57 protein-coding genes, 1 pseudogene and 1 riboswitch (1 of these 59 running past the window's edge) are annotated in these 57,671 nt (G+C 40.0%); of the genes and pseudogenes, 7 read left to right on the top strand and 51 right to left on the bottom strand.

The genetic code is table 11. The features are described from left to right. From EDD69_RS10700 to EDD69_RS10480, 44 genes and pseudogenes are all read right to left on the bottom strand, one after another. Positions 1 to 487 carry the 5' portion of a hypothetical protein gene (locus EDD69_RS10700; RefSeq protein ID WP_132948950.1) on the bottom strand. The gene continues 158 nt to the left of window position 1, outside the view, so only the first 487 of its 645 coding nucleotides appear in the window; the start codon lies at positions 485 to 487; its stop codon lies beyond the left edge, outside the window. An 88-nt stretch (positions 488 to 575) separates the two neighbouring features. Continuing rightward, a protein-coding gene (gene prfB / locus EDD69_RS10695; protein WP_132948990.1) for a peptide chain release factor 2 occupies positions 576 to 1,677 on the bottom strand; the annotation gives its coding sequence in 2 pieces (ribosomal slippage) (positions 576 to 1,604 and positions 1,606 to 1,677; 1,101 coding nt in all). Positions 1,678 to 1,758: 81 nt separating this feature from the next. Then, positions 1,759 to 4,266 (bottom strand): preprotein translocase subunit SecA, encoded by a 2,508-nt coding sequence (gene secA, locus EDD69_RS10690; RefSeq protein ID WP_132948949.1) that lies wholly within the window; start codon positions 4,264 to 4,266, stop codon positions 1,759 to 1,761. Positions 4,267 to 4,408: 142 nt separating this feature from the next. Next, positions 4,409 to 4,945 (bottom strand): hypothetical protein, encoded by a 537-nt coding sequence (locus EDD69_RS10685; RefSeq protein WP_132948948.1) that lies wholly within the window; start codon positions 4,943 to 4,945, stop codon positions 4,409 to 4,411. A 60-nt stretch (positions 4,946 to 5,005) separates the two neighbouring features. Then, a complete protein-coding gene (gene hpf / locus EDD69_RS10680) occupies positions 5,006 to 5,554 on the bottom strand; it encodes a ribosome hibernation-promoting factor, HPF/YfiA family (RefSeq protein ID WP_132948947.1) in 549 nt (182 codons plus the stop codon). Positions 5,555 to 5,798: 244 nt separating this feature from the next. Beyond that, entirely contained in the window at positions 5,799 to 6,188 is a 390-nt protein-coding gene (locus tag EDD69_RS10670; protein WP_132948946.1) for a DUF8042 domain-containing protein, read from the bottom strand. Positions 6,189 to 6,196: 8 nt separating this feature from the next. Next, a complete protein-coding gene (fliT, locus tag EDD69_RS10665; protein ID WP_132948945.1) occupies positions 6,197 to 6,547 on the bottom strand; it encodes a flagellar protein FliT in 351 nt (116 codons plus the stop codon). Further along, the gene (gene fliS / locus EDD69_RS10660) at positions 6,547 to 6,948 is read right to left on the bottom strand and encodes a flagellar export chaperone FliS (RefSeq protein WP_132948944.1); all 402 of its coding nucleotides are present in this window, start codon (positions 6,946 to 6,948) and stop codon (positions 6,547 to 6,549) included. Before fliS ends, fliT begins: the two co-directional genes overlap by 1 nt. A gap of 27 nt (positions 6,949 to 6,975) precedes the next feature. Next, entirely contained in the window at positions 6,976 to 8,526 is a 1,551-nt protein-coding gene (locus EDD69_RS10655; protein ID WP_132948943.1) for a flagellar hook-associated protein 2, read from the bottom strand. Between the two features lie 15 nt (positions 8,527 to 8,541). Continuing rightward, complete coding sequence (gene flaG / locus EDD69_RS10650) at positions 8,542 to 8,907, bottom strand: flagellar protein FlaG (RefSeq protein WP_132948942.1); 366 nt, start codon at positions 8,905 to 8,907, stop codon at positions 8,542 to 8,544. Between the two features lie 153 nt (positions 8,908 to 9,060). Further along, positions 9,061 to 10,668, bottom strand: a complete 1,608-nt coding sequence (locus EDD69_RS10645; RefSeq protein ID WP_132948941.1) for a DUF4046 domain-containing protein — start codon at positions 10,666 to 10,668, stop codon at positions 9,061 to 9,063. A 195-nt stretch (positions 10,669 to 10,863) separates the two neighbouring features. Next, entirely contained in the window at positions 10,864 to 11,931 is a 1,068-nt protein-coding gene (locus EDD69_RS10640) for a glycosyltransferase family 2 protein (RefSeq protein ID WP_243643100.1), read from the bottom strand. Further along, positions 11,928 to 12,788 carry a dTDP-4-dehydrorhamnose reductase gene (rfbD, locus tag EDD69_RS10635; protein WP_132948940.1) on the bottom strand — a complete coding sequence of 287 codons (861 nt, stop codon included), beginning with the start codon at positions 12,786 to 12,788 and terminating at the stop codon, positions 11,928 to 11,930. The genes EDD69_RS10640 and rfbD overlap by 4 nt, the downstream gene beginning before the upstream one ends. Next, a complete protein-coding gene (gene rfbB, locus EDD69_RS10630) occupies positions 12,785 to 13,798 on the bottom strand; it encodes a dTDP-glucose 4,6-dehydratase (protein WP_132948939.1) in 1,014 nt (337 codons plus the stop codon). The genes rfbD and rfbB overlap by 4 nt, the downstream gene beginning before the upstream one ends. After that, a complete protein-coding gene (gene rfbC / locus EDD69_RS10625) occupies positions 13,795 to 14,358 on the bottom strand; it encodes a dTDP-4-dehydrorhamnose 3,5-epimerase (RefSeq protein ID WP_132948938.1) in 564 nt (187 codons plus the stop codon). The genes rfbB and rfbC overlap by 4 nt, the downstream gene beginning before the upstream one ends. 6 nt (positions 14,359 to 14,364) lie before the next feature. Further along, positions 14,365 to 15,120, bottom strand: coding sequence for a sugar phosphate nucleotidyltransferase (locus tag EDD69_RS10620; RefSeq protein ID WP_132948937.1), 756 nt, complete (start codon positions 15,118 to 15,120; stop codon positions 14,365 to 14,367). Positions 15,121 to 15,139: 19 nt separating this feature from the next. Then, positions 15,140 to 16,069, bottom strand: coding sequence for a transketolase family protein (locus EDD69_RS10615; protein ID WP_132948936.1), 930 nt, complete (start codon positions 16,067 to 16,069; stop codon positions 15,140 to 15,142). After that, on the bottom strand, positions 16,066 to 16,860 hold the full coding sequence (locus EDD69_RS10610; RefSeq protein ID WP_132948935.1) for a transketolase: 795 nt from the start codon (positions 16,858 to 16,860) through the stop codon (positions 16,066 to 16,068). The genes EDD69_RS10615 and EDD69_RS10610 overlap by 4 nt, the downstream gene beginning before the upstream one ends. Next, positions 16,857 to 18,050: a class I SAM-dependent methyltransferase gene (locus tag EDD69_RS10605; protein ID WP_132948934.1), complete on the bottom strand. Its 1,194-nt coding sequence runs from the start codon at positions 18,048 to 18,050 to the stop codon at positions 16,857 to 16,859. Before EDD69_RS10605 ends, EDD69_RS10610 begins: the two co-directional genes overlap by 4 nt. Position 18,051: 1 nt before the next feature. Further along, positions 18,052 to 19,125 (bottom strand): NAD-dependent epimerase/dehydratase family protein, encoded by a 1,074-nt coding sequence (locus tag EDD69_RS10600; protein ID WP_132948933.1) that lies wholly within the window; start codon positions 19,123 to 19,125, stop codon positions 18,052 to 18,054. Further along, entirely contained in the window at positions 19,125 to 20,495 is a 1,371-nt protein-coding gene (gene rfbH, locus EDD69_RS10595) for a lipopolysaccharide biosynthesis protein RfbH (protein WP_132948932.1), read from the bottom strand. The genes EDD69_RS10600 and rfbH overlap by 1 nt, the downstream gene beginning before the upstream one ends. A 16-nt stretch (positions 20,496 to 20,511) precedes the next feature. Further along, entirely contained in the window at positions 20,512 to 21,579 is a 1,068-nt protein-coding gene (rfbG, locus tag EDD69_RS10590) for a CDP-glucose 4,6-dehydratase (protein ID WP_132948931.1), read from the bottom strand. Positions 21,580 to 21,584: 5 nt separating this feature from the next. Then, entirely contained in the window at positions 21,585 to 22,361 is a 777-nt protein-coding gene (rfbF, locus tag EDD69_RS10585; protein WP_132948930.1) for a glucose-1-phosphate cytidylyltransferase, read from the bottom strand. A gap of 29 nt (positions 22,362 to 22,390) precedes the next feature. After that, positions 22,391 to 23,977: a glycosyltransferase gene (locus EDD69_RS10580; protein WP_132948929.1), complete on the bottom strand. Its 1,587-nt coding sequence runs from the start codon at positions 23,975 to 23,977 to the stop codon at positions 22,391 to 22,393. After that, on the bottom strand, positions 23,977 to 26,067 hold the full coding sequence (locus tag EDD69_RS10575; RefSeq protein WP_132948928.1) for a glycosyltransferase: 2,091 nt from the start codon (positions 26,065 to 26,067) through the stop codon (positions 23,977 to 23,979). The genes EDD69_RS10580 and EDD69_RS10575 overlap by 1 nt, the downstream gene beginning before the upstream one ends. 13 nt (positions 26,068 to 26,080) lie before the next feature. Further along, a complete protein-coding gene (locus EDD69_RS10570; RefSeq protein WP_243643099.1) occupies positions 26,081 to 28,006 on the bottom strand; it encodes a glycosyltransferase in 1,926 nt (641 codons plus the stop codon). Between the two features lie 116 nt (positions 28,007 to 28,122). Beyond that, positions 28,123 to 28,239 (bottom strand): annotated as a pseudogene (locus EDD69_RS15575) (flagellin); the annotation flags it as partial. Between the two features lie 346 nt (positions 28,240 to 28,585). After that, complete coding sequence (locus tag EDD69_RS10560; protein ID WP_132948926.1) at positions 28,586 to 29,299, bottom strand: flagellin N-terminal helical domain-containing protein; 714 nt, start codon at positions 29,297 to 29,299, stop codon at positions 28,586 to 28,588. A 204-nt stretch (positions 29,300 to 29,503) separates the two neighbouring features. After that, on the bottom strand, positions 29,504 to 29,737 hold the full coding sequence (gene csrA / locus EDD69_RS10555) for a carbon storage regulator CsrA (RefSeq protein WP_132948925.1): 234 nt from the start codon (positions 29,735 to 29,737) through the stop codon (positions 29,504 to 29,506). Between the two features lie 15 nt (positions 29,738 to 29,752). Continuing rightward, entirely contained in the window at positions 29,753 to 30,187 is a 435-nt protein-coding gene (gene fliW / locus EDD69_RS10550; protein ID WP_132948924.1) for a flagellar assembly protein FliW, read from the bottom strand. A gap of 17 nt (positions 30,188 to 30,204) precedes the next feature. After that, the gene (locus EDD69_RS10545) at positions 30,205 to 30,795 is read right to left on the bottom strand and encodes a DUF6470 family protein (RefSeq protein ID WP_132948923.1); all 591 of its coding nucleotides are present in this window, start codon (positions 30,793 to 30,795) and stop codon (positions 30,205 to 30,207) included. Positions 30,796 to 30,843: 48 nt separating this feature from the next. Beyond that, positions 30,844 to 31,749, bottom strand: coding sequence for a flagellar hook-associated protein FlgL (flgL, locus tag EDD69_RS10540; RefSeq protein ID WP_132948922.1), 906 nt, complete (start codon positions 31,747 to 31,749; stop codon positions 30,844 to 30,846). Between the two features lie 10 nt (positions 31,750 to 31,759). Then, complete coding sequence (flgK, locus tag EDD69_RS10535) at positions 31,760 to 33,367, bottom strand: flagellar hook-associated protein FlgK (protein WP_132948921.1); 1,608 nt, start codon at positions 33,365 to 33,367, stop codon at positions 31,760 to 31,762. 24 nt (positions 33,368 to 33,391) lie between these two features. Next, positions 33,392 to 33,874: a flagellar protein FlgN gene (locus EDD69_RS10530; RefSeq protein WP_132948920.1), complete on the bottom strand. Its 483-nt coding sequence runs from the start codon at positions 33,872 to 33,874 to the stop codon at positions 33,392 to 33,394. Between the two features lie 56 nt (positions 33,875 to 33,930). Next, positions 33,931 to 34,200: a flagellar biosynthesis anti-sigma factor FlgM gene (flgM, locus tag EDD69_RS10525; protein ID WP_132948919.1), complete on the bottom strand. Its 270-nt coding sequence runs from the start codon at positions 34,198 to 34,200 to the stop codon at positions 33,931 to 33,933. Between the two features lie 86 nt (positions 34,201 to 34,286). Continuing rightward, entirely contained in the window at positions 34,287 to 34,697 is a 411-nt protein-coding gene (locus EDD69_RS10520; protein ID WP_132948918.1) for a TIGR03826 family flagellar region protein, read from the bottom strand. A gap of 60 nt (positions 34,698 to 34,757) precedes the next feature. After that, on the bottom strand, positions 34,758 to 35,195 hold the full coding sequence (locus EDD69_RS10515) for a YaaR family protein (RefSeq protein WP_132948917.1): 438 nt from the start codon (positions 35,193 to 35,195) through the stop codon (positions 34,758 to 34,760). A gap of 11 nt (positions 35,196 to 35,206) precedes the next feature. Beyond that, complete coding sequence (locus EDD69_RS10510) at positions 35,207 to 35,455, bottom strand: flagellar biosynthesis protein FlhB (RefSeq protein WP_132948986.1); 249 nt, start codon at positions 35,453 to 35,455, stop codon at positions 35,207 to 35,209. Next, complete coding sequence (locus tag EDD69_RS10505; protein WP_243643098.1) at positions 35,452 to 37,395, bottom strand: hypothetical protein; 1,944 nt, start codon at positions 37,393 to 37,395, stop codon at positions 35,452 to 35,454. The genes EDD69_RS10510 and EDD69_RS10505 overlap by 4 nt, the downstream gene beginning before the upstream one ends. Before the next feature lie 14 nt (positions 37,396 to 37,409). Next, a complete protein-coding gene (locus EDD69_RS10500; RefSeq protein WP_132948916.1) occupies positions 37,410 to 38,117 on the bottom strand; it encodes a ComF family protein in 708 nt (235 codons plus the stop codon). After that, positions 38,114 to 39,547 carry an ATP-dependent helicase ComFA gene (locus tag EDD69_RS10495; RefSeq protein WP_132948915.1) on the bottom strand — a complete coding sequence of 478 codons (1,434 nt, stop codon included), beginning with the start codon at positions 39,545 to 39,547 and terminating at the stop codon, positions 38,114 to 38,116. The genes EDD69_RS10500 and EDD69_RS10495 overlap by 4 nt, the downstream gene beginning before the upstream one ends. A 46-nt stretch (positions 39,548 to 39,593) precedes the next feature. Next, positions 39,594 to 40,436, bottom strand: coding sequence for a DegV family protein (locus tag EDD69_RS10490; protein ID WP_132948914.1), 843 nt, complete (start codon positions 40,434 to 40,436; stop codon positions 39,594 to 39,596). Positions 40,437 to 40,536: 100 nt separating this feature from the next. Beyond that, entirely contained in the window at positions 40,537 to 41,217 is a 681-nt protein-coding gene (locus EDD69_RS10485; RefSeq protein ID WP_132948913.1) for a response regulator, read from the bottom strand. 17 nt (positions 41,218 to 41,234) lie between these two features. Next, a complete protein-coding gene (locus EDD69_RS10480; protein ID WP_132948912.1) occupies positions 41,235 to 42,380 on the bottom strand; it encodes a sensor histidine kinase in 1,146 nt (381 codons plus the stop codon). Positions 42,381 to 42,592: 212 nt separating this feature from the next. On the opposite strand from EDD69_RS10480, the gene EDD69_RS10475 reads away from it, so the two are divergent. Both EDD69_RS10475 and EDD69_RS10470 read left to right on the top strand, forming a co-directional pair. Then, entirely contained in the window at positions 42,593 to 43,231 is a 639-nt protein-coding gene (locus EDD69_RS10475) for a YigZ family protein (RefSeq protein WP_132948911.1), read from the top strand. A gap of 96 nt (positions 43,232 to 43,327) precedes the next feature. Further along, entirely contained in the window at positions 43,328 to 44,344 is a 1,017-nt protein-coding gene (locus EDD69_RS10470) for an LCP family protein (RefSeq protein ID WP_132948910.1), read from the top strand. A gap of 35 nt (positions 44,345 to 44,379) precedes the next feature. Here the strand turns inward: EDD69_RS10470 and EDD69_RS10465 are convergent, their stop codons facing one another. Beyond that, positions 44,380 to 45,444 (bottom strand): glycosyltransferase family 4 protein, encoded by a 1,065-nt coding sequence (locus EDD69_RS10465; RefSeq protein WP_132948909.1) that lies wholly within the window; start codon positions 45,442 to 45,444, stop codon positions 44,380 to 44,382. A gap of 287 nt (positions 45,445 to 45,731) precedes the next feature. On the opposite strand from EDD69_RS10465, the gene EDD69_RS10460 reads away from it, so the two are divergent. Both EDD69_RS10460 and EDD69_RS10455 read left to right on the top strand, forming a co-directional pair. Then, positions 45,732 to 45,950: a hypothetical protein gene (locus EDD69_RS10460; RefSeq protein ID WP_132948908.1), complete on the top strand. Its 219-nt coding sequence runs from the start codon at positions 45,732 to 45,734 to the stop codon at positions 45,948 to 45,950. A gap of 3 nt (positions 45,951 to 45,953) precedes the next feature. Beyond that, on the top strand, positions 45,954 to 47,300 hold the full coding sequence (locus EDD69_RS10455; protein ID WP_132948907.1) for a SpoIID/LytB domain-containing protein: 1,347 nt from the start codon (positions 45,954 to 45,956) through the stop codon (positions 47,298 to 47,300). Positions 47,301 to 47,329: 29 nt separating this feature from the next. Here the strand turns inward: EDD69_RS10455 and EDD69_RS10450 are convergent, their stop codons facing one another. The 5 genes from EDD69_RS10450 to EDD69_RS10430 form a co-directional block, all read right to left on the bottom strand. Beyond that, complete coding sequence (locus EDD69_RS10450; RefSeq protein WP_132948906.1) at positions 47,330 to 48,091, bottom strand: S-layer homology domain-containing protein; 762 nt, start codon at positions 48,089 to 48,091, stop codon at positions 47,330 to 47,332. An 86-nt stretch (positions 48,092 to 48,177) separates the two neighbouring features. Beyond that, positions 48,178 to 49,623: an N-acetylmuramoyl-L-alanine amidase gene (locus EDD69_RS10445; RefSeq protein WP_132948905.1), complete on the bottom strand. Its 1,446-nt coding sequence runs from the start codon at positions 49,621 to 49,623 to the stop codon at positions 48,178 to 48,180. Between the two features lie 420 nt (positions 49,624 to 50,043). Beyond that, entirely contained in the window at positions 50,044 to 52,272 is a 2,229-nt protein-coding gene (locus EDD69_RS10440) for a S8 family peptidase (RefSeq protein WP_132948904.1), read from the bottom strand. Positions 52,273 to 52,359: 87 nt separating this feature from the next. After that, the gene (locus tag EDD69_RS10435; protein WP_132948903.1) at positions 52,360 to 52,977 is read right to left on the bottom strand and encodes an S-layer homology domain-containing protein; all 618 of its coding nucleotides are present in this window, start codon (positions 52,975 to 52,977) and stop codon (positions 52,360 to 52,362) included. Positions 52,978 to 52,992: 15 nt separating this feature from the next. Further along, on the bottom strand, positions 52,993 to 54,120 hold the full coding sequence (locus tag EDD69_RS10430; protein WP_132948902.1) for an Ig-like domain-containing domain: 1,128 nt from the start codon (positions 54,118 to 54,120) through the stop codon (positions 52,993 to 52,995). 28 nt (positions 54,121 to 54,148) lie between these two features. After that, positions 54,149 to 54,234: riboswitch (cyclic di-GMP riboswitch) on the bottom strand. A 161-nt stretch (positions 54,235 to 54,395) separates the two neighbouring features. Here EDD69_RS10430 and EDD69_RS10425 point away from each other — a divergent pair. From EDD69_RS10425 to EDD69_RS10415, 3 genes are read left to right on the top strand one after another with little or no spacing between them, the layout of a single operon-like run. Next, entirely contained in the window at positions 54,396 to 55,379 is a 984-nt protein-coding gene (locus EDD69_RS10425; RefSeq protein WP_132948901.1) for an energy-coupling factor ABC transporter permease, read from the top strand. A gap of 6 nt (positions 55,380 to 55,385) precedes the next feature. Next, positions 55,386 to 56,183 carry a cobalt ECF transporter T component CbiQ gene (gene cbiQ, locus EDD69_RS10420; RefSeq protein ID WP_132948900.1) on the top strand — a complete coding sequence of 266 codons (798 nt, stop codon included), beginning with the start codon at positions 55,386 to 55,388 and terminating at the stop codon, positions 56,181 to 56,183. Beyond that, on the top strand, positions 56,180 to 56,905 hold the full coding sequence (locus tag EDD69_RS10415; RefSeq protein ID WP_132948899.1) for an energy-coupling factor ABC transporter ATP-binding protein: 726 nt from the start codon (positions 56,180 to 56,182) through the stop codon (positions 56,903 to 56,905). The genes cbiQ and EDD69_RS10415 overlap by 4 nt, the downstream gene beginning before the upstream one ends. A gap of 27 nt (positions 56,906 to 56,932) precedes the next feature. Here the strand turns inward: EDD69_RS10415 and EDD69_RS10410 are convergent, their stop codons facing one another. Beyond that, positions 56,933 to 57,478 (bottom strand): glutathione peroxidase, encoded by a 546-nt coding sequence (locus EDD69_RS10410; RefSeq protein WP_132948898.1) that lies wholly within the window; start codon positions 57,476 to 57,478, stop codon positions 56,933 to 56,935. Between the last annotated feature and the right edge of the window lie 193 nt (positions 57,479 to 57,671).

Below are 57,671 nucleotides of genomic sequence, written 5' to 3'. Positions count from 1 at the left end.
TAATGAATTGAACATCTTGCTTCGCATGTTGCATATCTTGTTGTAGTTGCTGAATATCCTGTTGCACGACCCGTATATCTTGTTTCATGCCTTGCGTATCTTCCTGTAGCTCGCGAATGTCCTGTCTCATTTCGCACATCTCTTGTTTCATACCTTGGATATCTTGTTGCATTACTTGCATCTCTTGCTTCATGCCTTGGATGTCTTGCTGCATCACCTGCATCTCTTGTTTCATGCCCTGGATGTCTTGCTGCATCACCTGCATCTCTTGTTTCATGCCCTGGATGTCTTGCTGCATCACCTGCATCTCTTGTTTCATGCCTTGGATGTCTTGCTGCATCACCTGCATCTCTTGCTTCATGCCTTGGATGTCTTGCTGCATCACCTGCATCTCTTGTTTCATGCCTTGGATGTCTTGCTGCATCCCATCTAAGCGGTGATGAATTTCCTCTTGGCCTTTTAACAATTTCATTAATAACTTTTCCATATCGCTCACCCCCTTGGTCGTATTGTACCATATATCAAGACGATGGACATGCCTTTTCCAAACAAAAAGGATGGCTGTTCGCCACCCTTTACTTTAACTTTGAACGCAAATATGCATCGATAAATACGTCGATTTCTCCATCCATGACCGCTTGCACGTTGCCGACTTCGACATTCGTGCGATGATCTTTCACAAGCGAATACGGATGGAACACGTACGAACGAATTTGGTTTCCCCATCCGATTTCTTTTTGCTCACCGCGAATTTCAGCTAGTTCCGCTTGTTGTTCTTCCAGTTTCTTTTGATATAGCTTCGCTTTTAACATATTCATCGCTTTTTCGCGGTTTTTAATTTGCGAACGCTCGGATTGACACGTCACAACGATGCCGGTCGGAATGTGTGTAATGCGCACAGCCGAGTCGGTCGTATTAACGTGCTGTCCGCCCGCACCGCTTGAGCGATACGTATCGACTTTAATTTCATCCGGACGAATTTCCACTTCAATATTGTCATCAAACTCCGGCATCACTTCGCATGAAACGAACGATGTATGGCGACGGCCGGAAGCGTCGAATGGGGAAATGCGCACAAGGCGATGGACTCCTTTTTCCGCTTTCAAATAACCGTAAGCGTTATGCCCTTTAATGAGCAACGTAACGCTTTTAATTCCTGCTTCTTCGCCCGGAAGATAATCAAGCGTTTCAACTTTGAAGCCTTTTTTCTCTGCCCAGCGCGTATACATGCGTAAAAGCATCGATGCCCAGTCTTGTGACTCCGTTCCGCCTGCGCCTGGGTGAAGTTCTAAAATCGCATTGTTTTTGTCATAAGGTTCATTTAACAATAGCTGCAGCTCAAATTCGCTAAAATCTTTTGTTAGCTTTTTCGCTTCCGCCACAAGCTCTTGCTGCAATTCTTCGTCAGGCTCTTCTTTGACGAGTTCATACGTCACTTCTAAGTTTTCAAACCGTTCTTCTAATTGGCGGAATTCGTTCACTAAATCTTTTAACGCATTCGCCTCGCTAATGACCGCTTGCGCCGCTTTTTGATCATCCCAAAAGTTCGGCGCCGCCATCTGTTCCTCTAATTCACGAATGCGTTCTTCTTTCGTTGCGAGGTCAAAGAGACCCCCTAATATCCGCTAATCGCTTAGCCATTTTCTCAAGCTCTTGCTTAATTTCCACTAAATCAATCATGCTCTGTCACCTCGGTACTTATTGTATTCAAATCATCGCAAAGAAGCAACAAAGGAAAGCGAGGGATTTCTCCCTCACTTAACGTCCGCAACAATGTTTATATTTTTTGCCGCTTCCGCAAATGCACGGATCGTTCCGGCCGATGTCGACCGCTTTTCTCACCGGCTTCCGTTTCGCTTTTTCTTCGCCTTCTTTCGGATGAACCGCTTCCCCTTTGGCCACTTCTTGGCGCTCTAAGTTGTTTTGGATTTCCGCTTTCATAATGTAGCGCGCCACTTCTTCTTCAATCGCGGCAATCATGTTTTCAAACATCGCATAACCTTCCATTTGATATTCACGAAGCGGATCGATTTGACCGTATGCGCGCAAATGGATTCCTTGACGCAATTGCTCCATCGCATCAATATGTTCCATCCACTTCATATCGACCGCGCGAAGGACGATGACGCGTTCAAATTCGCGCATTTGTTCAGCTGGAATGCGGCTTTCTTTTTCATCATAACGCGCCTTCACTTTCTCCCAAATGAGCTCGATCATTTCTTCTGGCTCTTTGCCGCGCAAGTCGTTGACCGTTACGTCTCCTTCAGGAAGAAGGTTGGCATTGACATAGTCGATGATGCCTTTTAAGTTCCAATCTTCCGGCGCTTCTTCCTCTGGCGTGTGCGCTTGAACGACGCGCTCAATGACGGATTGAATCATTTTTTCAACGATGTCGCGCAAGTTTTCTGAATCAAGCACTTGGAAGCGTTGACGATAAATAATTTCGCGCTGCTCGCGCAATACATCGTCATACTGCAACAGCTGTTTGCGCGCATCGAAGTTATTTCCTTCAACGCGTTTTTGCGCAGATTCAACCGCTTTCGAAACGATTTTACTTTGAATCGGCTGCGAATCATCCATGCCGAGTCGATCCATCATCGCCATGATATTTTCTGAACCGAAGCGGCGCATCAGTTCATCTTCAAGCGACAAATAAAACTGTGATACGCCCGGATCACCTTGACGGCCCGCGCGACCGCGAAGCTGGTTGTCGATGCGGCGGCTTTCATGGCGCTCCGTACCGATCACGGCCAATCCGCCAAGCTCGCGCACCCCTTCACCAAGCTTAATATCAGTACCGCGACCAGCCATGTTCGTCGCGATCGTCACCGCTCCTTTTTGACCGGCTTGAGCGATAATTTCCGCTTCTTTCGCATGGTTTTTCGCGTTCAACACGTTATGGCGAATGCCGCGCTTCGTCAACATTTTTGAAAGAAGCTCAGATGTCTCAATCGACACCGTACCGACGAGCACAGGCTGCCCTTTCGCATGGCGCTGGGCGATATCCTCAACAACCGCGCGGAACTTGCCTTCCATCGTCCGATAAATTAAATCTGGACGGTCTTCACGAATAACTGGCTTGTTCGTCGGAATGACGACGACTTCCATGTTGTAAATGTTGCGGAACTCTTCTTCTTCCGTTTTTGCTGTTCCCGTCATTCCCGCTAATTTTTCATACATGCGGAAATAGTTTTGGAACGTAATCGTCGCCAGCGTCATCGACTCGTTTTGAATCTCAAGCCCTTCCTTCGCTTCGATCGCTTGATGCAATCCGTCGCTATAACGACGTCCGTGCATCAATCGCCCTGTGAACGGGTCAACGATGACAACTTTGCCATTTTCCACGACATAGTCGACATCGCGCTGCATGACAACATGCGCACGCAACGCTTGGTTAATATGATGATTGAGCGTCACATGTTTGAGATCGAATAAGTTATCGATTCCAAATGCGCGCTCCGCTTTGTTGATTCCTTCTTCCGTGAGCTGCACGCTTTTCGTTTTTTCATCGTATGTGTAATCGACATCACGCTTGAGCGTACGCACAAAGGCATTGGCTTGAATATAAAGCTTTGTCGACTTTTGCGCTGTACCGGAAATGATGAGCGGTGTACGCGCTTCGTCAATTAAAATTGAGTCAACTTCGTCAATGACCGCAAAGTGAAGCGGACGTTGCACCATATGTTCTTTATAAAGAACCATGTTGTCGCGCAAATAGTCGAATCCGAACTCGTTATTCGTTCCGTACGTAATGTCCGCATTGTACGCTGCCTGTTTTTCTTCGCGCGACATGCCGCTTAAATTTAAACCAACCGTTAAGCCTAAAAATTCGTATAGTTTTCCCATTTCGTGCGCGTCACGGCTCGCTAAGTATTCGTTGACCGTTACGACGTGCACGCCTTTGCCTGTGAGCGCATTTAAATACACAGGCATCGTCGCTGTTAACGTTTTTCCTTCCCCTGTTTTCATTTCGGCAATATTGCCTTCATGAAGGACGATTCCACCCATAATTTGCACTTTATATGGATACAAGCCGAGCACGCGCTTCGCACCTTCGCGCACTACAGCGAACGCTTCGACCAGCAAATCATCCAGTGTTTCGCCTTTTTCTAGGCGAGCTTTAAACTCGTCCGTTTTTTTGCGCAGCTCCTCATCCGAAAGCTTTGCCATCTCCGGACCGAGTGCATCGACTTGATCCGCGATTTTTTCCAATCTAGCAATTTGGCGTTTGTTTGGGTCAAACACCTTTTTCAATACTCCAAACATGGTATGAACGCTCCTTGTTTCAATAGAATCACCTAGTTTACATCATATCACTTACACGAATGGGTGACAACTGAGACGTGGGGAAATGGAAGAGAGGACCAAGAGGAAAAGAAAAAACCAGCCTTCCAGCTGGGGGAATTCATCACATTTTGCTTCGAATCGCTTCAACGGCCCCTTCCAAATGCAAAACGCGCTTATTGAGCGCATACATTTCAAAGCTTTTTTCTTCCAGCTTGCGATCCATATTCTGCAACAACGTATAAATATCATCGGCAAGCTGATTTTCTAAACGGAAAACAGCCCCTTTCACCTCAGATACTTCTTGCTCGACACGATCAAGACGACCTTCAACGCGATCAAGACGGCCTTCAACGCGGTCAAGACGACTCTCGATGCGATCAAGACAACCTTCAACGCGATCGAGGCGGCCTTCGACTTGAGAGACCGCTGTTTTCACATCTGCCATTTCTTTTTCTAGACCGCTTAAGCGTGCATCCATATTCGCAAAGCGTTCGTCAATCTGAGTAAAACGTTCATCGATCTGCTCAAAGCGTTCATCGATTTGCGCAAAACGCTTGTCCATCTGATCGAACCGATCGCGCATTTCTCCTTCCAATCGTTCAAAACGCGTTTCCATTTGATCGAATTTCGACAAAATTTGCCGCAAAATCGCCTCCATGTTTTCACCTCCTTTCAACCATTATAACACAACACCCCCGCATGTCGCGGGGGTGGAGAGTTAGTTCGCCTCAATTAAACCGTATTTGCCGTCTTTACGGCGATAAACGACGTTTGTACGATTTGTTTCCGCATTGATGAATACGTAGAAGTTATGACCAAGCATGTTCATCTGCAAAATCGCTTCTTCGCTATCCATTGGCTTTAAGCTAAAGCGCTTCGTGCGCACAATTTCGAATTCCTCTTCTTCTTTTTCCTCAGAAGCAACAGGGGCGCTCGCTGATACAAAGAAACTTTTCGCATCTTTTTCGCGGAATTTGCGATTCACTTTTGTTTTATGTTTGCGAATTTGTCGCTCTAACTTGTCAACGACAAGGTCGATGGCCGCATACATATCGTCATGGCGCTCTTCCGCACGCAACAATAATTGCGGCATCGGAATCGTCACTTCAATTTTTGATTGTTTATCGTTATATACTTTTAAATTAACGTGTACATGAACTCCTTCCGTTGATTCAAAATAACGCTCTAATTTGCCGATTTTTTTCTCAACATATTCTCTTAATGCTTGTGTAACCTCAATATTTTCACCGCGGATGTTGTACTTCATACGCTGCGCCTCCTTTTGTAAAAGGTTGTTTATATATTTCTACAATTCCCTACAAAACTCCTTCTAAAACGGCAAACTTTTTGTGACAAAACATTGAACAAATACGTTTGAAAACCTTCGTCCGCATTTTAAAAAATCCGTACGGCGAAACGATTAAATCACCGTTTGAAATCGACCTGCGCAAAGAAGTGAACGTGACCATTGTAGAAGCATTTTAAAACCCCCTCGCCAAAGCGAGGGGGTTTTAATGCTCAACATATGGGCGCAACAGCGCCATCATTCCCGTTTTCCACGCTTCAAACGCAGGAGCTAAATGCTTTTCCACGATTTCCTGCTTCGCATTCGGGTCATCTAGCTTCCCATCCAACTTCCACGCCTCATCGGCTACCGCAGAAAAACGAGCAATTTCCTCTAACACCGCACGATCATCCGCAAAAAAGCGTGCGAGCGAACTCCGATTCGTCTCATCAATTTGTCCGAACGCCATAAAAATATCCGCAAGCACAACATCTCCTTGCGTTCGCTCATAGTTTGTAAAACTTTCACATACATACGCAAATCCTTCTTCAATCGTCTCTAAAAGCGCCACATACTGCTGGATAACTGCTAATTGTTCATGCGATAATTTCACCATTTTCATACCTACCTTTTCTTATCATAAAACATGCCATCAATAGACAGTGGTTCATACGGATGATTGTAATGTTTAACAACCGTTTTCGTTTTTTTCGTTTGCTTCAAGTCGAACTGAATTTGTTGCTTCAATTGCTGTAACTTTTCATCAATCTCGGCATTCAATGTCACTATTTCTTGCCCCATCTTCCGCTCTTCCGCAGTAAAAGAAGAAGGGAGCTCCGCAAGCAACCGCTCCCTCTCCTCAAGCAACTGCTCAATCCGAGCGATCACCTCATCGCGCTTCTCCTTCGATACAGGCTCTCGCAACACATTCGCAAGCTGCCTCGTCGCTTCCAACAGCGTAAAAACAACGCTCATCACGCTTGTCCACCTTGCGCATATTGACGTTGACGATTGATTTGAATCACTTGCTTCCACGTATCGCGAAACTCAGTCACATATCCTTCGACTTCGTCCAAAATCGCCGCATCATTTTTAACGTTCGCTTCGACAAGCCGGCGGTAAATGTAATCATACATCGTCATCATCGACTTCGCCACTTCATATTCCATATTGAGCGTCACCATCAGCTCTTGAATAATCTTTTGCGCCTTCAATAAATTCGTGTTGCGAGCTTCAACATCATTCTCCTCAATCGCCTTTTTCGCTTGCAGAATAAACTTCAAGCAGCCGTTATAAAGCATCAGCGTCAATTCACCCGGAGACGCTGTTTGCACCGCGTTCACCTGATAGTTTTGATACGGATTGTTCGTTGCCATTTATCTCACTCCTTTACCTGCTTCACTTTATTGCGCTCCACCGAAAAAGGCGTTCATTAAATACATACTTTGCTCGTTCGAGCGTTGGATCGCTTTCTCCATTGCGGTAAATTGACGCCAATAGCGATCCTCGATTTGTTTGAGACGGTCTTCAAAACGTTTAATTTGGTCGTTAATATTATTTAAATCGCGGCCAATGGCGAACTGCTGATTCGTCCAAATCGTCTTACCAGCTTTTTGTTCGACTTTGCTAATGGTGTCTTTAATTGTATCACGTAAACGGAGGGTGATCCCTTTTTCGGAGTAACTGGTTTTGGTTTTATCATTGGTGTTGTAGTTATTAAATAGGCGGTAAATCGCATCCGGATTTTCTTGAATTTTCTCGCGCAACTTTGTCTCATCAATAATTAATTTACCGCCATCTAAATAGTTAGGCGAGGTAGTAATACCGATTTCCGTCAGCTGAGAAAATCCACTCGTAATATTAGAACCTTCTACTTTCGTGTAAAGGTCCATTCGCATTTTGTTTAAACCGCTCGATAAAATCGAATCACCGCGGAGAAGACCGCTTTTCGCCTTTTCTTCCCAAAGCTCAATCTGCTTGTCCGTCATCGCTTGCTTTTGTTCATCGGTAAGCGGCGGATAATCGCGATAGCGCTCTTCTTTCAGCTTGGCGTTAATTTTGTCGATGACTTCGTTGTATTTGTCGACAAACCCTTTAATCACGTTAAACATCGCATCGGTGTCACTGGACGTCGTAATAGTCGCTGTACCCTCTTTTTTCAGCGTATACGTAACACCGTTGATCGTAAACGTATTCGTGGAACGACTTGTTGTAAAACCGTTAATCGTAAATTGCGCATCGGTTCCCGCAATGAAGCTATCTTGTGCATCAACATCCCCGTCACCATCGGTATCCTCAAGCTTACGTCCATTAGCAGCGTTGATAAAACCAAGCTTTTTGAAAAATTCAGCCGTAATATTGTCACCAATAACTAAACTTGCTTTTGACCCAGTATCTTTCTTTGTGATAACAATTTTACCTGTCTGCGTATCTCGGAACACTGTAACTCCTAAGTTAGGATCGTTATTTAACTGCGAAATGACAGAATCTAGTGTAGCACCGGCTTTTACCGTAATCGTCACCGGATTGGTGGCAAGGGGATTCCCATCGCCGTTAGTAACAGAGATAGTCAACGTTGTATCCGTATCAACGGTTATACTATCTACACGATCCAAAGAAATCCAAGTCGCTGATGTCGCAATTTGCGTTACGTTTATAGTTGTGCTTATATTCGCAGCAGAAGAATTCGCTGTTGCAGTGACGACACTTTCATCTGAACTTGTGACTTTCTTTTTTAACATGCTGCTTTGCAATGTTAGATTGTTAAAAATATAGTTATCAAGATCTTGCAATAAAGTATTCATCGAACGATAATCATCGCGCTGCCATTCGAGAAGTTGCTTTTTTTGATACAGCTTATCAAGCGGCATTCGCTCCACTTTCATTAAGTCCTTGACGATCTGATCAATGTCCATTCCGCTCGCAAGACCGCCAATACGCATTGTACTTGCCATTTCCACTCACCACCGTTAAATTTTTTTATCGACAATTAAACCGACAAATTCCATCATCGCCGCATATATATCCAACAACTTTTTCGGCGGGATTTCGCGAATGACCTCATTCGTCCGTTCATTGATAATTTGCACGTAATACTCCTTCAATTCATCATGCAGCTCAAATTTGATGGACGTATGGCTTGGCTGCAGGAATTCGTTTAATCCTTTGACAACTTCTTCTAGTTTTTCTTTTGGGATGTCTTGCTGCGGAGTTTCGAAGGTGCCCGTATCATTCTGATTCTGTGTTGGCGATTGTATCATGCTGCTGACTTTTTCCTTGCGAACATTCTCATACAAATAAGAAAGAGAATGGGAAGAAACCCGCTCCACCGTCATTGTGCTCGCTCCTTTGCATGAACACTTTCTATGTTTTATATCGGATGGAGATGGGGAGTTGTGAAGGGGGAGGGAAAGGAAATAACAAAAATCAGGAAGATAATTTCAAAATTTGAATATCCTCCTTGCTATCCTCGTAGCCTTTCGACAAATTCAGTAACAATAAGAGCTATGAACATTAAGCTGCACCCCCTTACTAATCAAAAGGGACACAATTCTGCGAAATCCTTTTTCCCGAAAATCATCAGGCATAATAGCAATAAATTCGTAGTCTTTCAACGACTGAAAAAATTCCATTTTTCTATCCGCTTTTTCTGTATAAGTTTTATAACGATTCGAACCATACAAACCAAAATACTCGATTATGAATTTCCGATGATTTTGATAGATAACCCAATCAGGAATATACACTTCTTCATACCGATTGTTCATAAAGCGCTGGCTTTCTCTCTCTACTTTCGCTGAAACGATGGTCTGAACTAAAAAATTATGGATCGCCAATTCTTCTTTTGAATCGCACAATTGTCCGTCAATCCCAACTAGCAAATTAAATTCCTCAGGCTGAAATGTATGTTCGGGGAATGATTCCATAATCCAACGATAAAATTTACTATCATAATGCCGATCAACCATACTGATAAATCTCGGGAAATGTTTTCGAAAATAGGCTCGATTTAAAAGTGGAAGCGATTCTCTGCCAATCTTTCTCTTTTCACAAAAAGTTCTTAATGCTTGCACTCTGTTCTTTTGAGAGTGCCAATATTGATTTGGTACCCGCTGGAACTCTGTAATGTCATATTTACCTGGAAAAACAGCGTTCACAATTTCGATTGGCGAACCGTTATATTCATTTAACAGTCCCCCTAATCCCTCTTGCATTAATCTTTTTTTCGTAATAACCTTTGGGACATCCTCCTCCGCTATCCCTTCCTTTTCAATCAAGTCCATGATGGAACGTTTCACATTAGAAATATCCTTCCAATATCCATTTGGTCTCATATGAAAGCTATCAGCAGAGAATGAACCTGGAAAAAGAGATAATATCAATTTCGATGGGGAATTTTGGTGAGTTTTTAGTGCAGCGCTAAAACGGTATTTGATCAACATCTGTTGCGTTACTTTCTTAGGGGCATCTTCTAAGGAGATATTTTCTCTCTCTAACATCTCAAGGAATTGTTCTCTCAAAAAATTGCTATTGTTTGCATAGTGGTAGGGAATTTTTTTAAAATCTGTTTCTTTAAATACACCAGGATATAAAGTATCGATCAAGCGAAACGGAGAATCACCATATCGCTTTAGCGGGTTAGAAAATCTCCATTTAATTAACAAATCATAATTAACCTTTTGCGGTATCTCCTCTATCCTTATCCCCTCTTTTTGCAAATGCCATTCTAATCGATCTCGTATATTTTGAGTGTTGTTCCAGTAATTAATCGGCACTCGACTGAAATCGAACTCATTATATCGGCCGGGATATACAAATTGAATTAATTTAGGAATAGACTTGAAACGGTTTAAAGCTCCCCAAAGCTTCTGTTCTTTTATGACAGCTCTGTTGATCTTGGGTATTTGCTCCTTCTTCAAGCCAAGATGTACTTCTAATGCATAACGAACAATAATGATTACGTTTTCGCCTTTTTCCCACGTTCCTGGAGGAAGAACCTTTCTTTTTCCGCTGATGATTTCCTTATAGAAGTTCACAATCGGCAATTCAGATAACTCGGAATGACAAATGCTTCGATAATAATTTAGATAATCCATATGATCACCTCTAATTCATTATAACACAAATACGAATATATGTTCTGTTAAACCCTAAAAAAATAGAGCCTACTAATTTAGTAGACTCTTTGATTTATTATTTTCTAAACAGATACCTATTCACTTCAATGACATCAGCAAAAGTAATTCGAGGATGCTTGTAACATACTAATTAGGATACCCACTCAATAAGAACTACCTTAAAAGTTCTAAGCGTTTTATAGCTCTTTCATATTGTTCATTTGCTGCTTGTTGATAGAATGAAATAGCTTTATCTGTATTGCCAAGAATCTCATGGAATACTCCTAAATTATAAGAAGCAAGAAAACTTCCCGTTCCTTTCACACTGTCATACTTATCCGTATCTCCTATTTCTAAACATCGAAGAAAAGATTGTTCAATGAGCGGAAATAAATGAATATATTTATTGACATTGCTAAAAATTAAGTCCATATAAAATAAACCGCATGCGAAATGGAAATCTGGAGAATCGGCAAATCGGTCCCGCTCGGTTTCAATTAATTTTAAACCTTTTTCGAACGATTTATTTCCTATAATCGTATATAAATAATCAATGATTAGACTATGGCGGTACCATGATCCCAATGGGGCAAGATGATAACTTTTTTCAAAATATAATTCTGCTTGTTGCAGTTGTTGCTGCAACTTGTATTGTTTTCCTACTTGATACAAAACATAATCGTTAAGAGGATCTCTTTCCAACTCTAGCAACAACAACTTGAGGTTTCGATCCGTTTTATCTGTATAAACATATCCATCATGATATACTTCTATATCTAAGTTTTCTCTTGGTAATTTAGATTCTACCTGCTCATGAATTCTTCCGACATATTTTACCCCTTTAGGCAGTAATCGAGATAAATAAGACTGTGCATACCTCTTCTCGCCATCTTGAATAAACTCATCAATCCTTTTAATCCGACCAATTACTTTGTCATTTTTTTCTATAAAGTTACGTATAATGCTTCCGCAGTTATTAATAATATATTCATCTGCATCCAATACTAAGTTCCAATCACTTGAGGATTTTTCAAGTGCGTAATTCCGAGCGGCAGAAAAATCATTCACCCACACAAAATCAAATACTTTGGCACCAAATGAATAAGCTATTTCCTTTGTACGATCTGTAGATCCTGTATCGACAATAATCATCTCATCAACAATATCTTTGACACTTTGCAGACAACGGCTAAGATGTCTCTCTTCGTTTTTTACAATCATGACTAATGCTAATGTCGTCAAGATTTCACCCCATAAACTTTAATAAATTCCTTTAACGCCTCTCGCCAATGCCTTAATTCTTTAAATCCATTTAATCGTAGAGCCATATGATCCAATACAGAATATAGAGGGCGTTGAGCAGGTCTTGGATAATCTTTTGTTTTACATGGATTAACTACTATATTAACATTAGCCTCTTCGAAAATGGTTTTTGCAAATTCATACCAAGAGCAATGGCCTGAATTAGAAATATGGTAGACTCCATATTTTTCAGTCTGAATAAGTTGAAAAATGCAGCTAGCTAAATCAACTGCATAAGTTGGACATCCAATTTGATCATCAACGACAAACAATTCTTTTTGTTCTTGTGCAAGTTTTAACATTGTTTTCACAAAATTATTTCCATGTTTCCCGTAAACCCACGATGTTCGAATAATAAAAAATTTAGAGTGAAAGTCTCTTACAAAATGTTCACCAGCTAGTTTACTTCTTCCATATACGCTTATCGGATTCGTAACAGCAAACTCGTTATAAGGTACGTTTGCGGTGCCGTCAAACACATAATCGGTACTTATATAAACCAACTTAGCACCTATATGTTCTGACGCTACGACTATGTTTCTTGTTCCGTATGCATTCACTAAAAATGCTTGATCTGGTTTGGACTCTGCTGCATCTACCTTTGTATAGGCAGCAGCGTGAATAACAACATTAGGATGGATATGGTCAATAACACTTTTCACTTGCTGAAAATCCGTTATATCGAGTTCTGCTCGTCCATATCCATATACTTCATATTCCATGTCTTTTAACAATTTGACCATTTCTGTGCCTAATTGCCCTTTCGCACCAGTAACTAATATTTTTTGTTTACTCATTCTCTTTCACCATATTGCTTTTGATAATAAGCCATGTACTCTCCGGACTTAATACGTTTCCACCAATCTTTATTATTGATATACCATTGAATCGTTTCCTCAATTCCCTTGTCAAACGTATATTGTGGTTTCCATCCGAGTTCTGTCATAATTTTTGTAGGATCGATTGCATAGCGACGGTCATGCCCTGGGCGATCGCTTACATATTTAATTAACGACTTTGAAACCCCAAGTTTTTCAACAATTAAATGGACTATTTCGTTATTTGTCCGCTCATTATGCCCACCAATATTATATACTTCCCCTGGCTTGCCTTTATGAATAACTAAATCAATAGCGGCGCAGTGGTCTTTAACATAAAGCCAATCACGAATATGTTGACCATCACCATAAATAGGAAGCTCTTTCCCTTCTAATGCGTTTGTTATGATTAAAGGGATTAGCTTTTCAGGAAAATGGTATGGTCCATAGTTATTCGAGCAACGTGTAATATTCACATTTAATCCATATGTTTTATGATATGCCCTTACAAGCAAATCCGCACTAGCCTTGCTTGCTGAGTAAGGGCTGTTTGGAGCAAGCGGAGTTTCTTCCGTAAAATAACCTGTATCTCCTAAACTTCCGTACACTTCATCGGTAGAAATTTGGACATACTTTTGAATATTGTTCGCCTTTGCGACATCTAACAATACCTGAGTCCCCAATACGTTCGTTTTAACGAAAATACTTGGGTCAGAAATACTGCGATCCACATGTGATTCAGCAGCGAAATTAACAATCACATCAATATGATAAGACTTTACAATATAATCAACAAGTTGATAGTTTCTAATATCACCTTTAACAAAGACATACTGTGGATTTTCTTGAATATCTTTTAAATTTTCCAAATTACCAGCATAAGTTAATAAGTCATAATTAACGATTTTGTATTCAGGATATTTTTTCAACATATAACGCACAAAATTACTACCGATAAAGCCTGCTCCACCGGTTACTAAAAGATTCATAGAGTTCTCTCCCACATAAAATTAATTTCTGCATCCGCTAACAATGGATGATTTGCATCTTTTTCCGAAAGAATAGGATCAGTTACTGGCCAATCAATCCCTAACGCCGGATCATTCCAAAGAATTCCCCGATCATGCTCAGGTGAATAATATTCGTCAACTTTATATTGAACTTCTGTGTTCTCTACCAATGTACAAAAACCGTGTGCGAACCCTTTAGGAACTAACAATTGTCGTTTATTGTCCGCACTCAAAATAAATCCTTGCCATTTTCCAAACGTCGGTGACCCTTTCCGAATATCAACGATCACATCATAAATAACACCGCGAGTAACACGAACAAGTTTTGTTTGGGCTTTCGGATTTAATTGATAGTGTAACCCACGAATCGTTCCCGCTTTTACGGAAAGAGAATGGTTATCTTGCACAAATCGGATATCGAAACCTAATTTACGAAATGTTTGTTCGTTATAACTTTCCATAAAAAAACCGCGCTCATCTTTATATACAGTAGGCTCAAATATAACTGCTCCATCCAATTCGGTTTGAATAATCCTCATATGGTTTCATCCTTCAATTATTTTCATATTCTTATTAAACAAGCTACCGAAATCGACATCTTTAGCAAGTTCATTGGCTCGCAAATAGGATGCATGCGTACCGGCATCCGTCCACCATCCATTCAAAATATCATACGTAAGTTCATTTCGTTCAATGTAAGCATTATTCACATCCGTAATTTCTAATTCGCCGCGTGCGGACGGTTTTAACGTTTTAATAATGTCAAATACTTTAGCATCATACATATAAATTCCCGTAACTGCATACCGGCTTTTAGGCTTCTTTGGCTTTTCTTCAATACTCTTAATTCGATCACCTTCAAGTTCAGGTACCCCAAATCGTTCAGGATCCTTAACTTCTTTAATTAAAATTTTCGCTCCTGCTGCCTGTTTTTTAAAGTTTTCAACATAAGGAACAATGCTGTCAGAAAATACATTGTCCCCTAAAATAACTGTCATTAAATCATTGCCAACGAACGCTTCACATAATCCTAGCGCTTGCGCAATTCCACCAGCTTGATCCTGTACTTTATATGTAAACTCAACATCAAATTCAGAACCACTTCCTAAAAGATTCACAACATCCCCCATATGTTCACGACCGGTTACAATTAGAATGTCAGTAATATTAGCCTCTTTCAGTTTATAAATTGCATGGTAAATCATCGGATATTTGCCGACTGGTAGCAAGTGTTTATTTGTCACTTTTGTTAACGGATAAAGACGAGAGCCCGTCCCACCTGCGAGGATGATGCCTTTCATAAACTAGATAACCTCTTCCTTATAGAGTTTTTTTATAAATGAACGATTCAAGAGTTGTAATGATTTGATTTTCACTTAATCTAAATTTTTCTCTCAAATATACGTGGCTTCCTACATAATGAGAGTAACTGTCTGGAATTCCAAGCCGCTTAAATTTAACACCTTTTCCACTTTCAGCAATTTGTTCAGCCACAATGCTTCCTAGTCCTCCAATGACACTATGCTCTTCCAATGTAACTATAGGAATATTTCTATTAATTAATTCATTGATTGTTTGATAATCGAATGGTTTTAGTGTAGGAACACTGATAAGACAGCAATGAATTCCTTTTTCCTTTAACGAGCAAGTTACCTTGTATGCCGTTTCAAGCATATTACTCGTTGCCAAAATAGCTAAGTCCTCTCCCTCACAGACAACAATCGCTTTACCAATTTTGACTTCTGTATCATTCGAATGAATTTGTGGTTCTCCGCTTTTAGCCAAACGAATATACATTGGTCCTTGATACTGCACACTTTCTTTTAAAATTTGTCTCACTTCTAAAGGATCTCCAGGACAACAAACTGTCATATTAGGTAAAGCTCGCATAATCGCAATATCCTCTATAGCATGATGAGTAGCTCCTGATGGTCCGTAAGACAAACCTGCTCCCACCCCGACTAATCGGACATTTGAATTCATATAAGCAACATCGATTCTTACTTGCTCAAAACATCTCATTGTCACAAACGGGATAATACTATATACATAAACAACTTTTCCTGAAATCGCTAAACCTGATGCTACACCAATAGCATTCTGCTCAGCAATTCCAACATTCAGAAATCTATCTGGAAACTCCTCTGCGAATTTTTCCAGTACCGAAAAACCGAGATCTGGAGTAATTAAAAATATATCTTTATTTCTCCGAGCTTCTTCGATTAATGAATGAATAAATGCATTTCTCATAACATATCTTCCATTTCCTTTAATGCTAATAAGTATTCTTGATCATTAGGCGATTTATAATGCCACTCGAGTTTATTTTCCATAAAAGATACTCCCTTACCCTTGATAGTATGGGCAATAAGAACTTTTGGCCCTTTTTGAACAGCTTTAAGTGCCTCCTCTAACTTTTCAATGTTATGTCCGTCAACTTCTATTACTTCCCAACCAAAAGCAAGCCATCTTTCATTTAAATTTCGTTGATTAATAACTTCATTCGTTTTTCCAAATCCTTGAAATTTATTATAGTCCACTATAGCAGTTAAATTTGTCAGCTGCAGATGCGCAGCAAGCATAGCTGCCTCCCAAACACTCCCCTCATTACATTCTCCATCCCCTAATAACACATATACATGCTCGCTTTTACATTCTTGTTTTTTTGCAATTGCTATCCCTGTTCCAATTGATAGTCCATGTCCAAGTGAGCCAGCAGAAACTTCTACTCCTGGCACAGACAACATATCTAAATGCCCAGGAAGTGAACCACCGTCTACATAATATTCCCGCAATCTTTCCTTACTGAAAAATCCTCTTTCTGCTAATGTAGCATATAATGCAGCACTTCCATGCGCTTTACTTAAAATAAACTTATCCTTTGCTTCTAATTTATAAGTTGATCCTTGGATGTTTAAAACTTTAAAGTACAAGGTATACAATATCTCGACGATAGAAAAACACGAGCCAATATGAGATGACTTAGATCTGTACATCATATCCAATATCGATTTTCGGATATTTCTCACATACATATTCATTTAGATACTACCTCTTGTCTGATAGATATTATTTCACCCTTATATCCGTATTTATTTTTCAATTCTTCCCTAATTTCCTTTTCATATGAAGTGGCAAAAATAACGATAGCATCTGGAGAAAATTTTTGGATAAAAGTAGGAGACACAATAACATTTCCAAATCCATTTAGTACTTTTCCATGTAATAATGAATTATTATCATATATATATGGTATATGCCCTTTATCAAGATTTGCGTATCCTAAAATAGTAAATGTCCGATGAGATGCTCCAAATCCATGGACAGTTTTACCTTTTTCTATTAAGTCTAAAACTATTTTTCTTATATCTTTATAATATTGGTCGGATTCTACAAAAAAAGATATTATTTCATCTATCTCTACTTGTGCTGTTTCGTTTGTTACTTTTATGAAATCTTGTGCTTTTTTATATACGGAAAATATTGCTCCACCATGAATATCTACGTTTTTAGTAAAAAACGGTTCAAAACCTATTTTTGTAAATAAATAATTTAGTGTTTGTTCCGAAAAGTAATTCAAATGCTCATGAAAAACGTTAGAGTAATTTCTTTTTCGAACCATCTCATTGATACTTGGAACTTCCACAACAACAATTCCATCGTCCTTCAAAATTTCGCTAATTAGAAATATAACTTCTCGTAAATGGTCAATATGCTCTAAAACATGTCTAATAATCACGCAATCATATTTGTTATTTAGCTCATTTACATAACTTCGGTCAAAATAACCTTGATCTAAATGTATATCAAAACCTTTTGCGTCTTCACACAACTTAATAGAGGGCTCAATTCCAAAAACATTATTTTCTCCGTATCTCCTTAAATACTTTAACAATACACCATTGCTTGCTCCTATTTCAAAAATATCTTTTTCCTTCAAATAAAACTGTTCCACAAGTTGACGAGCTAACTGATTCAAATAGAATTCATACGAAGAAGAAGAGTTACCAACAAAATGGTATTCTGTATATACACTTGAATCAATTGTTTCTTTTAATTGAACAAGCCTGCAGTGTTCACATATCATAATGGTTATCGGAGAATGAATATTAACATAATTGTCTTGATTTGTATAAATTCCAGCAATAGGAATGTCATTTTTTTTATATATTTCAAATAAAAGGTCACTTTGACAAGCTCGACATACTTCTATGCAATGATAGTTACTCATTTTAAGCTCTCCTTTTCTGATTTTCAAGCAACATCCATTTCAGAATTCTGGTAATACCTTCTTGTAAATCAATATTCAAGGTTGGCGAAAGTTGCTGAACTTTTTCAATATTTGGGCATGATATATTTGGACTACCCAAAAGATGAGGTAGCACTTGTTTTTTTATCACAACTTGTGTATTTTTCCCAAGCACAAAAGCACCAATTTTAGAAATGATATGCGCCAATTCTTTAATAGAAACAAGCCTATCACTGCCGATATTGTAACATTCTCCATTTTGTCCCTTCTGAATAACAGCAAATACTTGAGTTATGGCTCCAGCAATGTAACAAAAGCCTCGTTCAGCTCTTCCGTTACTCAACACTTCAATATTTTCCCCATTCACTACATTGTTAATAAAATCTGCCCACACTCTTCCATCATCTTTTTTAAAACCTGGTCCAAATACATGAATAGGACGAATAATTTTAACAGGTATTTTATACTGACGATAATAGTTTATACATAGTACTTCAGCAAATCTTTTTGCCTCCACATAACATGATCTTGTATGCAAATGGTTTGTTTTTCCAATATATTCTTCTGGAGTAGGAACAATTTCTGGTTCCCCATAAATTTCTCCTGAACTCACATATAAAAAGCATTTAAGTTGTTTACTGTTTTTCAATCCGTTTAAAAAATATTCAGTTGCCTTAACGTTAGCATTAATCGTACCAATTGGGTCATTCAAGTATGCTTTAGGCGCTGCATTAGATGCAGCATGGATTACATAATTATATTTTTCTAAGTTAGGTACAATAAATTCTCTGCTTAAATCCGCTTTCCAAAAAGATATATAATCCCTATCGCATAAAGAACCTATAATTGGATGTTGTTCTATACCATCACTTCGATGTACTATCGTAATTTCCATTTCATTATTCTGCTCATATTCATTTAACCAACTTAAAAAAGCTACTAAATAAGCCCCAATTACTCCTGTAGCTCCCGTAATTAACCACTTTGAACGATAAAGTGCCTTTTTATCAATATACGGGAGAATCTCAAGAAAATCTTGTTCTAAAACTTTATTCATTACTTGAGTTCCCCCTTGAATACATTAGTAAATTCATAAAACTTCGAAACAATGAAATTTATCATATCTTCTGTTAATCCAGGATAGACTCCAATCCAAAATGTATTATTAAGAATATAATCTGTATTTTTTAGCTCACCAACTATTCTATAACCTGTTCCACTTTCGCGTAATTCATCAAAACACGGATGCTTAACAATATTACCAGCGAATAACATTCTAGTTTGAATACCATTAGACTCTAAATATTTAATAATTTCTTTTCTTGTAAAAGGAGCATCTTTTTTGACTGTCAGCAAAAATCCAAACCAACTCGGATCAGAATTCTCGGCAGGCTCTGGCAATATAAAGTAATGCTTCAATGACCTTAAACCTTCTCTTAATTTTTCCCAGTTTTGTTTTCGTGCTATGACAAACTGTGGAATTTTCTCGATTTGAGCACAACCAACGGCGGCTTGCATATCAGTGACTTTTAAGTTATAGCCAAAGTGAGAATATATATATTTATGATCATAGCCGTAAGGCAACTCTCCTAATTGTTGTTCGAATCGTTTACAACAAGTATTGTCTTTTCCTGAAGGACACCAACAGTCTCTCCCCCAATCCCTAAGAGATTCAATAATTCTTTTAAGTAGCGGATTATTCGTATAAACTGCCCCTCCTTCTCCCATTGTAATATGATGAGGAGGATAGAAACTTGAAGTCCCTATATCACCTATTGTTCCTGTATAACGCCACTTTCCATCGTAATAATATCGTGATCCTAAAGCATCGCAGTTATCTTCAATAAGCCATAAACCATGTCGATCGCAAAATTCCTTAATTATTTGTAAATTAAATGGATTTCCAAGAGTATGTGCAATCATAACAGCTTTCGTTTTTTCAGATAAGGCCTCTTCCAACATTGAACAATCAATATTATAACTAGGCAGTTCAACATCAAGAAAAACAGGAACTGCTCCATATTGAATAATAGGGGCAACAGTAGTTGGAAAACTACAAGCTACTGTAATAACTTCGTCCCCTCTCCTAATACGTCTTTCCCCCAAAAGCGGAGACGTTAGAGCCATAAAAGCAAGGAGATTAGCAGAAGAACCAGAATTCGTTAGCAAACAATATTTTACACCCAAAAATTTAGCAAACTCTTTTTCAAATTGTCTCGCATAACGTCCAGTTGTAAGCCAAAAATCGAGAGAAGCATCAATTAAATTAACAATTTCCCTCTCATCAAATACTCTTCCTGCGTAAGGGATTGTATCACCTGATTTAAATTTAAATGAATTCTTTTTTTTATGAACTTCATTATAGTACTGCACTGCCGCTTTAATAACTTGCTTTCTAAGCTCTTCTTCTTTGTTGTCAAAATTCATCTTTCTCACCTTCTATTTAGTTGTTCATGTATTCTTCGATTTGCTTAAAGCATATTGTTGCAATGTCTTCATCTCTTATATAAGCTTCAAGCCATTTCATTGTCATGTCTAAAGCTCTTTCAATTTGCCATTTTGGCTGCCAATTTAACCGATTTTTAGCTTTAGCCCAGTCAAGCCTTAAGTATGTTGCCTCACGAAATTGCTTTTCATCTTCGATAACTTTATAGTCTATTTCATTTTTCCATATTTTACTGATATATTGAACAATCCACTCAACTGTTCGATTATCTTCTTTTGGTCCAAAATTCCATGCCTCGCCATAATCAGGTCCATACTCGTACAAGTATTCTGCAAGAATTAAATATCCACTTAAAGGTTCTAAAACATGCTGCCAAGGGCGAATAGCCTTTGGATTCCTTATCACAAGCGTTTCCTTATTAAGAATAGCCCTAAAACAGTCTGGTATAAGCCTTTCTTTTGCCCAATCTCCCCCTCCGATAACATTTCCTGCTCTTGCAGAAGCAAGGGCAACCCCATGTTTAGCATACTGTTTAGGTGAAAAGAACGAATTGCGATAAGCGTTTGTTACAAACTCTGAACATGCTTTACTATTAGAATACGGATCTTTGCCACCTAGCGCATCGTTTTCTCTATATGACCAAAGCCATTCATGATTTTCATAACACTTATCTGTAGTAACATTGACAACAGCTCTTACACAATCACATTTCCTAACAGAATCTAATAAATGAACTGTTCCCATCACATTGATAGAGTAAGTATCAACCGGATTTCGATAAGATTCTCTTACTAATGGCTGAGCAGCTAAGTGTATAACAATGTCTGGTTTTGCTTGCAAGAGACAAGTTTGAAGTTTCTCATAATCACGGACATCGCCAAAATAAGAATCAACCATCTGATCCGTTTTACATAAATAAAAAAGAGAATTTTCCTCATCAGGTGGTAAAGCATATCCGGTAACATGAGCCCCTAATTTTGTCAACCATAGAGATAGCCAAGTTCCTTTAAACCCTGTATGTCCTGTAATAAATACCTTTTTTCCTTTCCAAAAATCGTAATACATATTTATCAACCCCAAACTTTCCAAGGTGCTTTACCGCTATCCCATAACTCCTCTAAATGTTTTTTATCACGAAGAGTATCCATTGGATGCCAAAAATCATAATGTTTGTACGCAATAAGCTGATTATCAAACGCTAAATTTTGTAACGGTTCTAATTCAAGAACAGTATTATCATCTTTTAAATAATCAAACACTTCCGGTTCAAACACAAAGAAGCCCGCATTAATCCAGTGCCCATCCCCTTTTGGTTTTTCATGAAAACCGAGAACCTCATTTTTTTCAGATAAACTAAGTGCTCCGAACCTTCCAGCAGGCTGAACAGAGGTAACAGTCGCGTATTTTCCGTGTTCTTTATGATAAGACACTAACTCTTGAATATTCACGTTAGATACACCGTCTCCGTATGTAACCAAAAATGTTTCGTTCCCAATATAGTTTTGTATTCTTTTAATTCGTCCACCTGTCATTGTGTTAATTCCTGTGTTTACAAGGGTAACTTTCCATGGCTCTGCTGAATGATTGTGTATGATTTGTTGATTATTATTTCTAAAATCGAAGGTTACATCCGACTCATGTAAAAAGTAATGAGCAAAATATTCTTTAATATAATAACCTTTGTAACCCAGACAAATAATAAAATCATTAAACCCATAATAAGAATATAGTTTCATAATATGCCAAAGTATAGGTTTTCCCCCAATTTCAACCATAGGTTTCGGTCTTAAATGTGACTCTTCGCTAATACGAGTACCGAATCCACCTGCTAAAATTACAACCTTCATTATTCAAGTACTCCTTTTCTAAAATGATTCTAATGTTGCATCTCTTCATATTTGATTCTTTCAAAAATGGATTTTGCTGTTACGAAATACGGTTCATCTTTGTAATACTCAACAAATATATCGTCAAAATAGTCAAGACTCACAGGTGGTTTATTACGCAAAATGTAGCGATACCAATAGAAAATCGTAGTTTCCAACATTTTTTTCTTCTCCTGTTTAATTGTTTCCTCAGTTAAAAATTTCACCGAATTGTCACCTTTAAAATAGTGTAAAATATCTAAGTAATTTTTAATAAATACTTCTCCATAATTGTAGCCAATAATATCATTGCCCTCTTGTGTAAAAATAGCATCTCGAATGATACAAAAATGCGGATTTTGTTGCAAAATTTTATACTGTATATATACTTGATTAATAAAGCTTCCTATAAACAAAGTAGGGTTTTTAATATTTAAATAATATTCTTTCTTAAACATAATAGAAGATATAAAAGTTGAATAAATCGATGTTTCTTTTAAATATTGATCCAACCCTTTGCCAAAAGTTACATCTTTTTTATCATTTAAAACATCAATGAAAAAAAGCGAACATTGTGGATTATTGGTTACAATATTAAGTAATCTACATAATGAATCTTGCTTAAAGTAGTCGTCATCTCCATGTAACAAAATATAAGTTCCTGAAGCTTGGTTAAGTGCATTAATAATATTTCGCTCCGAACCTAAATTCTGCTCATTCCTAACATACTTAATGTTTTTATATTTTTTAGAATAAAATCGGACGATTTCTTGAGTGGAATCTGTAGAAGCGTTATCCGATACAATAATCTCAACACGCTCATCATTTATTTGAGAAACAATAGAAATAATGCTTTTCTCAATTTCTTTTTGGCGATTATAAGTCGGAATACAAATTGAAATAATAGGTTTCATAATTTTATCAAAATTTAAACTTTTAGATAATAAATACTCTCGACAAAATATTTCTCGATCATAGTCGTAATCATCTTTTAAATGAATAATCCCACAATCATGCACACACCAAGGTTCAGACTGACTGGGCACAACCACTTTATATCCTTTTCTTATAAACTCCAAGCTATGCGATGCATCATAAAAATGCCATCCTTTGAATAAATCCTCTCTCCATTGGAGATCATATTGAGTAATCATTATTAATCCGTCTATAACCTGAACTTCTGAAAATTCTGCTTCTATGTCTGTAAATTTCAATAATTCCATTTTACCGTTATGATTATCATAAACTTTACCAACTTTTTTTTCACTTTCCCACCAAATACCATTAAAAGGTACGGATTGTGATCCAACAACACCAATCATTCCAACTTCGGAATATTTTTGAAAAATGTCTAAAATATCTATAATAAAATTTTTGTTAACTATAAACACATCCTGATGCAAATACACTTTATACTTTGCATCAGTCTTCCTCATTCCTTGGTTGTACCCTGAAGTAATACTTGAAGCACCTTCGATAGCAATAAATTCAATTTCATATCCCTTTGGCACATGAAGAGATTTTACATAACGAACAGATTCTTCATATAAAGCTCGATTATTAACACAATAAATAAACGCAATTTTTTTGTCATTCATCACAAAGACTCTCCTCTTGCAACCCTTAATAAATCTAATACTTGTTCGTCAGGTTGCTGAATTTGCTGTAAAAATCTTTCTGCCAATTCGTTTTCTCCATAATATAACAATACATAACCGAGATTATAGAGAGTATCCTCGTTAGCTTTATCGAGTTCATAAGCTGCTTGCAAATACGGTAATACTTGCTCATGAAGTCCCTGCTCAAAACAGATAATGGCTATCGATTGCAATACTTTGATTTTGTCAATGATACTTGTATTTATCACTTCTTTAATTAATTGTTCTTCTATTTCATTTTGCGTAAGTTTATGAACAATCATCTGTTTTGTTTCTTCTAAATCTATGTCGAATTCTAGTCGGCGCAATAAAAATTTTAGCTCTTGAATCTTTTTTAATGGTCTTTCATTTATTTCTTCAAATAATTTTTGTACTTCATCATCCGGATTCTTAATTAGAGAAAGATATCGGTTAGCTAATTCTTTCTCTCCATATGCATTTAACACAAACGCTAAGTTATAAAGAGTATCCGTATTATCTGGTTCTTCCTCAAAAGCAGCTTGCAGATAAGGAAGAACGTGTTCATGATTTCCTGCCGCAAAATTTTCAATAGCAATTTTATTAAGCATGGTAACAGATGAATGATAATTTTCTTTAACTGTAGTAATAATGTGTTCCATTGGATAATGATTTAACTCTTCTAATACTTTTGAGTCATTACTTTGTTCCGAAGCTAATTTATTTAGTAAAGACAAAAGTTGCCCATTCTCTAATTGACCAGAAACTAAAAAGTAGCTTGATTCTAACATCGGGCGAATAGCATCGCCACGCACAGCAATAAGTTTATTGATAAATTGCTGTTGATCATCGCTAATAAAAGGTTTTAAGCCAGATATTGAAACTTTAAAACCAGCATTCTTTAGTAAATTTTTAATTTGTGAAAAACTATACATGTTACATTTCTCACAAGGATTATGACCATTTAACAAATCTTGAATCACTAGATAGTGGCCAATATTAGGAACTTTAGCAATAAATATCCCATTTTTCTTAAGATGTTCTTTAACAAATTTTAATAACGATTCATCTATCTTAAAGTCATTATCATTATCACTAAATAAAATGACATCAAACTTTCTTTCCCGTATCTCCTCATCCTCAAAACTGCTAGTAACTCTAGCAAATCGGCTGGCTTCTTCAATTGAAAAGGGATTGTTCTCTATACCATATAATTGTGCTAAAGGATATTCATGTTTCACTTTTAATAAAGTGCCACCCGATCCGCAACCAATGTGGAGAACTTGAATGGCTTTTTCTTTAGAAGCAGTAATCAACTCAACCATTTCGTGCTCAATTCTGTATGAATTTACATCTGTCCCCCATTTTTCCTTAAATTTTTTTTCGTTTTCAGGCAAAACTCTGTTAAATGTATCTGCATACTTTTCCCAGGATACACTCCCATAGTGATGAATAAACGTATCTTTACAAAGCATTAAACGGTATCCTGCTTTACGCAAACGAACAGAATAATCATCATCCTCGAAATTCCCTGGTGTAAACCGTTCATCAAGTAAACCGACTTTATCAACCGCTTCTTTTTTAATCAGCATGCAAAAACCAATGAGTTTTAACCGTTCTTCCCATTTATTAGGATCTGATACATTATAACTTGCAGCAAATTGATGCATTTCATCAATCGACGTATAGTTTACAGGAATGGTTGAATAATAAGCCGCCGAATTAGTTACTGGTCCTACTGCTCCAATATCATCAGAGCTATATAAACATGTCAATAAATTATCCAACCAATTTTTCGTGACTATCGTATCATTGTTTAAAAGAAGAATGTTTTCCCCCGTCGCAATCTCAATTCCTTGATTACATCCTTTTGGAAAACCTAGATTTTCATTATTGAAGATTACCTTCAAGTTATTTTGTTGTTTTAACCACTCTACCGTACCATCAGTAGAGTGGTTATCAACGATAATAATTTCGTAACTTCCTTCTTTTGTATATTTATCAATACTTTCTATGCACTGTTTTGTATAATCCAATTGATTGTGAGTGAGAATGATAATACTAGTTTTCATGTAAGTCTCCCTCTTAATTCCCCTGTTGCATCAACCATTTACTATCAGGGTAAATATTTTTTGCTTTTTCCAATATATTGTTTCTTTCCGACGTCATTCCGTTTAGTTTCATTAACTCTAATACATATTTATATAATCGAAAATCGTTATGACCAAAATTAATTCCTAATAATCCGTACTGGATCGCCTCTGTAATTTGGTTTCTGATTGCTAATCCTTCGATAATATTTGCAAAACCTTGCGCATCTAAATCATTAAAATCCTCAACACTTTGATAAAAGTCCAGAGCGACCTCAATAAATTCATAACGATGAAGCAGATGACCGAGATAAAGATTAATTTTATTTTCAAACTTATCTTTTAGGGATATTAATTGTTCGAATAAATCATACTTTTTAAGCTGGAGCGTTCGTTCAATCAGCTGCAAATAAAAAGTCTGTTCTGGGATATGATCTGTTTCATTTATGATAAATAATAAAAATTCTTTTTCTTTTTCATCACGAACAATATGGATTAACAGCCGAATAACCTCTGATTTTCCAGCGCCTAGGGAAGCAATTAAAATATCATATAAATCTAAACAACCATTCTTTATATAAGTTTCTAACGAATATAAAGAACCGCTCATTAATTGTTTAATCGCTTCTTCGTATTCCCCTTTTATAATATTTAGCTTAATTTGAAATCCTTTTCTAAGTGTCTCTTCTTTTAACTTGGAAATATAATATTCAGCAACCGTTTCCAGACCTAGGCTAAGGACAATTCTTAACAGCAGTGATATATCTCTTTCATTAATAAACCAATTTCTTTTTTCTAGGAATTGGATAATCTCATCTTCAGAATGAAATTTAGCCAATAACCCTAAAACATTATATAACGCTTCATAGCTTTTATTATTTATAGACAACGCACTAGTATAATGACGAACAGCCTCTTGGATATTTCCTTTATATTTGTAAATATGCCCAAGTAAAATGTGCGGATCATACTCTAAATACTCGATGCTCTTTATAAATTTTTGATATTTATGTTTATTGTTTACTAACTCTGTTAAAACTTCTAAGGCATCATCGTATCTATGCTGCAGGTAGTAAATTTCACCTCTTAAATATTTAAAATCTGGAGTCTCACTGTAAATATTCTCAGCATCACTTATCACATTCAAAGCATCATGAAATCTTTCTAAATATTTCAAACACAAAATAATTTGAACAACACACATAGAAACCCAGTTAAACCTAAAGTCGGGCTTCAACTTATAGGCCTTTAAATAATATTTTAACGCCTCCTCAACTTCTGCTTTGGAAATATATTCATTAGCTAGATTGAAGTAATCAAATCCACTTTCAGAAGAACTTAGCTCTTTTTCAAGCAACGGTGCATTTCGATCATGCTTATTCTTTTCTTTAACAGTTTGAACCATATATCCCGAATGATAAATAATAAAAGGAATTGATTCCGTTATTAGACCTTCTTCCCCCTCTTTTTTGAGCTGTTCATGAATCGAACGGTAATAAGAAATATTCGGAGCGTTTCGATATATTCTTGTACTATTGTGCTGAAGAACACGCTCTCCATACGTCCCCATAAAGTTATAGATTGTTACATCATAACCATCTATATCTTCTTTTGAGTTTTTTAATATCGTTATTAATTGTTGCAAACTTTCCCTATCAACATACTCATCTGCATCAAGAACCAAGATCCATTCTCCATTCGCCTGCTTCTGTGCGTAATTTCGGGCATCTGCAAAGCTATTTGTCCACTCAAATTCATATATTTTATCTACATACTTTAGAGCAATTTCTTTTGTAGAATCAGTTGAGCCAGTATCAACAATAACGATTTCATCAACAATACCATATACAGAATCAAGACAACGTTTTAGTACTTTTTCTTCATTTTTCACAATCATACATAACGATAATAACGGTTTCATGGTACACATCCTTTTTTTAATTAACTCGCTTAAAAAAATATCGTGTCATTCTTATCGTCGGAAAGACACGATACTTTTTTAAACGTCCCTCTTCTAAGAAGAGGGACTTGATTATATTAGCGAAGTAATTGAAGAACTGCTTGTGGCTGCTGATTTGCTTGAGCCAACATCGCTTGTGCTGCTTGAGTAAGGATGTTATTCTTCGTGAACTCCATCATTTCTTTGGCCATCGTGCCACCCTCACTTTCGTGTAGGGACAAGACTACATCTTCACCCTCAGCTTTACCTGTTAGGGGCCGGGCGCTTCGGATGATACAGGACGATGGAGGAATCCTGTCCACCCTACGGACTTCATCGCCATAGCTTCTCGCCTTAGGCGGTATGTCCTAGTCGTTGAACCTTCTCCACCCTTTCGGGACAGGAGCTTGGCTGCTGGTTGCCCAATCCTTTGACTTCTCAAGCCATCACGCTTGCCGTTTCCAGCTACGTTGTGGCGTCAAAGGCTCTAAGGGGTTTCCAGCAATTCACCCGGTGATACTCCTAGCCGTTTCCAGCTAGGACGACTGTGCCTGTCGCTGCTTAGGCAACTAAGGCATAATCAACGTCACGGATACGAGATTCAGCAGCTGTTAAGTTTTCTGCAGATGTTCCTAAGTTATTAATTGTGTGCTCTAAACGGTTTTGATATGCACCAAGTTTAGAACGTTCTTTAGATACTGCACTAATTGCACTATCAATAGATGCAATAGCTTGGCTAGCTAGTGAGTTTGAACCAACAGATATACCGGAAATCGTAAGTGACGAAGCGTTCATTGTATTAATAGACAACGTAATGATTTGGTTATCGTTTGCACCTACTTGGAATGTAGCACTGAAACCACCGTTTAATAACTTTTTCGTGTTAAATTCTGTAGTATTAGCAATGCGGTCAATTTCAGACAGCAATTGGTTTAACTCGTCTTGGATGTTGTCGCGGTCTGCAGTAGTATTTGTGTCGTTCGCACCTTGAACCGCTAACTCACGCATGCGTTGCAGGATTGCATGAGTCTCGTTTAATGCCCCTTCTGCTGTTTGGATTAACGAGATTGCGTCTTGTGAGTTCTTCGCAGCCATTTCCAATCCACGAATTTGCCCGCGCATTTTTTCCGAGATCGCAAGACCTGCCGCGTCGTCGCCAGCGCGGTTAATACGAAGACCAGAAGAAAGTTTTTCCATGTTTTTTGCTGCTTGCGTATTGTTGAACGCTAATTGACGATATGTGTTCAACGCTGAAATATTGTGATTAATTCTCATATCCTTTTCCTCCTTGAAATTTTTTCTTCCACATCCTTGTGGAATGATAGATTTGCGGATAGGAAGAAAGTCGGCCGCCTTTCGTCTCTATCCTGCTTCCACTTTTATTATCGTCAGTAAATTATCCTTGTTTAATACTTTTATAGAATTTTTTTATAAAAAATTGTCCATTTTTGTATAAAAACAAAAATCCCTCTAGTTTTGTTAGAGGGATCGTTTTATTTGTTCATTTAATTTTTGTAGTAAATTTTTAGAGGCGAGAGACGCTTCACTATTCTCTTTTTGAATGGCGAGATAAACTTCTTTCCGATGAATTTCGACGTGTTTCGGCGCGTTGATGCCAAGCTTCACTTGATCGCCTTGGATGGAGAGGATGGTGATTTCGATGTCATCACCGATTTGAATCGCTTCTTTTAGTTTGCGTGTTAAAACAAGCATCTGCTCCCGCCTCCTTTATTTCGTCACTTTTTCTGGAAAGAGACGATGTTTCGTTTTGTACGGTGTGTTTGTTAAAATTACCTGTTTGCCGAGTTTCTTTTCATAGTTCAACACAATCGGCGCTTGCAAGTTGGCGGTTGTATTGTCAAACGGATCGGCAACAGTGAGAATGACATATACCGCGACTTCTCTTTCCGAAGACAGCTGCAGTTGGGCAACTGACTGCTCATCAAGCTCGAAGTCATAATCTTTAAAATATGTAAATGGATCAATCATCACAAAACCAAGTGATGGCGTTTTAACTGATTGTAAAATAACAAACGGGCTATCCTCAATCGTCAATAAGACAAATTGTTTTTCGTCTAAGAAACCAGGAATGCCATACACGAAATCAAAAATATCTTTTTCATTAATTTCAACTTCACCATGATATTTTGTGCTAATTTTCATCATTTCACACCTTTTTATTAAATTGAAATTTCAAAATTAGTACCAACAAATCGTAAGTTGACGAAATCAATTTTTAACGAATTGCGCTGCGCAAGATCGATCGTCACTTTTCCAGGTGTATAGTTGATAATCGGCTTGTTTATTTTTGTGCTATTAATCGGTTTATTGACTTTGACATCTATGTGCACTTTCGCTGGTTCAAAATGCGTTTTTACACTGAAGAGAGAAGGAATCCAGCCAATATTGAAATCATATATTGGATCCTCACCGTTTTCTTTTGCCTGCTCGGCGATCGGATTACCGCCGTCTTCAATCCTCATTAATTCATCGCCCTGTCGAGACACGCGGGCAATGCCTTCCAACCAGTCTTCATAACCTTGTTGTGCAAATTCTTCAATACGGCGGAAAATATGTTTCAAATCCATATCTTCCCATGCTTTCGTTTGGTCAATGGTTAGTTTGGCTGGTGTCGTTTCAATCTTCATTTCCGTCGGAGGTTGATGCAGGTCAAGCTCGGCTGGCGGCTGTTTAATTTCCTGCACAGGCGGCGTTGTCTCGATCGCGATTTTTGCAAAGGTAGATTGTAAACGAATTTGCGGCAGCTGCATATTTCATTCCCTCCTAGAGGAAAAGCTATCTTGTCCTCACAAGATAGCTTAACGTAAAAAGTCAAGAAGCGTCGGTTGAATAATGCGGGCACCGACACCTAGCGCAGCGCGATGCACGCTTTCTTGCGTTTTTAAATCGGTGATCACACGTTCAATGTCAGCATCTTCGTTATCCGATAAAATGCGGTTGGCGATGACTTCCTGTTGGTCAATTCTTTCTTCCATTAACTCAATTCGATTCAAACGAGCACCCAATTCTGCACGAGCGTTAAGCAAATTATTAATATGCTGATCAATATAACCAAGGTATTGGCTTATATCTTTTCCTGATTTTGTCGCATCATTTAAGTCATTATTTAAAAATTCTAAATCACTAAATAATCCTTTTCCTTTTGCCGTATTGTCGTAATTAAATACTTTTGTCGGATTGACGTTTACTGGAATATAAATCCCTTTTGATAATTCAATTTTTACCTCACTAGTATTATTTGATGTAACCGGAGAAGCCTGGGTTAAATCAACAGGCTTTGTAAGTGTATCAGTTCCATTAAAAATGTATTTATCTCCAACTTTTGTGTTTGCAATCGAAACGAGATGGTCTGTCAGCTGCTGAACCTCTTGCGCAATCGCTGCACGTTGGCTCGATTCATACGTATCGTTGCTCGCTTGTACCACAAGCTCGCGAATGCGTTGTAGTGTTTGCGTCGCTTTATCAAGCGCTGCATCTGAGTTTTCAATCCAATTGTATGCTTCGGAGAAGTTTCGTTTATACTGTTCAACTTCCGTTAGGTTCGTGCGATATACCATTCCTTTCATCGCGATAACTGGATCATCGGAAGGACGATTAATTTTTTTCCCTGTTGCCAGTTGATCTTGATATTTGCCTAGTCGCGCATAACTGGCACTTAAGTTTCTAAGCATATTCCCTGTTAACATTCCTTGCGTTACGCGCATCTTAGTTCACCTACCTTCCTACAATGCCCATACCGTTAATAATTTTATCGAGCATTTCATCGATGGCAGTAATTTGACGTGCCGCTGCGTTGTATGCATGTTGAAATTTAATCATGTTTGTCATTTCCTCATCAAGCGAGACAGAGCTGACTGATTGGCGACGCTCTTCTACGGATTGCCGCAACACTTCGCTGTTGTTTTTCATACGTTCCGCTTGTTGTCCATCCACACCAAGCTTTCCAATCCAACCCTCGTAGTTAGATTTAATTGTACCACTCGTTAAAGGAAGTGTAGATAAGTTTACAGTTATATTATCTAATAATGTTACTGCTCCAGAAGATAAAGAAGATAAAAGTATTTGTCCAACACTTGCTAAGTTAAGAGCATTGTTTCCATTTCCCGGTTTGCCATCCGTTGATGCCGCAATTTTCGAAAGATCGTCGATTACTGGTGATAAATTAATGTTCTTAGCAGCATCTGTAGCTGTTAATCCAACGAAAAAATTAACATTTGTACTGCCATCCACCCCTTTTCCCTTTTTATGAACCTCATTAAATATCGTACCAAACGTATACGCTAGATTATCTAGATTGTTAATCATCTCTGGATAAATGCCTTTTACATTTCCTGAAGCATCTTTATAACCAAACGATTCAATCAATCCTAGTAATTTTCCAGATGGAAACGATGTGATTGAAATGGAAACACCGCCTATTTGCACATTGCCAATATCACTTGTCGGAGTTTCTTTAACACCATCTCCGTCAATATCGCTTCCGATTCCATTTGGAAGAGAAAATGCATTCGTATTATTTCCTTGAACCAAGTAAATTTTTTGGTTGTTACTATCTAAAATCGGATTCCCATTACTATCCACTAGATAAATATTATACGTTCCTTCAGCAATCTTTAACGCATTTCCGCCGCTTGAAACTTTCTCAACCTGCACGTTCACTAATTTTGACAGTTCGTCAACCAAACGATCGCGTTCATCGTATAAATCATTTGGCAAATAGCCGTTCGGCTCGACTTCGCTGATTTGCTGGTTGATTTGGCTGATTTGTTTTGCCAGAGAGTTAATTTCTGTAATTGTTACACCGATTTCGTGTCCTAAATCCTTTTTAATTTGCGATAACGAGTCATGTAAATAATGAAACGTTTCAACAACCGCCAACCCGCGTTGACGAACGACCGAACGCGCCCCTTCATTTTCCGGATTCACGCTTAAATCTTGCAACGATTGCCAAAATTGATCCATCGTTTTCGCTAAACCGCTGTCTGATGGCTCGTTCATGATATCTTCCATTTTTTTTAGGGCATCTGCTCGCGCTTCCCAGTATCCAAGCTTGTTATTTTCCCCGCGATATTGAATATCTAAAAAGCTTTCACGCACCCGCTCAATGGAACCTGCTTGGACTCCCGTCCCCATTTGTCCCGGAATTTGCGGACGGTTCATCGAAGCCGGCGGATATGGTTCTGTTTGCACAAAATTAACGCGTTGGCGCGAATAACCAGGTGTATTCGCATTGGCAATATTATGTCCGGTTACATATAACGCTGATTGCTGCGTAAACATGCCTCGTTTGGCTACTTCTAAGCCATGAAACGTTGATCGCATCACATTTTCCCCCAATGCTTTAAACTAAGCTTTTGAATCGAATAACGAGCGGCTACCTTCATAGGAAGATGGCGCCATGTTTGGTTTTCTGTAATTCACTTCTTTCGGCTGTGGCATGATCATATCCAATGTCATGTTGACAAACTGCAACGATTGCTGAAGAAGCTGTTGATTTAATTCATTCACGTTTTTAAGTTCGGCAACAACCGCCGCCAAATTGTCTCGCAATCTTTCTAAAGCTGAACGTTCTGGTTCGTCCACTCGTTCCATACATGCTGTTAACGTCCGCTCGTCCTCCTTGCCCACCATCGCTTCAACAACACGAATCCGCTCCCGCTCAACTTGATTAATGGCCGCAATATACGTTTGTTCTTCTTTCATCATTTCGCTGAGGGCTTCCATGTCGCCTTTCTTTAACGCTTCCGTTTTCTTCTTTGCTAACTCCAACAAGCCTTTATGCAGTTTCACATGCTTTTCTAGCAGCTTTATCAATTTTTTGGCATACAATCCAATCTCTCCCTAAACGTACATAAAAATTAAATCAGTATGATGGGAATACTGATTTAATTTTCAAAGTAAAATTTGTATATACTTTTCGCGATGGCAGCGGGATCAATTTGATAGGTTCCGTTTTGCACTTGTTCTTTTAACTTGCGCACTTTCTCTTGATGTTCAACCGTCCATTGAGAAATTTGCTGCAACTCCTTCGCCGTCGCGGAAATTTCCACTTTATCTTGACCTTGCTTCACTACAGGCTTTTTCGCCTGCATCTCTTGGTCGAACTGACGTCTGTAAGGATTCACGCCCATCGAGCCGAAATTGTGAATTCTCATGAAAATCCCTCCTTTTCTATGCCGTTTCCGTATCTCCTACCTATATTATCGGCAAACCAAAAAAAATTGTTTACAAGAAATTCAAATTAATTCTCGTCATCCTCTTTCGTATAATAAACTCTTTCCATATGACGGCGTTTTTTCATCTCTTCTTCCTTTTGCAACATTTCTAATTGTTTGCTCAAGTCTGTTGAACAGTTTGCACACAGTCTTCCTTCGCGAATCAGCGTGCCGCAGCGGTCGCAAGGATATCCTAAATTCGGGAATTGTGCAAGTTTTAGACGTCCGCTTTTAATGAATTTCATCAGCAGCGATTCCTTAACCCCTGTGGCTTCCACCACTTGCGCCATTGTCGCCATGCGATTTTCCCTTTTGCGCAAAAAATGATAAACTTTCTCGAAAGCCTCTTCTTCTTCGCGATAACAGCTCTGGCAAATATCGTGAAACTGACTTTTTATAAATAGGCGTCCGCAGTTTGGGCAATTTTCTAAATTCATTGTTCCCCTCCCCAATCCTTCTCTCTTTCTTCTTTCTATTATAAGACAAATAAAGAGCGCTTACGTATAAATATTGATAATTAATCCTTGAATTTCCCCGATGGTGCTTAAAAGGTCAATTCCTTGTTTTTCTTTTTGCAATACGGCATTTGTTAAATCAATTAACCTTTTGTCTATTTCTCTCACAACTTTATACAACCGCGAACGCCCGCTCCAATTGAAGCCGCGTTGTTCGGATAATTGCAAACCGTTTTTTACCGCATCGTCAAGCAGCTGTTTAACAAGCTTTTTATATTTTCGCAAATCTTCTACCGAACGCGACTCTGCTAAAATTTTTCCTTGTTCTTCGATTTCTTTCGCAAGTTGCTGAAAGCGCTCGAGAGCGAGTTCTTCGTTTTGCTTCGCTACAACTTCTGCAAACGATACAGACGCCGAGGCTGTTGCTTCCTTTTTCCTTACGTTCATCATGTTTGCTTTTGTGATTTTTTGAATTTCCACATGAATCTCCCCTATTGTTGTTCAATACTTTTAATTAATTTTAAAATTTCTCCAATGACGGCATAGAGCTGTGAAGGAACGCGATGTTCCGCATCAGCTAAATGCTTGACAAGCGACGAATCGGTTTGGATGGGAATGTTTTGTTGTTGTGCTTGCTTGATGATTTCGTTTACCGTATTGGTTTTAGACTCCGATAGTTGATCGGCTCCTTTTTCATAACTTGTCAATGCGGAAAAATAATGTTGATAACCGTTTTTCATACCGTCCAATCATAACCTTTCTCGCTGTTTGTTTCTTTCGTTTTCGTTGTTTCGGCAACTGTTTCTTGTTCTTCTTGTTCATTCATTTTCGCAAACGTAATTCCTTTTACATTATAGCCGATGGCTTCCAAGTTCTCTTTAGCCATCTCCGTTAACGATTTCAAAGCTTCGGTCAGTTTCACATTGTTCGTTTTAATGGTCAACTTTAAATTTCGTTCCAATGCCTGAAGCAAAATGCCGATTTTCCCGTACTTTTCCGTATCCAGTAAAAAGTACAGGCTGCAGTTTTCCCAATCAAGCTTTCCTCCATCATTTCGGGAATTTAAATAAATGTTGACCGTTTCAATTTTCCCCTGCATCAACAATGGCAATTGATAAAACATCGTTTGCGTATGTTGGTTGGTCTCAAATTTGCTTAACAGCTGTTGACCTGTCATATTCGCTAAAGCGTGCTCGGCTTGCTGGACGATCATGCCAGGCTCTCCTTGGCTTAATTTCATTAACAACGCTTTTATATTTTGCGGCTCAATGGCTGGCTGTTTAAACAATAAAGCGCGGGAAACATCTTTTTCATGATGAAACCCTAATTGCCGAAATTGCTCAAACGTATTTCGCGCCGAAACTTCCTCGCCAAGCGGAAGTGTTAATGTTTTTGCGAGTTGCGAAAGAAGCTGCTGCTTTGGCGTTGTTTCTTGCTCGTTTAAATGAAGAGCAGAAACAAAATGCTTCACTTTGACGTCTGCCGGCTGAAAGCGAAGACCTCCAAGCAAATTCTTCACTTCATTTACGATTTTTAAAGCATCGCTCGGCTTTCCCTCCGTAAGCAGTTGCTTCGCTTCCGCCAATTTTGCGCTTGCCTGAAGCATTTGCTTCTCCGTTTTCATGTCGGTAAAAAGCATAAATTCTCCTTGCAAAATGGCGCGGTCTAACGTATGAATGACGGCTTCGACAAATTGTTTTGCCTGCTGGCGCGCCAATGCTTGTCCTCTGTTCAACAAAAGTGCCGCGTTTTCTAACTTCTTATTCATCTCGATTTGCAGCTTTTTAAAATCAAGCGCCGCTTGCGAAAGTTTTTCCGTCACCGTCTTCACGATTATATCTTTGGCTTGGACAGGGATGCTTCGAGCCCATTCTTCGTTCCAATATGGCAGTTCCGTTTGTTGCCCGTTCGTTGCTTCTGCCCCTGCCAAAATGCGATCTTTTTGCGAGATTGATTGATCTTTTTCTAATAAGTCTGTTTCAGTTTGAGAATGAAACATCTTCTTTTCGTCTAAATCTGTTTCGGTTTGAGAGTTGAACATTCTCTTTCCGGTGTCAACAAAATCCCTATTGTTCTCCTTTGAAGATTGTAAATGCGGCAAGAGATCGAGATGATCGGCCAACTGCGTTAATACCTCACCGAATGGCTCGCCATGCAACGCTTCATGGATAGACTGTAAATGCAACTCGGTCACTTCAAGCTTTTTATTCGCAAGTGCCTGTATCGTTTCCAGTTTTTCATTCAGCGTCCCCTTTGCTTTTTCGAAAAAACGCTTTAATATCGCTTTTTCTTCCTTAGATAGGCGAATTCCTTGCGCTAGCAAAATTTGTTCCGCTTTCTCTAATTCACTGACAGGGAGCGACCCGGTGGCCGCCTCTTTCGCCACTGTTTTCGGTACGGCTTGCACTTGTAAAACATGATCTTTTATTCCAATTATTTTTACAGCAAATTGCTCTTCGTTTGGGATTTCTCCTTGAAAGTGAACGCGTACATCCTGTCCTTTAATCGTTACAATGGCTTCATGGTTGCTTAATTTTTCCTTCATTGTCGCGAAAAATGTTTCCCCTTCTTTCAAGGAAAACGGAAATGAATTGGTCATTGACTCGTTTAGGATCCAATCGTTGCGAATTTGCATTGATTTCACGCTCCGCTCCATTCTTGCTATTTTTAATATCGGCATGTTTGTCCTCGATCTTAACCTCGCGCCAATGTGAACGAAGAAACAGAAGCGGCGCCGGCCTTGAGCAACACCTTCGCCGCATGTCTTAACGTCGTCCCTGTCGTATAAATATCATCGATCAACACAATATGCCTGTCTTGTAAAGACGTTTTTTCCGACAACTGAAAGACATTTTCTGTTCGCAAGCGCTCACGTCGCGATTTTTTTGATTGTTTTTCGAGGTGATGACGATGAAGCAGTTCATGAATAGGGAGAGCGAGCAGCTCAGCCAGCGCCTTTGCTTGGTTAAATCCGCGTTCATACAGCCGCTCAGCGCTGAGAGGAATCGGAACGATGAGAAAGGTATGGTCAAAATAGCGATCAAATTCATGGCAAAACTCTTCTTGAAACGCTTGGACGATCGCATAATCGCCGCGAAATTTCCAAAGCGCAACCACTTCTTTCATAAATTCATCATACATATACACGGACCGATTTTTCGTCAACACATCTTTCCACTCGTCGTCCTCTTGCCAGCGAACACAGTCCGTGCATAATCGTCCTTGACGATGCAATGGTTCAAGACCAGCAAACGGACGGCCGCAACTATCACAAATTTCTCCGTCAATTCTCATCAAAGCATTGCGGCACTTCGAACAAAGACAATCCACTTTTTTTAATGTCAGCAAATACCGCCAACTCACCGTTGGATTGTACGGCGTATGACAAATCAGGCAATTCATTGCGTTTTCAACAGCCCCCTTTCCGCCGCCTCTTTGTTCATTCTTTCGATTTGCCGTTTCGCCGCGACCATTTCCTGCGTTTTGCCGTAATGGAAAAAGCGGACATCGCCGTTCGGATATTGGGCGCTGCGGCCGACGCGGCCAGCGATTTGCACGAGCGCGCTTTCAGTAAAAATCGCTTGTTCGGCACCCAAGACCGCAACATCAATGTTCGGAATGGTCACGCCGCGCTCTAAAATGGTCGTCGTCACTAAAAGCGGAATGTGTCCTTGCCGAAATTGTTGCACTTTTTCTTTTCGCAAAGGATCTTCCGCATGAACACCTTCAATCGAGGGATGAAACGATTTCAAGAGCGGAACGATTTGTTCGAGGAAATCAATATGAGGAACAAAAAGAAACGCTTGTTTCTTCTGTTCAAGGTGTAAGTGAATCCAATTGATCACATTGGCAGGAAGTCTTTTTTTCTTCCATAGCTTTTTCCAATTTCCACACCATTCAAAAACGGGAACAGGGAGAGGATGACGGTGATAGCGAGCAGGAATCGTCACAGCATGACGCTTCCCTATGTTGACTTCTCGCTGCCACGTTTCATTTGGAGTAGCTGTTAAGTAAATGAGCGAGGAGATTGGCTTGCGCGCCTGTTCAACCGTATGCGTCAACGTCGCATCAACCGAATACGGAAACGCATCGACTTCATCAACGATCATCACATCGAATGCTTGGTGATAACGAAGAAGCTGATGAGTCGTCGAAAGCGTCAACGAAGCGAGCTTGCCGCGATCTTCGCTGCCGCCATATAACGCAACGACATCAACAGACGGAAAAACGTGTTTGAGGCGCGGGGCCAGTTCTAAAATGACATCGGTGCGTGGGGCGGCAAGGCAAACACGCTTCCCTTGCGACAGAGCAAGCTCGATACCGTGAAACAGCACTTCCGTTTTCCCAGCGCCGCATACGGCCCAAACGAGAAGATGTCCGTCGCGACGAATCGCCTCACAAACCGCATCTGAAGCGAGTTGCTGGGCGGGTGATAGAGTTCCTTGCCAGCAAAGGGAAGAAGAAAAAGGCGAGGAAGGTGGAATTTGTGTGGAAGACACAAGCGGATTGCATTGGCTGGCTCGTCCCATCTTGATGCATTTGCGGCAATAGACGCAAGCTTCGCCGCAGCGGGCGCATGGAAAAGAGGCAAAAAGATGCGGATCTTCATTGCCGCAGCGCACACACACATAACGATTTTCATGTTGCACAATGCTTGGTTTGTAGACGATATAGCCGTGTTCGTAATGTTGATGAACGACTTCAAACGGAAATGGAAGCTCAGAAAGGAGGAGCTGCTTTCCAGCGAGAAAAGAAAGGAGAGAAGAAGACGGGGAAAAATGTTCATGAAGAGGTTGCTTTGGCAAGCCGCCAAGCGCTCGATAATCAATCATTCATAATAACCTCCAATAAAAGACGCCGCCTCATGCGGCGCCTTCGTTATTTTTTATACCAGCCAAACCCCATCGCACCTTCGCCTAAGTGCGTACCGATGACAGGGCCGAAATAGCTGAGGAAAAATTCAACGTGCGGGTACATTTGTTGAAGCTCTTCTTTCCATGCGCGGGCTTCTTCTTCACGGTTGGCATGAATGATGACCGCACGCATCGGCACGCCGAGCTTCGCATCTTCCGCAAACAATTCTTCCATTCGCTTAAGCGCTTTTTTGCGCGTGCGAATTTTTTCAAATGGCACGATCACTTTATCCACGAAATGAAGGAGCGGCTTCACTTGAAGAAGGCTGCCGATCAGCGCCTGCGCCCCGCTTAAGCGGCCGCCGCGTTGTAAGTGAGACAAGTCATCAACCATAAAGTAAGCGCGCACCGAACGTTTCATTTCGTCTAAACGGGCAATAATTTCTTCCGGGCTTTTGCCCGCTTGCGCCATTTCTGCCGCTTCGATCGCATAAAATCCTTGCATCATGCAACTAATTTCAGAATCGTACGAGTAGACTTTAATTCCTTCAACCATTTGACCCGCTGTCACAGAGCCTTGATACGTCCCGCTAATGCCGCTCGATAAATGAATGCTGATGACCGCATCGTATTCTTTCGCTAATTGTTCAAACATTTCGACAAACAGTCCAATCGGCGGTTGGGACGTCGTCGGCAATTCGCTATGCGTTTTCACTTTCGCAAAAAATTGTTCCGCCGTTAAATCGATTTCTTCTCGATACGTTTCCGTTCCAAATGTCACGCTTAGCGGAATCATATGTATGTTTAACTTTTCACGGATTTCTTGCGGAATATAAGCTGTACTATCCGTTAAAATCGCCGTTTTCATCGTTCAGTACCTTCCTTGTCCCAAAGTTTTCTTCTTTTTATTTTACTATAGAAGCTCTCATCTTTGCAGTAAAAAAGGTTGTCGAATTCCCTCGACAACCTTAGCGTACTTCCACCCAGCCATTTTTAATCGCCACTACGACCGCTTGCGTGCGATCGTTGACGTTCATTTTTTGTAAAATGTTGCTTACATGGTTTTTCACCGTTTTTTCGCTAATGTATAGCGCATCGGCAATCGCTTTATTGCTCTTTCCATCCGCAAGCAGCTGCAATACTTCGCATTCGCGCCGTGTGAGCAAATGGAAAGGCATGCGTACTTCTTGTTTTTGTTTTTCTTGTTCTGGCTGATCCCCAGAAACAAGGCGGCGATATTCTTTTACTAAGTTATGCGTTACTTTCGGATGCAAATACGAACCGCCTTCTGCAACTACTTTGACCGCTTCAATGAGCGCGTCCGCATCCATTTCTTTTAATAAATAGCCCATTGCTCCTGTTTGCAATGCATGCATCACATAGTTTTCATCATCATGAATCGATAAAATGATCACTTTCGTATCTGGATAAGCTTCAATTAAACGGCGCGTTGCTTCGACGCCATTGACATTTGGCATATTAATGTCCATGAGGACAACATCTGGCCTATGCTGTCTAACAAGCTCGAGGGCTTCTTCTCCGTCGCTCCCCTCTGCAACAACCTCAAATTCTTCTTCAAAATCTAAAATGCGTTTAATTCCTTCTCGAAACAATTTATGATCATCAATGATTACAATGCGTGTCTTCATCGCTGTTTCCCCTCTCTTTACTGCTCAATATGAAGTGGAATTTGCATGCTGACAATCGTTCCAATCCCTTTTTGTGAATAAATCGTCATTTGTCCTTCCAAAAGGTCGATTCGTTCTCTCATCCCTATTAATCCGAACGCTTTCTCTTTTTTCTCGTTCGGATCAAATCCTTTGCCGTTGTCTTTAACAACAACGAACAAATTTTGGCGTTTGGTTTCAATCTTCACTTGAATTTCCGTAGCCTCAGCATGTTTTAATGCGTTTTGGACCGCTTCTTGAATCAGTCGGAAAATAGCAACCTCTAAGCGGTTCGGCAAACGTTGACATTCACTGATATTTGTAAACGTAATTTTCGTTCGATGATACTCTCCGATTGTCTGTAAATATTTCCGCAATGTTGGGATTAAACCGAGATCATCAAGCGCCATTGGCCGCAAATCATAAATAATGCGCCGCACTTCATACAATGCGGAACGAACCATCTCTTTCAAGTCGCGCACTTCCTTAAGCGCTTCTTTCGCACCGCGGTCGCGATAAATGCGCTCGATTAAATCTGAGCGCATAATAACATTGGCCAACATTTGCGCCGGCCCATCATGAATTTCGCGCGACAATCGCTTTCGCTCCTCTTCTTGCGCTTCGATAATGCGCAAACCGAATTCTTGTTTTTGATTGGCTCCTTCGATAAATTCGCTTAATTGGCGCAAATCTCCGTTTAAATAGTTTAATACGACCGTAATTTGACCGATCAGGTGATCGGCGCGTTCGATCGTTTCTTTTACTCCAGAAATCCGCCGTTCCAATTCATCGCGGCGAAGGCGCAACTGTTTTTCTTTTTCGCGCATCATGGCTAATTCCATCTGCAACATATGCGCTTTTTCGTAAGCGTCATGAATTTCAGATTCGGAGTAGTTTGAGAAATTCTTGCTCACTTCGGACAAGCGTTGCCGAGCGAGGCGCGCTTTTGCTTCTAAACGATCGGATTGATCGATCACTCGACGAACTTTTTCTTTTACTTCGTGCAATTCCTCAAGCAATCGCTCATGTTCTTTGCGCGACTGCTCGCCGATTTGGAAAATTTCATCTTTGCTATGATCGACCGTTTCGATCATTTTCTCAACAATTTGATCGAGTGATTTAGAATCAAATTTTTTATTGGACATATGTACCACCTGAAGAAAAATTGACCTACGATAGGGAATTTTCCCGATATTTATTTTAACATTTTCTTCACTTGTTCGACATCATACCTTTTCATGTATAATTTTGTCGTTTTATAATTTATTATAGCATGTTTCAATGATTTGCATCAGTTTTTTCATGAATATGCATCAAATAAGAACATTTTCAAATCATACTCAGAGGTGATTGATCATTGTTGGAGAAATACTATACCGTAAAAGGATACGGAGAAACTGAAATCGTCATTGAAAAATCACGATTCATCTGTTACGTCAATCGGGCAACGACAGAAGAAGAAGCGATTCGCTTTATTCAAGAAATTAAAAAGAAGCATTGGGACGCCACCCATAACTGTTCCGCCTATTTAATCGGCGAACATGACCAAATTCAAAAAGCGAATGATGACGGCGAGCCAAGCGGAACCGCAGGAGTTCCGATGCTCGAAGTATTAAAAAAGAAAGGATTAAAAGATACGGTTGTCGTCGTGACGCGTTATTTTGGCGGAATTAAACTCGGCGCAGGCGGGCTCGTACGCGCCTACGGCAGAGCGGTATCGGAAGGATTAAAAGCGACAGGCATCGTCGAACGAAAACTGATGCGCATCATGCAGACGACGATCGACTATACGTGGCTTGGAAAAGTCGAAAACGAGCTTCGTTCTTCTGTTTATCGCATCAAAGACATTCATTATACCGATCAAGTGACCATTGAAACGTATGTGGAAGAAAGACAGAAAGAAACATTCATCGCTTGGATGACCGAATTAACAAATGGAAAAAGCCGAATTACTGAAGGAGACGTTACGTATTTAGAAGAAGATGTGAAAGGATAACAAAAATTTTTCATTTACGAATAAATAAAAATTTTGTAAAATGAAGGTTGTTTATATGTCGAGATTTGTTGAATCATTTGAAAAAGGAGAACGACTATGCAAAATAGACGTATGCATAAAATCATACGAAAGAAAAGAAAGCGAAGAAGAGCATTATTTTTCATTTTGCTTCCGTTGCTGGCGATCATCATCGGCGGAGCCACTTATGCATCTTTTCTATTAAACAAAGCACAGTCGGTCATTCAAAACTCGTTTGAAGAAATTGAAGGCCGGGAAAAACCACGCATAAAAGAAGTAGACCCGAATTCTGATAATATTTCCGTGCTGTTCATCGGTGTTGATGATAGCGATGTGCGTCAAAAACGCTCAATGGGAGCTGTGCGTTCCGATGCGCTCGTTTTGGCAACCTTTAACGCGAAAGAGAAGTCGGTCAAATTGTTGAGCATCCCTCGCGATTCGTACGTATACATTCCAGAGGAAAAAAAGTATGACAAGATTACGCATGCTCATGCTTACGGCGGGGTGAAAGCAACGGTCGAAACCGTTGAAGAACTGCTAGATATTCCTGTTGATTACTACGTGAAAATGAACTTTGAAGCGTTTGTGGATGTTGTCGATGAACTAGGCGGAATCGAGTATGACGTTCCTTACGAATTATACGAAATGGATTCAAAAGACCGACGTGACGCCATTCATCTAAAACCGGGTCTACAAACATTAAACGGAGAGGAAGCGCTGGCATTAGCCCGCACAAGAAAATATGACAGTGACATCGAACGAGGCAAACGGCAACAAGAACTCATTAAAGCGATCTTTAAAAAAGCGACCACGATTCATTCATTAACAAAGTACGATGACATTCTTGAAGCAGTTGGAAAAAATATGACAACGAACTTAACATTTGATGAAATCATGGGCTTCCTTGCCTACGTAACCAAAGGCAAAACAGATATCGAAACATTGCACCTAGAAGGACAGGACACGACAATCAGCGGTGTCTATTACTATCAATTGGATGAAGCAAATGTAGATGAAATTAAACAAACGTTAAAAGACCATCTAGACGTATCTTCTTATCATGCCAAAACAGAGCAGCTAGCTCAAGAGCAATAAAGGCGTTGCCATGAAGCAACGCCTTTTTCTATCCCTCATGATATTCTTCTCATTCCACGCATTCCACGCACGATTTTTAAAAGCGGACGATAATCTTTGCTAACCAATCCAACCTTCTCAACAATTAATTCAACAATGAGAACTATTGCGGTAATGACAAAAAGTGAACCAAACATCGTCGCTTTAGAAAGAAGCACAGCAGCTAAACCAAACATCGCTGCCATTCCGTAAATGATGAGCACCGTTTGACGATGGCTATAGCCGAGACGCAAAAGACAATGATGCAAATGCGACTTATCCGGTGCAGATAACGGTTGTTTATTGACAATGCGACGAATAATCGCAAAGAACGTATCAGAAATAGGCACACCTAAGATAAGGATCGGAATAACAAACGAGAAAACTGTTACATTTTTAAACCCGAGCAATGACAAGACTGAAATCATATAGCCTAAAAAGAGCGCACCCGTATCTCCCATAAAAATTTTGGCTGGATGGAAGTTATAGATGAGAAATCCAAGCGTACTTCCAAGCAAAATTAAACTCATCGCAAACACAAATGCATAGGTGTTGCTCATTGTCGCAGCCATGCTGGCAATCGTCACAAGCGCAATGGAAGAAACGCCTGCTGCAAGTCCATCCAATCCATCAATTAAGTTAATCGCATTCGTAATTCCAATAATCCAAAACATCGTAATCGGAATGCTTAAAATACCAAAATCTAACTGACCGCCGAATGGCAAGTTGATGTACTCAATGCGCACACCGCCATACACAACAACGACAACCGCGGCAATAATTTGACCAAGCAATTTTAATTTTGGCGGCAATTCATATATATCATCGAGCACACCTGTTAACACAACAACAGCAGCTCCAATCAAAATCGCAGTCGCAAACGGGCTTTCCGGTTTTAAAATCCAGTATCCAATCATGAAGCTGATAAAAATAGCCAATCCGCCTAAACGCGGCATAATTTTTTGATGCACTTTTCGTTGATTCGGTTTGTCTGTCGCACCGACTTTAAAAGCAAGCCATTTCACAGCTGGCGTAATTAACACTGCAATTATAAAGCAGATCAACAAGGTGAAATAAATCATAAGGAACCTCCCTAATTGTTAGCATTCCCGAATTGTTTAAAGTTGCATACATATCCAAATAGCACTTTCTACCATTTGATTTTCTCACAAACCTATCAGACATTATAGCACAAATTTTTCAAATAAAGAAAGAAAAAATAGATCCATAGAGAAAAAGGCTACAACATTTCCAATTATACTAACATTTTTATCGTTTTACTCTACACAAATTTTGTTAATTTTTCATACTTATAAGGCAAAGTTTGCTATAATAGCAGATAGAAAAATAGAGTAAGGAGGCATTTCCTATGAAAAAACGCACTCTTCTCCTTTTGCTGCTCGCTGCGTTTTTTTTCGTATCCATTCCAAAAGCGTTAGCGGATGATGAACCTGTGCTTGCGAGCGTTGAATGGGTGTTAGCAAAAATCAATCCGTTAAATGAACGGGTCACAAAACTTGAACAACGCGTTCAGCAGCTTGAAAGTGAAGTGCAAAAACTAAAACAACAATTGGAGGCTACAAAGTAAAAAATGAAAAGGCTGAAACAGTGGTGGATCGTTTCACTCATTGGATTTCTTTTCTTGTTACCAATAAAGACGGAAGCGGCATCATACCCGACACCAGTGAAAGTTAAACTTCTTCCAACAACGACTTTTTCAGCAACGGTCACAGGAAATTACCGGCTCATTAACCTTGATTCAAATCAAGCCATCTCATTTACAAACCCGATTTCTTTCTCGCAAAGCAACGGGAAAGTCGTTGCCACAACTGGAACAAAGACGTATTCATCCTCATCTGGATTTATGATCGATGAAGTAACACGAAGTGATCTTAACGAAGTAACCATTAGCAACATCAAGCAAACAAAAGGTTCCGTTGCAGTGAAGTACCGCGGTTCTTTTACAATCGTTCCAGGTGCAACTTCTCCTGATCTATTCAACACGCTCGATATAGAAGATTATTTAAAAGGTGTCGTGCCGGGGGAAATGCCAGCTTCTTGGCCAAAAGAAGCATTAAAAGCGCAAGCGGTGGCAGCGCGCAGCTATGCGTATACTCAAATGAAAAAAACCTCCTATTTGCAAATGACGGTCGCTAGCCAAGTTTATGGGGGAAAATCAAAAGAACACTCTAACACGAACGCTGCCGTTAGCGAAACAGCTGGCATCTATGCTACATACAACAATCAACCCATTGCTGCCTACTTTCATTCAAGTTCAGGCGGCTATACAGAAAATAGCGAAAACGTTTGGAGCAGTGTCGTGCCATATATTCGTTCGGTTGCCGATCCATACGATCAACATCCGAGCAATCCGCACTACGGATGGACAGCATCGGCTGATTCAAGCACGATTGCTTCAAAGTTTAAATTAACCAATGAACGGCTTGTTGCCTTGCGCGTAACAGAACGAACACAGGCAGGAAGCGTACAGCAAGTGCAAGCGATCGCATACAATCCAACAACCGCACAAAAAAGAACCATAAACACTCGAACGACATTCGTATCTTCCCCAGACTCGTTTCGTTCATTCTTTGGAGTCACATTAAAAAGCATCTCTTTTAATATAAAAGGAAATGCGAATGTGAAAATTAAACGAGCGGACGGTTCTGAACAAACCGTTGATCATGTCGCTGGATACAAACTGCAAACGGTTAGCGGTGAAACAACCATTAATGATTTAAACATCTCTGTTCGAACAAAGGACACAACCATTTATTATCCAACTTCTCCAACTCAATTCACATTCACAGGAAACGGTTGGGGACATCGTCTTGGCATGAGTCAATGGGGAGCGCGCAGCATGGCAGAGAAAGGATTTAAGTATGACCAAATTTTAAAACATTACTACAAAGGAATCGAAGTGAAAAAATTAAATTAAAAAAGGGTGTCCGTTTTTTTTGGACACCCTTATTTTTGTAAATTTAACGCCCGATACATAAAAGTAGCAAATTCAGCGCGGGTCGTGGCTCGATCAGGATAAAAATACCCATTGCTGCCTTGGGCTATTCCATATTGGGAAATGATTTGAATCGCTTCTGCTCCTTCTGTTTTTTCGTTCACATCTTTATATCCTGAATATGGAATACTGCTGTTTGGTTGAAGCTTAAATGCACGTTGAAGAACCATTGCCATATGTTTTCGTTTCATCGGCTCGCTCGGCATAAATCGATTGTTTGGATATCCGCCGAAAAAGCCTGCTTCATACGCTGTCATCACTTCTCGTGCAAATAGATGGTCATCTGGAACGTCTGAAAAAACAGACGGTTTGGACGAAAGCGGAAGCTGAAATGCTCTCACAAGCATGGCTGCTGCTTGCGCACGAGTAATCGATTGGCTCGGTGCAAACAAGTTATTTCCAACCCCGCCGACAATTCCTTGATGATACAAGCTTGTCACGTACACATAAGCCCAATGATCAATAGGTACATCTTTAAATACTTGTTGATTCTCAACAGCCAATTTAATCTTGGCAATTTCTTGTTCAAGTTGCTTCGTTTTCGCATCGATTTCATTTACTTTTTCGTTCGACTCCGACAGCTGATCTTCCACCCAGTCGGCCGATGCTACTTCTTTTTCTTCGACCGCATCAACTTTTTCATTTTTCTTCTCGCAGGCTGCATTGAAAAGCAACGCACCTACACACATAGATAAAACCATATATTTTTTCATTACTACGATTCCCCCTTTTTCGCCTACGAAAAGCGAATCAAGCTCTTACACAAATGAACGGACCGCTATACGCGTCCGTTCATCATTCATTGAGACGTATAGTATTTTATAATCCCTTGGTAAATAGCCTCAGCATAAATCTCTTGATATTGCGGTGAGGTTAATTTTTTAGCATCATCGGAATTCGAAATAAAACCAAGCTCAATTAACACACTCGTAATATTGTTATTGCGGAGAACATAGAAATCGTAATCTTTCACGCCTCGATCAACCATATTCGCCCGCTTAACAATTTCTTGTTGAATAAATTGGGCAAGCTTTTTACTTTCTTCCCCATTCGCATTTTTCGACGTATCGTAAAACACTTCCGTCCCTTTCGCAGATGTTTTTGCAGCCGAATTGACATGAATGCTGATAAACATTTCCGCATACTTGCTCTTAGCTATATTGACACGATCCTCAAGCGTTGGATACACGTCCGTTTCACGTGTCATAATGACGGTCGCTCCCGCTTTTTGAAGCTTCGCTTTCAGCTTTTTCGCCACTGCCAACGTGATGACTTTTTCGGTCGTTCCTGCCCCAATTGTTCCAGTGTCTTTACCGCCATGCCCCGCATCCACAACGATGATGCGTCCTTGAACCGGAGAACCTGTCACATTTCTTAATTTTAAGTATGTTTTATGAACGTACGCAAGTTGATTGTTATACTTAATTTTTGCCCAAAAGCCGTTTATGTCATAAATATCAACGATTTGACCTTTTTGCAGCTTTCCGACAAGCGGAGCAGTGGCGGAAGGTTGGGAGCGCACGTTCAATATCGACGCCGTGACGATTCCTTGAACATTCGTTTTCGCCTTATTATACACCAATTCAGGTAAAGGGAGACGGAATTGCTCATTGATCGTTCGCGTCAATAACACAGAAAATTCTGCGCGCGATATGGAATCATTCGGGAAAAATTGATCGTTACGACCGACAGCAATTCCATAGTAATAAAGGCGATTAATATAGGCGAGCGCCCAATGACCAGCCGTATCTTTAAAAACAGGGGCTGATTCTGCTGAAGCATCTTTGCTCGCAAGCGAAAAGGCTTCAACAAGCACTTTACTCATCTCCGCGCGTGAAAGCCCTTCATTCGGACGGAACGTTTGATTATCGTATCCTGTCATAAAACCTAACTGCATGGCACGAGCAATCCAACCGCGCGCCCAGTGATTGGAATCTACATCTGTAAACGGTAATGATGACGCGTCCGCTTCCTTTTGACCAAGCGCAATCAAAATCATTTTGGCAGCCTCTGCTCTTGTCACTGGATTGTTTGGACGAAACTCTGTCACACTTCCTTGATCATATCCAGCAACAATGTTTCGAGCGGCTAAATATTCAATTTCACTTTTTGCCCAATGATTATCCGGCACATCGACAAATCGCTCGCCTTGCTTCATTTCCGTATTCGCAAATGCACTATACACACCAGAAAAGAAAGCAAGAAGAACGATATTCAGACAAATCAATAACTTTTTCCCCACCATTTTCTTCTCCCTTTCGACAATTCTTTTTCTATAGTTTTAAGCATAACAAACAATCCTAACCTTTTCCATAAGAGATTGGTCATATTTTGGCTGTATATAACTAATTTCCTTTTCAAGCATGAACAAGACTGTCACTAAAAAACATCTTTCGACAAATAACGACAACATCCGACAAATTTATACATTTTTTTTATTTTCTTTAATATCCACCTTTTCATTGAAGCAGAGTTATTATTTTTGTAATGATTTTTTTCAAAATAGGGGATATACTAACTCATGCGATAAGATTTTGGTTGGTAAGCCATCCCCCCGCTACGCTTGTAGCGGGGCTTTTTATTTTTCATCCATGTATACTGCTTCGTACGAGACGTATAGTTTATGGGGATGATGAAACGCAAAAAATAGCCAGCGTGACGCTGGCTATTTTTTTCTTTCATGCACTCTCACAAGCATGGCGGCAAATTCCGCTCGCGTAATCGGATCATTCGGACGAAAAGCAGATTGTTTGGCAACAATCCCCCGTTCCGCGAGCAGCTGCACCGCTTTCCGTACTTCTCCTGTTGTTACATCTTGAAACAGATGTGACGTATGAATCGTTTCATTTTCGATTTGCAGCGCTCTCACCAACATTAACGCCATTTGCCCTCTCGTTAACGGCTGATCAAGCTGCGCCTTTCCATCTGCTCCCTTCAATATATGCCGCTCCGATGCGTTTAAGACGGCAAGCGCTCCAGATGAGGAGAGCGATACATCGCGAAACGGAGAAGAAAGAACAGATGGAGCTTCCCAGCCAAAGGCACGATTCATCATCATAATCCCATGACGTCGACTAAGCCGATCGTTTGGCCGAAATGTTCCATCTCCGTATCCGCGGACAAACGAAAGCGATTGTGCTTGCTGAACCACCTTATACGCCCAATGCTTTGGCGGCACATCGCGAAAGGTTGTTGGGCGAATAGGGGATGTCCGATTTTCAAACGCAATCACTTTTTTATTGCCGTCTGTAACTAAAACGCTGATGTCCCCTTCTTTTTCAGAAATAAAATCAGATAGTCGAACCGTCATCAACCAATTGGTGATCGTAAAGGAATGAACGAGACGGCCTCCGAAAAAGAGATGCGCGGTTTTCCCTTGCAAGGATGGTGAAAAACCAATCCAATATAAACGCCCTTTTTCAATCGGTTGTCCGTGTTGAAAATCGAGCCAATCCACCGCTTGGGACGGCACAGGAGATTGAATCGCTTTTTGCATTTGCAACAGCCCGTATCCTGAGTAAATATCATAACCGCGCTCATGTACATCTTTGGCTGTTTCCAACAGGCGTGTGCGCAACTGAATCGCATCTTCATGAGGATGCAGCGTTTTTAATACGGCCAATGCCCCTGTCACATAAGGAGCCGCCATCGAAGTGCCGCGCAACGTGCGGTAGCCATTCAGATACGTGCTTAAAATGTTGTCGCCAGGGGCGCTAAGATCCACTTCCCAACCATAATTGGCAATCGAAATTGGTTCATCGCGTTCATTCGTTGCTGAAACGGTGATCACACCCGGATAGCTCGCAGGATAAACGGTTGCCGTCGACATATGGCTGTTTCCAGCTGCCGCCACGACAAGCACCCCTTGATGAATCGCATCGTCAATCGCTGATCTTAAAACAGTCGTTTCCCCTTTTCCCGCTAAGCTTAAATTAATCATATCGGCTCCTTTTTCAAGCGCATAGCGAACCCCTTTCGCGATTTCAAAATCGCCGCCGCTTCCATAATGATCAAGCACTTTGATCGGCAAAATATCGACAGGCGCATTTCCGATCACACCGCTAATCCCTTTTGCATTATTCGCGACAGCCGCCACAATCCCAGTCACATGCGTTCCATGACCAAACGTATCCTCCGCATATCGCTTTTTTTCTGCATAATCAACGCTTAAACTGTATAAAATGTTATCACCGAAATCTTCATGCATACGAACCCCTGAATCGATCACCGCCACAAGAAGATGATCGACCGCCTTTATTTCAACAACCGTCGGTTCGACCGTCCAATCCATCGGCTGAACCCGAACATGAATAGTCGGTGCAGAACGGTTCAATCGTACATCTAATTTGGCTAACGTCCCTTCATTCCATCCAAGCAAATTTCCAGCATCGTCCAACACTTCCAGCCGCCACGTTCCTTCCACATGATCCAATTGAACGGAAAGCCGGGAAACCGATTGATCTCCAACGGTGAAAACGAAATCTTTTCCTTTAAGCGTTTGCCCTGTATACGTTTCCATCTTTCCATCAACAGCGACTGTCTGGCCGATCAACAGGTTGCGAGAAGCGAAGTTTGGAAACACCCAATCGATTTTTTGAAGCGCCCATTGCTCATAAAAAAACGGATCATTGGGAACAGAAGCCGCTCGTTTCACATAGTTCGGCTCCACTTGAAGAACATATGGAAGCTGCTTTATTTCACTTACTTCCTCTTCCGTCAATGACATTTTCGCAAATGCTCCATCCACATCGAGCACCTTTGTTTTATATGCGTTTGTCAGCATCTCGATTTCCGATTCATTTCGCAAACGAACGATCCATTCCTCTTGCTCGCTCGCCTGCGCCATACTCGGAAAAATGATCCAAATCATGAAAAGGAAAACAAGCTTTCTCATAAACAATCCCCTTGTTTTTTCTATTTTTCTACTATTATAGCAAAAAAGAAAACGCCCTCTGTAACCGAGGGCAAAATAGCTAGCAATCTATTGAATACTCACGACTTCCGGCGCCTCTTGTTGCGCTAACGCACGGTAAAGGAACACCGCAAAATGAGCGCGCGTCACATGGCCTTTTGGATTGAATACATCTGCTTCCGTAATGCCATGCTGTTTTAAAATTTTGACGTCTTTGACATGGGAAGGAGAAATGGACGACATATCTTTAAAAGTGACCTTCTCACCCGTATCTTCTAAATGAAATACACGTACGAGCACGGTTGCCATTTGCTCACGCGTAATCGGTTGTTTTGGTCCAAAATAGCCGTTTGATCCTTTAAAGATGCCTTGTTCATACATTTGCGCAATTTCTTTTGCATTGATATGACTTGAAGGAACATCTTTAAAATACGTCAGCTTTTTTGGTTGCGGATATTTCATCGCTCTCGCTAATAAAATCGCTATATGTCTTCTTTCTAACAAGTCTTTTGGTCGAAACGTTCCATCAGGATATCCGCCAATGATTGCTCGATTGGCTAACGTTAAAATTTCTTTTTCGCCAAATGTTTGTTTATTCACGTCTTTAAACGATACCGCCTGGACTTGCATCAACGGCGCAAAAACAAGACTTAGGATGAAACATAACAGAACGATTTTCTTTTTCATCCCCGCTCACATCCTTCACTCTACGGTAAACTCCACTTTTACTGCATGTTTTAACGAAAATCCATTTTCACCCTCGATGTCTTTGCCGATGTAAAGCGTATACGTTTCGCCTGATTTATATGGTTGAGTTGGAACCACTTTTAACGTATTCGTTTGTTTGTCATAAGAAAGTTGGACCTCGACAAGATTTTCATTTGCATCGAGCACAATCACATCGAGCTGCGAAATCGTCTTTTCATTCAATGGTTTGCTAAATTGAATGTTCCACTGCTTTGTCCGAGCGACACGTTCTTTCTTCTTTTTGATCGCTTTTGCTTTTTTCATTTTTTCTCTTGTTTCTTTTTGATATTTTTCCATCTTTCCTTGTAAGCTTTTGATTTTAGTTTCTAACTCTGCCACTCTTTCATAACGAGCTTGAATCTCTTCTGTTTCGCCAAATTTACGCGTTAACGCATCTAAACGATTTTCAACCGCATGTAAACGATTCAACAAAGCTTTAAGCTTGCCATAATAGCTAGGTGTTTCATATACTTCTTTTTCAATCTCTTTCACATCATCTTCTGCTTCTTCCTCTGTTTCGTTCTCTTGTTCATCTTCTAATTCTGCTTCTGTTTGGTTCTCTTGCTGATCATCGGCTACTTCTGTTTCTGATTCATTCTCCGCCTCATCGTTCATTTCTGTTTCTGGTTCATCGGCTTGTTCATCTTCAACCGTGGTTTGATCTTGTTGAGTAGAGTCACCTGATGTTGGTTCTTGCTGAGTAGAACCATCCGGTGTTGATTCTTGTTGAGTTGAGTCATCCGATGTTTCTTCTGTATTTTCATTCACAACCGTTTTATCTTCGGTTGATGGTATTTCATCAATGGATTGTTCGGATTCGAATTGTTTTGCTTTGGTCATATATTTCTGCAGCTTTTCTTCGATTTTGTTTAATTGCTTGTCAATCGAACGCAATTGCTTAGCCAATCCTACATGTTTCTTTTCATCTTTTTTCTTTTCTTCTTTGTGATTTTTTCCTACATTTTGCTTTTCCTCTACTTTGCTTTCATCTTGTTTTGCTGTAACCGCATACACAGGAGCGCTAAAAACGGCAAGTGTGACTGACGAGATCGCCGCAATCATTTTTATCACGTTTTGTTTCATTACCGACCTTCTCCTTTCTTCTGATGGTAATGGCAGCTGGCTGTCATAGGCAAAAAGCCGTTAGACCCTATAGCTTTGTGACACCAAGTTTCCTTGGCTGTAACTTTCTCTTTCATTCTAGCGTAATGGCCTATGGAAACAATAGGACAAAACGTCTCATTTTTACCTAATATTCGACATTGATTCCAGTTGCATCTTCACTCATTTTTACCTAATTTTTCTTTCAAAACGTTTACCGTCGTCTTATAATAATGGAAAAAGGAGGGGAATTTTCAATGCACATGGCCGATGCGCTGATTTCACCTGCCGTGGCGGCAACGATGTGGGGGGCTACTGCAGGGATCACAGGCTACTCGTTAAAAAGACTCAATTTCGATGTCGAAGAAAATAAGCTTCCGTTGATGGGGGTTATGGGGGCGTTTGTGTTTGCAGCACAAATGGTCAACTTCGCCATCCCTGGAACAGGTTCAAGTGGGCATTTAGGCGGGGGATTGTTGTTAGCTATTTTGCTTGGACCGTATGCAGGTTTTTTAACGATGGCGACGATTTTATTCATTCAGGCGCTTTTTTTCGCCGATGGGGGATTGCTTGCGTTTGGTTGTAACGTGTTTAATCTTGGCTTCTACACATGCTTTGTCGCCTATCCTCTTTATAAGCGAATGATTGAAAAAGGAAAAGGAATTTGGTCGGCTTCCGTTATTGCCGCTGTGATCGGCTTGCAACTAGGAGCCTTTAGTGTCGTCGTCGAAACGGTACTATCAGGAAAAACCGAACTGCCGTTTACAACGTTTACGCTTCTCATGCAGCCGATTCATTTAGCGATTGGCATCGTGGAAGGAATCGTGACTGCCGCTGTCGTCACCTTTATCGCAAAAGCGAGACCGGAGTTAGTGAACATTCATCACTCACACCATCCGAAAGCGAACAGGGTCCTTGTCGCTCTGGCTCTTGTTGCTCTGTTTATCGGCGGCATCGTTTCTTCATTCGCTTCTTCTAACCCAGATGGACTTGAATGGTCCATTGCCAAAACCGCTGGAACAGAAGAACTAGAAGCATCCACACTCATTCATGAAACAGCAGCCAAATGGCAAGAGAAATTAGCCCCTTTGCCAGACTACAACTTTAAAAATGCAAGCGAAGGCGGCCTGATCAACATCGGGACAAGCTTTTCTGGTGTATTCGGGACATTGCTTGTTCTCTTCTTCATTCTTACCGTCGGAACGATGTGGAAATGGTTCAAATTCAAACGAGCTAGGTGAATTGAGATGAAAAAAATCGATCAAACGACTTTTCATATAAGGCTGTTTGATGAGCGGTCAAAACAAGCGACCGCCATCCATCGCCTTCATCCAATCAGCAAGCTGTTTGTGACGCTTGCTTATCTTTTTGTCATCGCCTCATTTGAAAAATACGATGTATTCGAGCTCGTCCCGCTCGTTTTTTATCCGATGATAGTGACGATTCTCGCCTCTCTTCCGTTCCGTTCACTCAGCAAACAAATGCTGCTCGCCCTTCCGTTCATCATAGGGATCGGAATCACCCAGCCTTTTTTTGTGGACGGAGACATCGCGTTATTCAAACAGATGACGATTTCAGCTGGTTGGATCATTTTTTTTACCCTTCTTTTGAAAGGAATTTTAACGGTTTGGGCGACATTGCTTTTATTTGCGACGACAGGAGCTGAAAAAATAGGCGCAGCCCTCATCGCTTTGCGCATACCCAAACCGCTCGTTTTGCAGTTTTTGCTTACATACCGATACCTCTCTCTCCTAATAGAAGAAGCGAAGCGAATACGAAATGCCTACTCGTTGCGCGCCCCGCGCGAAAAAGCGATTCGCCTTTCCATCTGGGCAACGGTGATCGGCCAAATGCTTCTTCGTTCGTTTGATCGGGCCGAACGCATCTACCATGCGATGAAATTGCGCGGTTTTACAATCGAACAATACGGAATGACACAGCAAAAAATGAATGTAATCGATGTTGCCTATTTATGCAGCTGGATGGTTCTTTTCACTGTTTATCGCCTATTTCCTTTGAGCACATGGTTCGAGGTGATTCAATGATCAACGTATCCAATCTGTCTTATACATATCCCGATGGCCACCAAGCGATTCGCGATGTTTCATTTCATATTAAGAAAGGAGAGTGCATTGGGCTCATCGGGGCAAATGGCGCGGGAAAATCAACGTTATTGCAGCTGCTCGTCGGATTGCTTATTCCGCAACAAGGCACGATTGTTGTCGATGGCATCACAATGACGAAAAAGACATTGCCCGCCATTCGCCGTAAAATTGGCTTTATGTTTCAACATCCTGATGATCAACTATTTATGATGAGCGTCTATGACGATGTCGCCTTTGGGTTGCGTAACGAACGTTTGCCTGAAAATGAGATCGAACAACGCGTTACTGAGGCTCTTACGATGGTCGGAGCCCTTCATTTAAAAGATCGGGCACCTTACCGTTTATCAGGCGGAGAAAAACGATTAGTTGCTCTTGCGACGATTTTAGCGATGCAGCCTGACATTCTCATCATGGATGAGCCGACTGCCGCCCTTGATCCGAAAGCGCGGCGAACATTCATCCGCTTAATGGAGGGGCTACCGCACACGAAAATCATCGCCACGCATGATCTTGATCTCGTACTTGAACGCTGCGAGCGAACGATCGTGTTAAGCAAGGGACGAATCGTATACGATGGAAACACAAACGATATTTTAACGGATGCCGCCTTTTTAGAACAACACGACTTAGAACTTCCGTTGATGCTGCAAAGATGGAAATAGACGTGTGCCGAGTGGCGCACGTCCCATCTACAATAATGCTTCTACCTCATGGGCAAAATCGCTCGGTTCCACAAACGGTTCGTATCGTTTGACGACATTTCCTTCTCGGTCAATCAAAAATTTTGTAAAGTTCCACTTAATTTCGTCCCCGACAAGCCATTCCGGATTTTTATCGCTAATCATTAATTTAAGCAGCTTAGCATTCACGTTTGTTTCATCAAATCCTTGAAACGGCGCCTGCTTTTTTAAATAAGTAAAAAGCGGATGCGCCCCTTCCCCGTTCACATCAATTTTCTTGAAAATCGGAAATTCAACGCCGTAGTTTAGTTGACAAAAGGCAACCGCCTCTTCACTGCTTCCCGGCTCTTGGGCCCCGAACTGATTGCACGGAAAGCCAAGAATTTCAAATCCGCGATCACGATACTTCTCATAAAGCTTCTGCAAATCATCAAACTGCGGAGTAAAGGTACATTTGCTCGCTGTATTGACAATCAGCAATACCTTTCCTTTATATTGTTCAAGCGATATTGGTTCACCATTTGCTTTTTCGACGATAAAATCATACACACGCATCTAATCCTCTCCTCCTTATTTTATAATAATTATTATTTTATATTTTTTATTTTATGATTTTTAATTTCAATTGTAAAATGATTTGCTTCTTTATAAATGGCTCTGTTAAAGATAAATGTTGATTTTTTGAATTTTTTACAAAATATTGTTATAATAAAAGGAAAATAACGCTTTGACAGAGGTGGTAAGGATT

The sequence above is a fragment of the Thermolongibacillus altinsuensis genome (assembly GCF_004341205.1).
In the GTDB taxonomy this organism is placed as follows: Bacteria; Bacillota; Bacilli; order Bacillales; family Anoxybacillaceae; genus Thermolongibacillus; species Thermolongibacillus altinsuensis.
The sequence above is the reverse complement of the archived record's forward strand: the minus strand, read 5'-3'. Positions and strand labels throughout refer to the sequence as shown.

Bases quoted from the DNA above. Each gene is read 5' to 3' on its own strand.
- secA (WP_132948949.1), bottom strand. From the start codon at position 4,266: ATGTTTGGAGTATTGAAAAAGGTGTTTGACCCAAACAAACGCCAAATT.
- EDD69_RS10685 (WP_132948948.1), bottom strand. From the start codon at position 4,945: ATGGAGGCGATTTTGCGGCAAATTTTGTCGAAATTCGATCAAATGGAA.
- hpf (WP_132948947.1), bottom strand. From the start codon at position 5,554: ATGAAGTACAACATCCGCGGTGAAAATATTGAGGTTACACAAGCATTA.
- EDD69_RS10670 (WP_132948946.1), bottom strand. From the start codon at position 6,188: ATGGTGAAATTATCGCATGAACAATTAGCAGTTATCCAGCAGTATGTG.
- fliT (WP_132948945.1), bottom strand. From the start codon at position 6,547: ATGAGCGTTGTTTTTACGCTGTTGGAAGCGACGAGGCAGCTTGCGAAT.
- fliS (WP_132948944.1), bottom strand. From the start codon at position 6,948: ATGGCAACGAACAATCCGTATCAAAACTATCAGGTGAACGCGGTGCAA.
- EDD69_RS10655 (WP_132948943.1), bottom strand. From the start codon at position 8,526: ATGGCAAGTACAATGCGTATTGGCGGTCTTGCGAGCGGAATGGACATT.
- flaG (WP_132948942.1), bottom strand. From the start codon at position 8,907: ATGACGGTGGAGCGGGTTTCTTCCCATTCTCTTTCTTATTTGTATGAG.
- EDD69_RS10645 (WP_132948941.1), bottom strand. From the start codon at position 10,668: ATGGATTATCTAAATTATTATCGAAGCATTTGTCATTCCGAGTTATCT.
- rfbD (WP_132948940.1), bottom strand. From the start codon at position 12,788: ATGAGTAAACAAAAAATATTAGTTACTGGTGCGAAAGGGCAATTAGGC.
- rfbB (WP_132948939.1), bottom strand. From the start codon at position 13,798: ATGAATCTTTTAGTAACCGGTGGAGCAGGCTTTATCGGTAGTAATTTT.
- rfbC (WP_132948938.1), bottom strand. From the start codon at position 14,358: ATGAGGATTATTCAAACCGAATTGGATGGAGCAGTTATATTTGAGCCT.
- EDD69_RS10620 (WP_132948937.1), bottom strand. From the start codon at position 15,120: ATGAAAGGCATCATCCTCGCAGGTGGGACGGGCTCTCGTCTTTATCCG.
- EDD69_RS10615 (WP_132948936.1), bottom strand. From the start codon at position 16,069: ATGAGAAATGCATTTATTCATTCATTAATCGAAGAAGCTCGGAGAAAT.
- EDD69_RS10610 (WP_132948935.1), bottom strand. From the start codon at position 16,860: ATGAATATGTATGTGAGAAATATCCGAAAATCGATATTGGATATGATG.
- EDD69_RS10605 (WP_132948934.1), bottom strand. From the start codon at position 18,050: ATGAGTAACTATCATTGCATAGAAGTATGTCGAGCTTGTCAAAGTGAC.
- EDD69_RS10600 (WP_132948933.1), bottom strand. From the start codon at position 19,125: ATGAATAAAGTTTTAGAACAAGATTTTCTTGAGATTCTCCCGTATATT.
- rfbH (WP_132948932.1), bottom strand. From the start codon at position 20,495: ATGAATTTTGACAACAAAGAAGAAGAGCTTAGAAAGCAAGTTATTAAA.
- rfbG (WP_132948931.1), bottom strand. From the start codon at position 21,579: ATGTATTACGATTTTTGGAAAGGAAAAAAGGTATTTATTACAGGACAT.
- rfbF (WP_132948930.1), bottom strand. From the start codon at position 22,361: ATGAAGGTTGTAATTTTAGCAGGTGGATTCGGTACTCGTATTAGCGAA.
- EDD69_RS10580 (WP_132948929.1), bottom strand. From the start codon at position 23,977: ATGAATGACAAAAAAATTGCGTTTATTTATTGTGTTAATAATCGAGCT.
- EDD69_RS10575 (WP_132948928.1), bottom strand. From the start codon at position 26,067: ATGAAAACTAGTATTATCATTCTCACTCACAATCAATTGGATTATACA.
- EDD69_RS10570 (WP_243643099.1), bottom strand. From the start codon at position 28,006: ATGAAACCGTTATTATCGTTATGTATGATTGTGAAAAATGAAGAAAAA.
- EDD69_RS10560 (WP_132948926.1), bottom strand. From the start codon at position 29,299: ATGAGAATTAATCACAATATTTCAGCGTTGAACACATATCGTCAATTA.
- csrA (WP_132948925.1), bottom strand. From the start codon at position 29,737: ATGCTTGTTTTAACACGCAAACTAAAAGAAGCGATTCAAATCGGTGAT.
- fliW (WP_132948924.1), bottom strand. From the start codon at position 30,187: ATGAAAATTAGCACAAAATATCATGGTGAAGTTGAAATTAATGAAAAA.
- EDD69_RS10545 (WP_132948923.1), bottom strand. From the start codon at position 30,795: ATGCAGCTGCCGCAAATTCGTTTACAATCTACCTTTGCAAAAATCGCG.
- flgL (WP_132948922.1), bottom strand. From the start codon at position 31,749: ATGCGCGTAACGCAAGGAATGTTAACAGGGAATATGCTTAGAAACTTA.
- flgK (WP_132948921.1), bottom strand. From the start codon at position 33,367: ATGCGATCAACGTTTCATGGCTTAGAAGTAGCCAAACGAGGCATGTTT.
- flgM (WP_132948919.1), bottom strand. From the start codon at position 34,200: ATGAGAATTCACAATTTCGGCTCGATGGGCGTGAATCCTTACAGACGT.
- EDD69_RS10520 (WP_132948918.1), bottom strand. From the start codon at position 34,697: ATGAATTTAGAAAATTGCCCAAACTGCGGACGCCTATTTATAAAAAGT.
- EDD69_RS10510 (WP_132948986.1), bottom strand. From the start codon at position 35,455: ATGAAAAACGGTTATCAACATTATTTTTCCGCATTGACAAGTTATGAA.
- EDD69_RS10505 (WP_243643098.1), bottom strand. From the start codon at position 37,395: ATGCCGATATTAAAAATAGCAAGAATGGAGCGGAGCGTGAAATCAATG.
- EDD69_RS10500 (WP_132948916.1), bottom strand. From the start codon at position 38,117: ATGAATTGCCTGATTTGTCATACGCCGTACAATCCAACGGTGAGTTGG.
- EDD69_RS10495 (WP_132948915.1), bottom strand. From the start codon at position 39,547: ATGATTGATTATCGAGCGCTTGGCGGCTTGCCAAAGCAACCTCTTCAT.
- EDD69_RS10490 (WP_132948914.1), bottom strand. From the start codon at position 40,436: ATGAAAACGGCGATTTTAACGGATAGTACAGCTTATATTCCGCAAGAA.
- EDD69_RS10485 (WP_132948913.1), bottom strand. From the start codon at position 41,217: ATGAAGACACGCATTGTAATCATTGATGATCATAAATTGTTTCGAGAA.
- EDD69_RS10480 (WP_132948912.1), bottom strand. From the start codon at position 42,380: ATGTCCAATAAAAAATTTGATTCTAAATCACTCGATCAAATTGTTGAG.
- EDD69_RS10470 (WP_132948910.1), top strand. From the start codon at position 43,328: ATGCAAAATAGACGTATGCATAAAATCATACGAAAGAAAAGAAAGCGA.
- EDD69_RS10465 (WP_132948909.1), bottom strand. From the start codon at position 45,444: ATGATTTATTTCACCTTGTTGATCTGCTTTATAATTGCAGTGTTAATT.
- EDD69_RS10460 (WP_132948908.1), top strand. From the start codon at position 45,732: ATGAAAAAACGCACTCTTCTCCTTTTGCTGCTCGCTGCGTTTTTTTTC.
- EDD69_RS10455 (WP_132948907.1), top strand. From the start codon at position 45,954: ATGAAAAGGCTGAAACAGTGGTGGATCGTTTCACTCATTGGATTTCTT.
- EDD69_RS10450 (WP_132948906.1), bottom strand. From the start codon at position 48,091: ATGAAAAAATATATGGTTTTATCTATGTGTGTAGGTGCGTTGCTTTTC.
- EDD69_RS10445 (WP_132948905.1), bottom strand. From the start codon at position 49,623: ATGGTGGGGAAAAAGTTATTGATTTGTCTGAATATCGTTCTTCTTGCT.
- EDD69_RS10440 (WP_132948904.1), bottom strand. From the start codon at position 52,272: ATGAGAAAGCTTGTTTTCCTTTTCATGATTTGGATCATTTTTCCGAGT.
- EDD69_RS10435 (WP_132948903.1), bottom strand. From the start codon at position 52,977: ATGAAAAAGAAAATCGTTCTGTTATGTTTCATCCTAAGTCTTGTTTTT.
- EDD69_RS10430 (WP_132948902.1), bottom strand. From the start codon at position 54,120: ATGAAACAAAACGTGATAAAAATGATTGCGGCGATCTCGTCAGTCACA.
- EDD69_RS10425 (WP_132948901.1), top strand. From the start codon at position 54,396: ATGCACATGGCCGATGCGCTGATTTCACCTGCCGTGGCGGCAACGATG.
- cbiQ (WP_132948900.1), top strand. From the start codon at position 55,386: ATGAAAAAAATCGATCAAACGACTTTTCATATAAGGCTGTTTGATGAG.
- EDD69_RS10415 (WP_132948899.1), top strand. From the start codon at position 56,180: ATGATCAACGTATCCAATCTGTCTTATACATATCCCGATGGCCACCAA.
- EDD69_RS10410 (WP_132948898.1), bottom strand. From the start codon at position 57,478: ATGCGTGTGTATGATTTTATCGTCGAAAAAGCAAATGGTGAACCAATA.